The sequence below is a fragment of the Chryseobacterium mulctrae genome (genome assembly GCF_006175945.1).
Taxonomy (GTDB): Bacteria; Bacteroidota; Bacteroidia; order Flavobacteriales; family Weeksellaceae; genus Chryseobacterium; species Chryseobacterium mulctrae.
Genome location: NZ_VAJL01000001.1, coordinates 2682501 through 2740171, shown reverse-complemented (window position 1 = coordinate 2740171; position 57671 = coordinate 2682501). Strand labels below are relative to the sequence as shown.

Here is a 57671-nt window from a genome sequence, read left to right as displayed (position 1 = left end):
GTGCATTCGAAAGAATCTCAGGACCTTTCTTGGGAGCTTACATCCACGCTGGAAACAAAATCGCTGCTATCACTGCACTTTCTGCTAAAGTAGAAGGTTCTGACGAAGCTGCTAAAGCTGTTTCTATGCAGGCTGCTGCAATGAATCCAATCGCTCTTGACGAAACTGCTGTTTCTCAGGAAACTATCGACAAAGAATTGGAAATCGAAAGACACAAACTTACTGAAGAAGGTAAGCCTGCAAACATTATCGATAATATCTTGAAAGGTAAAATGCAGAGATTCTACAAAGACAATACTTTGGTACACCAAGATTTCATTAAAGACAACTCTATTTCAGTTGCTGATTATGTAAAATCTGTAAACGGAGATCTTAAAGTAACAGGATTTGTAAGAGTTAGCTTATAATAGCTTTTCAAATTTAAAATAGTAATCCCGATGATTCTTTCATCGGGATTTTTTTTGTGAAAACATCAATTTACGGTATTAATAATATATGAAATTAGTTTTAAGTTTTCCACATTTCGTTAAATATTAAAAAAGTGTTAAAAAAATACTGTAAAAAATTGATTATTAATACTTAAATTTGTCGCCCCTAAAACTGAGGCATGAAAAAATTTTTACTTATTATTTGTACATTTTGGTGTTTTATCCTTAATGCTCAACTTGATACAGAGCACTGGTTTGCTCCAATGTCTGCAAAGGCCGGAACCGGTGGTCTTGAAGGATATTTATATTTATCAACCAATGAAACAGTGCCTTTTTCGGTACAGATCTTCAACAATAACACATTGTATACAACGGTACAGGTAAGTAAGAATAATCCGACACAAGTAATTATTCCCAATAGTTTTTTGATCGCTTCAGCTCAAAACCAGTTGTTTACCCCAAATAACATGGGATTGAATGTGAAAGGTCCTAAAAAATTCTTTGCCAATTATAGGTTTGCAATGTCGAATCATGCTGAAATTCTTACTTCAAAAGGAGCAGCCGGTTTAGGAACAACATTTTATGCGGGAGTAGCTCCTATTTCAGGATCTGAAAACCATATGAATGCTACAATCGGAGTTACTGCGACTGAAGACAATACAGTTGTTACAATTTCCGGCTACAATCCGAGTATTACTTTTTCAGACGGAATATCTTCACCCACAAGAACTTTTACACTTAATAAAGGAAAATCTTACATCTTAGATGTTGTAAGTTCTACTTCTAATATCAATAAAACAGGACTAGTAGGCGCAAAAATTGTTGCTACAAAAGCTATTTCTGTGACCAACGGAAACTTTAACGCAGCCTATACTTCTCAAAACCTTACCAACAATGATATTTTGATGGATCAGGCGGTTCCTGTAGATCGTTTAGGAAAAGATTTTGTAGTGGTAAAAGGAAATGGAACGGTAACTTCTGAAATGGAAACCGCTCTGATTATTGCTACAGAAAACAATACGCAGATCACATTTAACGGAAGCGGAGCTGTAATAAATCTTAATGAAGGTCAACATTATCTAGTACCAAGTACAAGATACCAACATCAGGGAAATGGTCATTATAATATGAATATTTCTTCAACTAAAAATGTATATGTTTACCAACTTCTTTCGGGTGCTACCAACGGAAATGAATATGCTTCGGGGGAATGAATTTCATCCCGCCATTAAGCTGTTTTATGCCAAATAAAATTGACGAAATTGGATTTATCAACAGAATCGGAGGACAGACTTTTTCGACAAGATTAAATATTATCACTCAAGTCGGAGCTACCGTAACTTTAAACGGAGGTAATATTGCAGCAGGAAACGGACCTTATCCTGTAACAGGAAATCCGAATTGGGTAAGTTATTCTATCCAAAATGTAACAGGAAATGTAACATTAAACTCTACGAAAGCAATGACCGCAGGAATTGCTGCAGGAAGTGGCGCTGTAGGATACGGTGGATACTTTGCAGGATTTTCATCAGTTCCGGCAATTACAAAAACCGGTGATTGCTACGCCGGAATTCTTTTGCAGGTTGATAATAATTACGATGGTTATCAATGGTATTTAAATGGTGTTGCAATTCCAGGCGCAACTACCTTTTCCATTAATCCTGAACTATATGGAGCGGGAGCTTATACTTGTTCAGTAACTAAGAATAATTGTGAAACAAAATTGACTACAATATACAATTACACACTTTGTCCACCAATTTCTACAACAACTTTTACCATCGGGTCTTGTAATACCAAAGTGATTACTCCGGCATTTACTAGTTCTACACAAACCATTGCTCCATCATTAACTGCAATTATTTCTCAGCCAACGAATGGAACCGCAACAGTAAACCCAACCACAGGACAAATTACTTACACCCCCAATGCAACGACTGTAAATACTACAGACCAATTTGTTTATTATATTCAGGGAAATGGAAATCCTTTTGCTTTTGAATATTTTAGAATCATCATCAACACAGATGTTCTTCAGGTAAACAATGCCTCAATAAGCATTTGTAATAGCGCTGCAGGAAATGGAACCTATAATCTAACGACTGCAAGTGTTACATCAGCTGTTGGAGCCAATATTACTTATTTTACCAATGCAAATTTAACAGGGCAAATTACTGATCCAACCAATTATACAGGACCTGCAGGAATTATTTATGCTAATGTAACTTCGGCTTACGGATGTTCTAAAGTTGCACAGATTACATTGACAATGAATCAGGCTCCAAACATCAATACAAGTACTTATAATGCAGAGTTTTGTGATGATAATTCTTCTGGAGTTATCAACATCAATTTTGCAACAGTTACTCCACAAATTGTTACCAATTCAGCGAATTTTACTGTAAAATATTATTTAAATCAGGCTGATGCAACTGCAGGAAATAATAACACATTGCCTACTAACTGGAACTACTCTACAAACACTACAGTTTATGTAAGAGTTGAAAGCACAAACGGTTGCCCTCCTGCTTTTGGGCAAATTAATTTTGTTATTAAAAACAAAGTTCCTTTGCTAACTCCAACACACGTTGTAGAAATTTGCGATACAGATATGAATGGATCTGAAACAGTGAATCTAAATACTTATAAAAACATTTTCACTACAGATCCTGGAACCAATGTTACTTTCCACAATAGTTTGGCAGATGCACAATCTGGTGCAAACGCAATTCCGGCAACGCAAACAATCAATAACGGAGCAACGGGAACTTTTTATTTAAGATTTACAAATGCAACACAGTGTTTTAACACCGCAAGTTTAGCAATCAAAGTAAATGCTGTTCCTAATATTAATATCGCAAATTTTAATGGTAATCTTTGTGATGATAATTTTGACGGAATTGTGAACGTAAATTTCTCTACTATTACTCCACAAGTTGTAACAAATTCTGCCAATTTTACGGTAAGATATTATTTAAGTCAAGCTGATGCAAATGCTGGAAATACTAACACACTTCCAACTAACTGGACTTATACATCAGCAACAACCGTTTATATAAGAGTAGACGGTACAAGTACAATTTGCCCGACTGCTTTTGGACAAATTAATTTTACTATAGGTAATAAAATCACCTTACTTACTACAAACTTTACTGCTGAAATCTGTGATAATGATTTAAATGGTTCGCAAAGTGTTAATCTAAATGATTATAGAAATCAGTTTACTGCAGATCCTTCTGTAACATTAACTTACCACGCAACTTTGGCAGACGCGCAATCAGGAATCAACGGATTAGCAGTAAATCAAATTATTACCACTCCGGCTACATTTTATATTAGATTTACGAGTAATAACGGATGTCCGAATACAGCAACTTTAAAAATCAGCTTAAGATCTCCAAAAAAATCTGAGGTTCTGAAAGATCAGATTATTTGTTCAAATGACAAAGCAGTTTTAAATGCAGGAGACGGATTCACTTCTTATTTATGGAATACAGGAGCCACTACTTCTACCATTACTGTTGGCGTAGGAACTTATTATGTGGATTTAGGTTTTAATGGCTGTATTTACAGACAAACCGTAACGGTAACAGCAGCACAAGCTCCAACTATTACGAGCATTGTTGTTACAGGAACTACTGCCACAATTAATGTTACGGGAGGTAATGCACCATACCAATATTCATTAAATGGTTCAGATTATCAAAACTCTAATGTATTTACAGGTTTATCTAGAGGCCCTTACAAAGTTTATGTCATAGGAAGAGATGGTTGTCAACCAGTCATCAAAGATTTTTTAATTTTAAATTTAATTAATACCATCACTCCAAACGGAGACGGAAGAAATGATGTTTTAGATTATTCTGATTTAAGAATAAAAGATCAGGTAAGCATTGAAGTTGTTGACCGCTATGGTGCAGCAGTTTACAAATCTTCGGGTAATAATTACAAGTGGGACGGAAAATCTGGCGGAAGAAATCTTTCAACAGGAACTTATTGGTATATTATCAAATGGATTGAGCCTGACACAAAATTACCGGTTTCTCACTCTGGGTGGTTATTAATAAAGAATCGAGAATAGATTTTAATTTTTGTTTATGATTTATTAACAATATATTAAATATTATTTTAATTTTGTAGAAATCCTAATTCCATAATTTATGAAAAGATTTCTACTCAGCTTAGTATTAGTTTTTCTGACATTCAATTCTCTTTTTGCGCAAAGAGATACTGAACATTGGATCGCACCTTTCTATGCATCCTCTTCAACTACACAGGCGATTTATCTTTCAACAGATTCAGTAACTCCTTTTGATGTCACTATCACAAGTAATAGTTCGACAGCACCGGGTAATGTAGTAGGAGTGGTTAGCATAAGTAAGGGAAATCCAAAAGTATTTACGATTCCTCCAGCAAATATATCGGTAAATACTGCAGCAAACGCATTTAATGTTATCAACAGAGGTCTTTACCTTAAGGCTACTAAACCATTTTTTTGTACATTAAGATTGGTAAGTGGCACTACCCATGGGGAGATCCTCACCAGTAAAGGAAAAGCAGGCACAGGAAAAGAATTTTATGTAGTGGCAACGCCGTCTACCGCTACTTCAAGTAATTTTACCGCAGGAGTTATGGCAACTGAAGACAATACAGTAGTTACGACTACCTGGAATGCGGCCGTTACTTTTATAGGTGGAGCACCCGCCACAACAACCAATACATTTACGTTAAATAAAGGAGAGTCCTTTGTATATGCGGGATTAGCAGGAGCGGGCGGTCAAAACATCAACAACTTTATAGGAGCCAAAATCATAGCTAACAAACCCATTACATTAACCAACGGAAATGTGAATGGTAATTTTGGGAATGTTACCAGCGGCGGATCTGATATTATATTAGACCAATCGGTACCGGTGGAAAGATTGGGAAGTACGTTTGCTATGGTAAGAACCAGATCTTCTTCCGCAGATATGGAAGGAGGCATTATTGTAGCTACAGAAAACAATACTCAGGTATTCCTTAATGGATCAGGAACCTCAGTTGCAACACTCAACCAAGGTCAGATGTACAGAATATCAGGTAATGATTATGTTGCTCAAGGTACATCAGGACATTTTAATATGTTTGTTACTACCTCTAAAAATGTGTATTTATATCAATTGGTGTCTATTCTAAATCAGGATGAAACAGGTGGGTTCAATTATATTCCGCCATTAAATTGTTTTTTACCAAGAAAAATTGACGAATTACCCAAAATTGACGAAATGCCTACAGGAACGGGTGGCACAAGTGTTGTTCCCTTTCCTACTCAACAGAATATAAAATTAAACATCATCACAGAAGCAGGCGCTACTGTTACTTATACGACCAATGGAAGTGCACCAATAACTCCTACAGCTGCACAAGGTCCGTTTCCTCTTAATGGGAGCACCGCTTGGGTAACTTATGGACTAGAATTGATGTCAGGAAATTTAACAATTGTATCGAACAAAGCAGTTACAGCAGGTATCAATGGAGGGTATAGCACTTCTGGTTACGGCGGATACTTTGCAGGATTCTCATCAATTCCTGTAATTGCAAAACAGACTGGTGAATGTATTCCGGGAATTATTTTAGAAGTTGATGATGGTTATGACAGCTATCAATGGTTTTTGAACAATGCACCAATTGCGGGAGCAACTTCTCACACAATAACTCCTGCTGTTGGCGGAAACTATACTGTAAAGGTAACTATGGGAACTTGCCCACCTGTGACAACTCCAATATACAAGGTCTTTACATGTTTGGGACAAACTACTCAAACGATAAATATCTGTGGTACTAAAGCAATTGTTCCAACATTTACAAGTTCAACTCAAATACCAGCACCAGGAACTGTGGTAATTATTACACAACCAACAAAAGGTACAGCCACACTTAATCCATCTACAGGAGTAATAACGTATGTTCCAAACGCGGGATATATAGGCCCAGATAAAATTGTTTATAAATTCTGTGGTAATGCTACTGAGTTTGTAGATTGTGAACAGATAACTTTAAATTTAAATGTGGTTCCTTTTGTACTGACAGACAGAACCATCAAAGCTTGTCAATACGCAGGAAAAGGGTTTTTCGATTTAACTACAGCAAATGTAACAGACAATGCTGTACCAACAACAAAAAAATTCTATCCTACCCTGGCTGATTTAAATGCAAACACCAATCAGATTACTAATCCAACGAATTATTTCTCAGGATTAGGCTCAGTATATGTAAGAGTTTTAACAGCTGAAGGTTGTGTAGGAAATGCTAAAATTACTTTAGATTTCTTTCCTACTCCAGTAGTTAAGGAAGCAACTTTAACAGAATGTTTCATAGAAAACAACGAAACTAAGGGAAGATTTAATCTAGTAAATGCAAATATAACAGCTGAAGCACCGGTTACCAAAAAATTCTATCCTACTTCTACAGATGCAAGTAACGGAACCAATGAAATTGTAGGAGTTGATGCTTATATTTCAGGAAACGGATCTGTATATGCAAGAGTTTTCAACTCAAATGGATGCTATGCGATTGCTAAAATTAACCTTAAGGTAACCGCTCCAAAAAGATCTCCTCTATTGGTTGACAAATACATCTGTATTGACGACAGAACTACTTTAGATGCAGGTCCGGGATATCAATCTTATCGTTGGAGCACAGGTGCGACTACCCAATCAATAGCAGGAGTAGCAGTAGGTGATTATTGGGTAATCCTTCAAGATTCAGGATGCTCTGTTAAACAACTTGTCAGCGTAAAGAAAGCACAAGATCCTGTTATTACTTCAATTGAAATAGCTAACAATACAGCTACTGTAATTGTAACCGGAGGAATAGCACCGTATCAGTTTTCTGTAGACGGAGTAACCGCTTGGCAGGATTCTAATGTATTTACCAATCTTACAAGAGGGCAACATACGTTCTATGTAAAAGATTCTTTCAACTGTAACCCTATCTCAGTAGAAGTTACTGTACCTAATTTAGTAAATGCAATTACTCCTAATGGAGACAACGTTAATGACTATATAGATTACAGAGAATTAGCTTACAAGGACAATCTTATCTTTGTAATTTATGACAGATATGGTAATAAAATATTTACCGGGGATAAGTCTAATAATTACAGATGGGATGGAACCCATTCTAATAAAAAGATAGTAACAGGTACTTATTGGTATCATATCAACTGGACGGAACCAAATATGCTAAAAACGCCTATAAAATATACTGGATGGATCCTGGTAAAAAACAGAGAATAACTAAAAGTATTATCATAAAAAAGCCATAATATAGATTTATGGCTTTTTAAATAACATTAATAAGAATATTTTAAAAATATTCTTAAAACATATCTTTTTTTACATTAATTTTGTAAAAATCCTAATTCTACGCTTATGAAACAATTTTTACTCATTTTTTTACTAATGATTACTGGCATCAATGTTTCTGCTCAAAGAGATACAGAGCATTGGATAGCGCCATACTATGCGACCACAGCTGTTACAGCTCAGTCACTTTATCTTTCTACAGATTCGGTAACCCCTTTTGTAGTAACTGTATATAGCAATAACGTTGCATTGGGCACTGTAACAATTAGCAAAGGAAGTCCTCAAACCTATATTGTTCCTTCTGTAAATATTTCCACTAACGTTACTTCGGAAGCTTTTACAGTAATTAATAAAGGATTATATATTAAGGCAGATAAACCTTTTTATTGTACCCTTAGAATGGTAAACGATACTCAACATGCTGAAGTGGTAACCAGCAAAGGGAAAGCGGGTATTGGTACAGAGTTCTTTGTTGCAAGTACTCCTTCTACTCAGCTTGAATCCAATAATTTTACTGCGGGGGTTTTAGCAACAGAAGATAATACAACAGTTACTGCTACCTGGAGCGCTACAGCAGTTTTCACATTTTTTGGAGCTACTCCGACAAGTAACACCCACACCTTCACTTTAAACAAAGGGCAATCTTTTATTTTTGCGGGTCCAATCTCTCCTACTGTTCCATTCATGGGAGCAAAAATTGTTGCAAACAAACCCATTACACTTACTAACGGAAATGTGACTGCTAATTTTGGAATTAGCACTACTGCCGGAAGAGATATCATTTTAGACCAGTCTGTACCAACAAGCAGACTTGGAAATACTTTTGCAATGGTAAGAACGAGATCTACCTTCCCAGACTTGGAAGGAGGAATAGTGGTAGCTACTGAAAACAATACTCAAGTATACCTAAACGGAGCCACAACTCCGGTTGCAACTTTAGCCCAAGGGCAATGGTACAGGATTTCTGGAAGCAGCTACATTGTGCAGGCAGGAGGAACGCATGCCAATATGCTAATCAGCACTACAAAAAATGTTTATTTATACCAGTTAGTCTCAGTAGATAATAGTAGCGCCACCTGTGGTTTTAATTATATCCCCCCTTTAAACTGCTTTTTACCAAGAAAAATTGATGAGATTGGTAAAGTAGGTGAAATGCCAACCGGCACCGGGGGAGCTAGTGTTATACCTTTTGGTACTATTGTAAAACTTAATATTCTAACTGAAGTGGGTGCTACGGTTACTTATACCGTTAATGGAGGAGCACCAATAACTCCAACTGCTGCACAGGGGCCATTTCCATTGACAGGAAATGCCAACTGGGTAACATATGCAATACAACCTATTACCGGCAACATAGCCATACAGTCTAATAAAGCGGTAACTGCTGGAATTAACGGAGGACACAGTTCTTCGGGGTATGGAGGATATTTCGCAGGATTTTCTTCAATACCGCTTATTGCAAAAAAAACCGGAGACTGTATTCCGGGACTAATATTGGAAGTAGATGACAGTTATGATACTTATCAGTGGTTTAGGAATGGAATTGCTATTCCGGGTGCAAACAGTAATTCGTACACTCCAACACAATCTGGAAACTACGCAGTGACAATTACGGTAGGATCTTGTCTTCCGGAAACTACACCTGTATTTAAAGTATTTACATGTCTTGAAAAAACGACGAAGACAAGAACGGTTTGTGAAGGATATTTAAATATTGTCCCACAGTTTACTACATCTTCACAGATATTTACGCCAGGTAGTGTTCAGATTATTACACCTCCAGCAAATGGTACAGCAATCATCAACCCTACAACTGGTGTGATTGGATACACCCCAAACAATAATTTTGTAGGTACAGATACAATTGTTTATAAATTCTGCGGAAACGATCCTGAATTTGTAGATTGTGAACAAATCACCCTTACATTAACTGTAGCAGAAAGCCCAGTAGTAAATGACACAACACTAAGAACCTGTTTCCTTGAAGAAAATATTGCTACAGGATTATTTAATCTTACAAATGCTATAGTAACTACTCAACTTGGTGTTACTAAAAAATATTATCCATCAATCACTGATGCCCACAACCAAACGAATGAAATATTGGTTCCGGATCATTATATTGCTCCAAACGGGGTAGCTTACATCAGAGTAAGTAATGCAAATGGATGTTATCGTGTTGCAAAAGTAACTTTGGTTGTTTTAGCACCAATTGAATCTGCTGTATTGATAGATAAAATAATTTGTATAGAAGATAAAACTGTATTAGATGCAGGACCAGGATTTGACGGGTACGAATGGAGCACAGGAGCTACTACGCAAACTATTACCAATGTAGGAGTAGGAACTTATTGGGTAAAATTGAAAACAGGAGACTGTACTACCAAACAAGCTGTAAAAGTGTATGCTTCTGAGCAGCCGGTCATTACAAACATTGAAGTTTCTACCACAAACATTACAGTATATGTAACCGGAGGTGTTGCACCTTATGAATATTCAATAAACAATATCAACTGGCAATCTTCAAACGTATTTACAGATCTTCCGAGAGGTGATGTTAAAGTTTATGTAAGAGATACATTCAATTGTGTGCCAATTGAAGTAGGTATTACTATTCCTAATATCGTTAATGTAATTACCCCTAACTCGGATGGAATAAATGATATTTTAGACTACTCAGCTCTTGCCAATAAACCAAATTTAGTATTCAATATCTTTGATAGATACGGAAACAAAATTCATCAAGGAAATAAAGAGAATGGCTATACTTGGGATGGTACAACCAATGGTAAAAAAAGAGTTTCTACAGGAAATTACTGGTATAGTATCAGCTGGAATGAAAATGGAAAAGCTAAAACACCTATCAAATTTTCAGGCTGGGTGTTAGTAAAAAACAGAGAATAACCAATTTTTAAATCAGATATTATTAAAAACCACGATGCAGCATCGTGGTTTTTGTTTATTTTTAAAACTATTAACGTATTTTATTATTAAATTTGTGGTAAAATCGAGTTCAAAATGAAGAAAATTTTATCTTTTTTCCTTATTTTTTATATATTCTCTACTTCACTTGCTCAGCTGGATCGAGAACATTGGTTTGCACCTATGGTAGATCGTACAGGAAACCCAAATCCTTATCAAAAGCTTTATCTTTCTACAAACCGTACGACTCCATTTGCTGTTACTATTTACAATAACAATGTTGTGATTGGTACAGTTACGATTAGCAAAAACAATCCACAAAAATTTGATGTTCTTCGAGATTATATTATTACAACCCTTCAGACAGATTTGTTTACACCAACCTCAAAAGGTTTATATTTAAAAGCTGACTTTCCCTTTTATGCGAATCTAAGATTTTCAGTTTTTAACCACGCAGAAATTATTACATCAAAAGGAATTGCTTCCACAGGTACAACTTTTCACGCGGCCTCTGCCCCTATTACCGTAAATAACGATATCCTCAATTTCATGACCAGTGTTTTGGCAACTGAAGACAATACAACAGTTACCGTATCCGGATACAAAAATACAGTACAGTTCTCAAACGGAACATCGGGAGCAACAAACCCTACCCTAACTTTTATCTTAAACAAGGGACAATCTTATATTATTGACGGTATTGGAAATATCACCGGAAATTTTGATGGGTTTATTGGAGCTAAAATTGTAGCCACAAAACCTGTAAACATTACCAACGGAAACTTCAATGGACAATATGCAGGAAACAATCCTACCAGTTCTGATATTTTGATGGATCAGTCGATACCAGTAAATCAGCTCGGGACTACTTTTGCTCTTGTAAAAGGGAACGGAAATATCGGCAGCAATATGGAAGGTGCAGTGGTAATTGCCACTCAAGATAACACAGCAGTCTACGTAAATAATGAATTGACACCTATTGCTAACCTGAATACCGGGCAATATTTTGTAATTCCTGACACAAAATATCAGCTTCAGGGGACCACTCATTATAATCTTTATGTGGTAACAAGCAAAAATGCTTACGTGTATCAAATATTGGCAGGTGCAGCTACCACAGGAAATGAAGTTGCAACAGGTGGTTTTAATTTCATTCCAGCGCTTAACTGTTATCTTCCAAAGCAGATTGATGAGATTGGACTCATTAACGAAAACTTTGTACATACCAATAACAATCCTACAGGAATCCTTGCCATTCCAACCAAATTAAATCTTATTACAGAAAGAGGAGCCACTGTTTTTGTAAACGGAAACCCTCCTCCTCCAGGAACGGGGCCGTTTGATATGACCGGTACAACCAACTGGGTGACATACGGCATTCCCAATACAACAGGAACAATTACGGTAACTTCAACAAAAGCAATTACTGCAGGAATTACTGCAGGAAGTGATGCTGTAGGATATGGTGGTTTTTTTGCAGGATTCTCTACGAAACCAGTGATTTTAAAATCTGGTGGAGACTGTGTTCCGGGAATCGTACTTACCGTAGACCCAATTATTTATGACTCTTATCAATGGTATGTAAATGGAAACATTATTCCGGGAGCTACATCGTCTACCTATACTCCTACCGGATCAGGAAATTACACCTGTGCGGTCACTATGGGAACTTGTGCACCGCTTATAACAGCACCTTTCAAAGTTTTAAACTGTATGAAACAAACTGCTGTAACGTACAATATTTGTGGTACAAAAGTGATTACTCCCGCATTTACAAGTTCTACGCAGACTCCGGTAGCTTCAACTGTTGCCATTACCACTGCTCCAACTTTAGGAACTGCAACTATTAATGCAGCAACAGGAGTTATTACCTATACCGCAACCAATCCTTCAGCTGGAGGAACCGACACGTTTGTTTATACTTTCTGCGGAAATGATCCCAACTTTACAGATTGCGAAACCGTTACAGTAACTATTAATATTCATCCTGTAACCATAAACAATGCAACATTAAACGCTTGTAATATCAACGGCAACGGAACTTTTAATCTTACAACGGCTGTTGTTACTACAAACACACCGGTTACGATTACTTATTACCCAAGTTTATTTGATGCGCAAAACGAAAATTTAGCAGCATTAATAACTGTTCCCACAACATATTCAGCACCGAATGGAACTATCGTTTATGCCGTTGTAAAAAATCCTACAGGATGTAAAAGCATTGCAGAGATTACATTAAATTTATTTCCTTTAGCAATCGTTACTCCCGCCAATATGGGAAATCAGTGTGATGAAAATATGGATGGAACTGTGAATGTCGTTCTTTCAGATATTACCCAATTAATATTAAATAACCCAGCTTATTTTACCAACGTAAGATATTATGCTCAATTAGCAGATGCCAATTTAGGAAACGCAAACATGCTCCCAAATAACTGGAGCTACAACACCAATACTACTATTTTTATTCGTGTAGAATCTCCTGATGGATGTGCTCCTGTTATTCAGCAAGTCAATTTTACAGTGGGTACGAAACTTACTTTAATTAAAAATACTTTCAACACCGATTTCTGCGATGACGATTTAGACGGAATAAAACCGATGAATCTATCATTTTTCTTAAATCAGTTTACTGTAGACCCACTTGTTACGATTACTTATCATGCAACTCTTGCAGATGCGCAAAATGACGTCTCGCCAATTAGTGGTGCAGTAACCCTTACCGGATCTCATATTTATTACATAAGATTTGAAAAAAGTGGTTTCTGTCCGGATGTAGCTACCATAAGAATCAATCTTAAGGTTCCTAAAAAATCTGATATTTTATCAGATAAGGTAGTTTGTCCTAAAACTAATACGAACTTAGATGCAGGTCCAGGATTTGATGCTTACCTTTGGAGCACAGGTGATACAACGCCTGCAATTTCTAATGTTCCTGCTGGTAATTATTGGGTTGAACTTAGTTTTAACGGATGTGTTTACAGACAGTTTGTAAATGTTTCAGAATCTACTTTACCGGTGATTACATCAATTGACATCAACGGATCTACTGTGACAATCGGTGTAAGTGGTGGTACACCTGCTTACGAATATTCTCTTGACGGTTTTATTTGGCAGACTTCTAATGTATTTACCAATGTTGTAAGAGGAACTTACACAATCTATGTGAGAGATTCTTTGAATTGCGATATTGTGAAAAAAGATTTTGTAATCATTAATCTGATTAATACCATAACACCAAATGGTGACGGCAGAAATGATGAAATAGATTATTCTGCATTGATGGGTAAAGACAATCTTGAGTTTAGAATTTTTGACAGATATGGTGCAGAAGTTTTCCGTGGAACGCCTTCCAACAAATTTACCTGGGACGGAAACATGAAAGGAAGACCGGTTTCTACTGCAACGTATTGGTATTTTATAAGCTGGACAGAACTAGGCAATGTAACCAGCGTAAAATATTCTAGTTGGCTATTGGTAAAACACAGAAACAACAGCCTTTGGGATAAATAACTTTAAGCCTAATAATCCTTTATTAACAGTTTATTATAAAGTTTAATATAACTTTAACCACATATTGATAAATCTCACATAAAAACTGACGTAATTCTTATGTAATTTTGCACGACATATGAAGAAACTCTTATTAATTATATTGTTGGTTTTTATAAGTAAGATTAATGCGCAGAATTATTCCGGTGAAGTCTTTTTACGAGACAATTCGGTACTGTACCTTAATCAGGTTTATGTGACCAATCTTACAACACTCAAAACTGTTCTTACAAGCTATAGTGGAGAATTTAACATAAAAGCAGAACCCGGAGATGTTATACGTTTTACATCAATTATTACAGAAAGAAAAGATGTAAAGCTGACCCCACAAATGTTCAGCTCTAAAAATTTAGTAGAATTAAAAGTAGCGTATTATGATATTCAGGAGGTTGTGATCAGCAGATTCAGACCTACAGGAAACTTGAGATATGATGTAAATTCTATCCGCAAAGAAGATAAAGCACTTGCTTTGAAAAAAGTAATTGGTCTTCCCGAACCGAAGGGTGATGGTACTTCTCCCGTACTTTCTGTTGCAGGTTTAAGAGACGGCGGTCTTACGTTCAGTTTAGAAAGTATATTTGATATTCTTTCCGGTGACCGTAAGAAAAAACAACGATTGGTAGCTTACGAAAGAATGAACAGCTCTGTAACCAACATCAAAAATTATTTAGGAAAAGACTATTTCACAAGATTGAAAATCCCTGAAAACCTTATCGATAACTTCTTACAGTTTGTTTATACTTCAGAGAATATCGAAGTGTATTTACAAAGCGGAAATTTTGAAGCTATAAAATTACCTATCGAGAAGTATCTTCCTATATACCAAAGAAGATTAAAAAATTCACATCTTCAGGAGGTTGTAAAATAATTATTTAAGTTAAAAAAATTCACCAAAAACAAATCTTAACACTTTAAAGAACACTCTTTTTTAAAAATTTGTTTAATTTTATTCAAACTAATAACACCAAAGGTCTAAATAATTTAAAAATTTATTTAGACCACGTCACCAAATATTATTTCAATGAAAAAGGTAATTTCACTTTTCACCACTTTATTGTTTCTTACATTCTCGGCACAGAAGCAGGGTAAAGATTACAGCAATATTCTTAAAAGCAAGAATATCTATGAAATCAACGCCTTCCTGAGAGATGCGCATCCGGATGATCCTCGAAGATCTGTTCTGAAACCGAGAGTAATGGATTTTATGAAAGATTATATCAAAAATGCTCCACCCGGTGATAAGAAAGTAAAAGAAATGCAGGATAACCTTGCGAGACTGAAGAGAGGTCCCTCTACAAAAGTTTCTTTCGAGGAGATGAATGCAATGATCAAACAAAAGCAAATCTTAAAATATCAAAAACAATTACAGATTGGTCAGTCTGCGATCGTTTATACGCCAAGTTCAGCGCAAAACGTCTATGTAACCTCTTCTTCTGCAGCAAAAAACACCAAAGTAATTGCTGATACAGAAGCTTCTGAATTTAATATGTTGATGGGAGAAAATCCTATAGAACATAAAAATAAAACCGTAAAAATCCTGAATTCTTTATTTGACAATGATCCGAATTCAAAAGAGTGCATTGTGATGATTGAAAACAAATCTGACTGTAATATTATCGTAAGAATTGAAGGTGTCGGAAATACAAAGTACAGACTTCCTGTTCCGGCTCATGGCGACAACTCTATTGTTGTAGAAAAAGGAGATTATTTATTTACAAGTATAGTTTGCGGAGCGCAGTATGCCTCACAAAAAACAATCCAAAAACCATTAATGGTAGCATTGGGAAGTTCATCAAAATAAGTTCTAACGTTTTTCGTTTCGATTAAAAATTTAAATGCTGCATAATTTTCGTAATTTTGCGGCATTTCATATAATTCATGGGCAAAAATAAATTAAGAAGATTCGCAGAAAACAAAACATTACCAAACGTTGTACAACCTATAAGAGAAGAAGCCCTCAATGGTTTTGAACTGAAAGGAAACTGGAGAAAAGATTTCTTTAAAAACAACCAACCTATCGTTTTAGAATTAGGTTGTGGAAAAGGTGAATACACAGTAGGTCTTGCAAAAACTTTCACAGATAAAAATTTTATCGGAATTGATATAAAAGGAGCAAGATTTTGGTTCGGTGCAAAAGAAGCAGTAGAAAACGGAATGCACAATGTTGGTTTTCTAAGATCACAAATCGAATTGGTAGAATATTATTTTGCTGAAAACGAAGTTGACGAAATCTGGATTACTTTCCCGGATCCGCAGATAAAATATAAGCGTACGAAACACAGATTAACGCATCCTGATTTTCTTGAAAGATATAAGAAATTTTTAAAACCTGGTGGAATTGTACATTTAAAAACCGATTCAGAGTTTTTGCATGGCTATACTTTAGGTTATTTACAAGGTGCCGGTTACGAAATTATTTCTGCCCATCACGATATTTACGGAGCTTTGGAATATGATCCGAATACGCCTCATTTAAGAGACATTCGAACATACTATGAAGAATTGTTTTCAGCAAAAGGAAAAACAATTACGTATATAAAATTTAAGATTAATTAAATCAATATTGAAGCTGTAAATTATTTGCAGCTTTTTTTTGGCAATAAAGCAAGCTTTTATGAGTTTAATAAAAAGTTTAAATTTAAATCTGGAATATATTACTATGAAAAAGTTTCTTCTCTTTTCTCTTTTTATCACTTTGCTTCTGAATAGTTGCGGCACTACAAATTATAATTCTAAACGACCAATATATAAGTCTTCTCCAGTCAATCCAAATAGCGGAATACATATTAATCCTAATGTACAAACCGAAAGAGAATATCAAGCTTTGTTAAAGACCTACAAACCTGAAACCGCAGAAGTTTTAAACAGCTTGTTGAATGATTCTTCAAACAGTCCAACCGTCTCGATTTCTGTAGAAAATAAATCGAATTGCAATATGGTTTTAACAATTAGTGGTAAAAACTATTTCAAAAAAATTCCGATTGGAGCTAATAAAATAGGGTCTGCAATGGTTCCTAAAAATCAGAATTACAATGTATCGGGAATGCTTTGCAATTCAGTTTATGAGAAAACAAAATACGTTACCAATTCTTTCAGTATAAAATTATCAAACTAAAAGAATTTTATTCATAATTTGATTAACTTTGTAATCAACAAAACTTCCGGATCATATTCGGAAAAATAAAAAACACAATTTGATGAAGAAAAAAACACTTACTTTTTTCTTCTTCGGTCTCATTCTTTCATCTTGTGCAAGTAATACGGTTGACAAAGTTGACGTTCTTAAGAGCACAAATATTAGTGAGATTGAAGAATATCTTGGGAAAGCACATCCCGAAGATCCTAAAACAAGAATTCTAAAACAGCGTATCATCGCATTGAAAAATGCCGAATGGACGAAAGGTGCAAAAAATGCAAGACCTATGGAAGCAAGACCCGTTTTCATGGAATTACCAGACCAGTTAAACAGCAAAAAAAAATCTGAAGCTAATCTGGAGGTTTTAAAAAAACTAATGTCTGAAACTTCAGAAGAACATAGAGAGAAGACCAAAAAGCTTTTAAACAATATGTTTAATGAAGATATTACTCACAATGAAGCTATTCTCCTGCTTAAAAATAATTCTGATTGTAACTTGGTTTTAGAAATCTCCGGAAAGAAATTTTACAATCTTGCCGTTCCGGCGAAAGGTGAAAATTTTATAGTCCTGAATAAAGATACTTATACTTTCTCGGGAAATGTTTGTGATGTAAAATATCAAAGCTCAAAAGAGATTAACAAAAGTCTGGTTGTTGTTTTACAGAATCCGGGATTCAAAGCAATATCCGAAAAAGAATTAATCGCAGAAAACAGGCTCAGTAAAGATTTAGAAAAAACAAAACAGAATGTTTCCTCTAAAAAAAAGAAGAAAAAATAGCAATTTCTAAAAGCTATAACAACAAAAACCGCTGAATAAATTCAGCGGTTTTATTATTTTAAAGATAATTTTCAGATTATTCAGCAGAATCGAAATCTGTATCTTTATCAGCAGAAACTACTTCTCCTTCTTCTTTAGATTTTTCTTTATCAGCTTTTCTCTGAGACTGACCGTCTTTGATAGATTCTGAAACAACGCTCAAGATCATATCGATAGACTTAGAAGCATCATCGTTTCCTGGGATAACGAAGTCAACTTTTCTAGGGTCAGAGTTTGTATCAACAATACCGAAAACTGGAATACCTAATTTCTTAGCTTCAGTTACAGCGATGTGTTCTCTCATGATATCTACAACGAAGATTGCAGAAGGAAGACGCACCATGTCAGAGATAGAACCTAAGTTTTTCTCTAAGTTAGCTCTTTGTCTGTCAACTTGTAATCTTTCTTTTTTAGATAAAGTTTCGAACGTACCATCTTTTTTCATTTTGTCGATAGAGTTCATTTTCTTTACAGCTTTTCTGATTGTAACGAAATTCGTTAACATACCTCCCGGCCATCTTTCTGTAATATAAGGCATATTAAGTTCAGCAGCGTGCTTAGCAACTACTTCTTTCGCTTGCTTCTTAGTAGCTACGAAAAGAACTTTTTTACCTGCAGAAGTTAATTTTTCTAAAGCGCTGCACGCTTCATCCAATTTAACAGCTGTTTTATGTAAGTCTACAATGTGAATACCATTTTTCTCCATAAAAATGTATGGAGCCATATTTGGATTCCACTTTCTAGTCATGTGACCGAAGTGTACACCAGCCTCTAGAAGGTCTTTTACATTTGCTTTTGCCATGTTTTCTGTTTTTGTTAGTTTACTTTCCGTTTCTTAAACAATCAACAACTTCTTTAGATGGGAGAAGCGTTTGGATGCTAAACGTAACGGGCAATTTTTGTTTAGATAATAGAGACAAGAACCAAGAGCCGAGATTGAAGACTGAAAAAATCTTGAATCTTGTGTCTGAGATCTTGAATCTCGAAATTAACGTTTTGAGAACTGGAATCTCTTTCTTGCTTTTTTCTGACCTGGTTTCTTTCTTTCCACCATTCTTGCATCTCTTGTAAGTAAACCTGCAGGCTTCAATGCTAATCTGAACTCAGCATTAATTTCGCAAAGTGCTCTAGAAATACCTAATCTGATAGCTTCTGCCTGACCTGTATTACCACCACCGAAAACATTTACGGTAACGTCATACTGACCAACAGTTTCAGAAAGGATAAACGGCTGGTTTAATTTGTAAACCATCACGTCTGTAGAGAAATAATTTGCAGCATCTTTACCGTTTACTGTAATGTTACCAGTTCCTGGTTTTACATAAACTCTAGCTACAGAAGTTTTTCTTCTTCCGATTTTGTGAACTATAGACATAATTAATTATTTAAATTCGTTAACATTAATTGTTTTAGGCTGTTGAGCTTCATGCTTGTGCTCAGTTCCTTCATATAAATAAAGGTTTTTAAGCAATGCAGATCCTAATCTGTTTTTTGGAAGCATACCTTTTACAGATTTTTCCAATACTTTTAAAGAATCTTTTTTCTGAAGTTCAAGAGCTGTCATAGACTTCTGTCCACCAGGATAACCTGTATGCCAGATGTAAGTCTTATCGTTCCACTTGTTTCCTGAAAGAGTAACTTTCCCAGCATTCAAAACAATAACGTTATCACCACAATCTACGTGAGGTGTAAAGTTTGCTTTGTGCTTACCTCTCAAAATCTTTGCAACCGTAGAAGCTAGTCTTCCTAACGGCTGTCCTTCAGCGTCTACCACAACCCATTCTTTATTAGCAGTAGCTTTGTTCGCTGAAACAGTTTTGTAACTTAATGTATTCACACGTTTTAGTTAAAGATTAAACATAATTTTTCCCTTAAAAGGGTGTGCAAAGGTACACATATTTTTCTAATCTGAAAACTTATTTTAAATTAAAGTATTGAAAATAAAGATATTTAATAAGTTAGCACTTTCAAAAGAATCAATATTTATCCATTAAAAGGTGAGATCCAATCCTATATAAATTAAAAATCCGGCAAATATGTGCTCCGCCAATTTGTTTCCAAAAATGATTTCCTGATTAATTACGCAACGATTTACTTCCTCTGAAACTTGCAAATAAATAATAAGCAACAAAAACAGTCGAAAACTTAATAATGGAAGGAATTGCCAATTCTAAACTAAAAATAAGAGCTCCTACAGCCACCAAAAGCGCCATCGCACCAAAAGACAATCCCATTTTTTTGAAAAGAGAAAATTTAGCATCATCTAAAAAATAAGCCAATCCCCATGCAAGACCGAAGGCCAAAGCATAATAAAGTTCTAAACCAAGATCTTTGGTTTCCATAAATAAATAGTTGAACATAAAAATAATTCCGGTTCCTACTATAAAATAAATCAACGCTCTTTTCATACTATAATATAATAGTGCAAAAATAAAGAATTAAATTTTGCAATCATTTTAAACATATCGTTAAAGCTTATATTATTCTAAAACAAATATTTAATAAAACATTTGAACCAAATATTTAATATATAAATATCTAAACAACAGAACGAATGTTTGTTAAGTTGGAAAAAACCACAACACTAAAAACAGATTAATCATTTAAAAACCAACCAATTAATTATAGATTATCGGTTTTTAATTTATTGTTATATTTGGAATTCAGAAATTTCTAGATTTTTTATGGAAACCCAAAAATATACTCCAACAAATAAAGTAAGAATTGTAACAGCTGCGTCGTTATTCGACGGGCACGATGCTGCAATCAATATCATGCGTCGTGTAATTCAGGGAACGGGATGCGAAGTAATCCACCTTGGTCACGACAAATCTGCAGAAGAAGTTGTAAATACAGCGATTCAGGAAGATGCTAACGCAATTGCACTGACCTCTTATCAAGGTGGCCACAACGAATATTTTAAATATATCTATGACCTTTTAAGAGAGAAAAACTCTCCGCAAATCAAAATTTTTGGTGGCGGTGGCGGTGTAATCCTGCCTGAAGAAATCGAAGATATCATGTCTTACGGAATCGACAGAATTTATTCTCCGGACGACGGTCGTGAACTTGGTCTTCAGGGAATGATCGATGATTTGGTGAAAAGATCAGACTTTGCAACAGGAAAAGAAGTAACTGCAGAAGATTTAGATTCAATTAGTTTTGAAAATTCTACAAGCATAGCTAAAATCATTTCCGCAGTTGAAAACTTCTCAGAAGAAAAACCTGAATTAGTAAAAGCAATTGACGAAAAATCAAAAGACTTAAATATTCCGATCATCGGTATTACAGGTACTGGTGGAGCCGGAAAATCTTCGTTGACAGACGAATTGGTAAGACGTTTTATCCGTTCAAATCCAGATAAAAAAATTGCGATCATTTCGATTGACCCTTCGAAAAAGAAAACCGGAGGTGCTCTTTTGGGCGACAGAATTCGTATGAATGCAATTAATGACCCAAGAGTTTATATGCGTTCTATGGCGACGAGGGAAAACAACGTTTCCGTTTCTCCGTTCATCCATTCGGCTTTGAATGTTTTGAAATTGGCTTATCCTGATGTAATTATTCTTGAAACTTCGGGTATCGGACAATCTGGTTCAGAAGTTTCTGATTTTGCTGATGTTTCAATGTATGTGATGACTCCTGAATATGGAGCTTCTACACAGTTGGAAAAAATCGATATGTTAGATTATGCAGATTTAGTTGCCTTAAATAAATCTGATAAAAGAGGCGCTTTGGATGCGCTTCAGGCGGTAAGAAAACAGTTCCAGAGAAACCATTTATTATGGGAAAGTCCGTTGGATGACATGCCTGTGTATGCAACAAAAGCATCTCAGTTCAACGACCACGGAACAACGGAATTATACAATAGATTAGTTGAAAAAGTTAATGAAAAGTATTCCGATTTAAACTTACAAGGTTTTGTTGAACAGGAAATCACAGATGAAGTAACGATTATTCCTCCAAAAAGAGTACGTTATCTTTCTGAAATTGTTGAAAACAACAGACAATACGATGCTAATATTGAAAAACAAGCAGAATTAGCAAGAAAAATGTATCATATTGAAGGGGTGAGAAATTTCCTTTCTAATGAAACTTTAGATGCAGAATATCAAAAGGCTGAAAAAGACCTTCAGCAGGAAAATATCGACTTCCTCAAAACCTGGGATGATACGAAAGAGGCTTTTAAAGCTGAGTTTTATTCCTATTTTGTAAGAGGAAAAGAAATTAAAGTGGAGACCTCAACAGAATCTTTATCTCACTTAAGAATTCCAAAAATTGCTTTACCAAAATACACCGATTGGGGCGATTTGATCAAATGGAAAGGTCAGGAAAATCTTCCGGGAGGATTTCCTTATACAGCCGGAATTTATCCTTTCAAAAGAACAGGAGAAGATCCAACAAGAATGTTCGCCGGAGAAGGAGGTCCTGAAAGAACCAACAGAAGATTCCACTACGTTTCTGCGGAAATGGATGCAAAACGTTTATCTACAGCGTTTGACTCTGTAACTTTATACGGACAAGACCCTGCTTTACCACCAGATATTTATGGTAAAATCGGAAATGCGGGAGTTTCAATCGCAACATTAGATGATGCTAAAAAATTGTATTCCGGATTTGATTTGGTGAATGCGATGACTTCGGTTTCAATGACGATTAACGGACCAGCTCCGATGTTATTGGCTTTCTTTATGAATGCTGCAATTGATCAAAATGTTGAAAAATATATTGCTGAACATAAGCTTGAAGCTAATGTTGAGAAGGCTTTAAAAGCAAAATTCGACGACAAAGGTTTAGAAAGACCAAAATATAACGGCGAATTACCACCATCAAACAATGGTTTAGGATTAAAATTATTAGGACTTACCGGAGACGAAGTAATTCCTGCGAAAGCTTACGCTGAAATTAAAGCTAAAACCATTGCAACCGTTCGTGGAACCGTTCAGGCTGATATTTTAAAAGAAGACCAGGCTCAGAATACTTGTATTTTCTCTACAGAATTTGCCTTGAGATTGATGGGTGACGTTCAGGAATATTTCATCACAGAAAAAGTGAGAAACTTCTACTCTGTTTCAATTTCCGGTTATCACATTGCAGAAGCAGGCGCAAATCCGGTTTCTCAGTTGGCATTTACCTTAGCAAATGGTTTCACTTATGTGGAATATTATTTATCAAGAGGGATGAACATCAATGATTTTGCACCGAACTTATCATTCTTCTTCTCCAACGGTATCGACCCTGAATATTCAGTGATCGGACGTGTAGCAAGAAGAATCTGGGCAAAAGCAATGAAATTAAAATACGGAGCCGACGAAAGAAGCCAAATGTTGAAATATCACATCCAAACTTCAGGACGTTCGCTTCACGCTCAGGAAATTGATTTCAACGATATCAGAACAACTTTACAGGCGCTTTACGCAATCTATGACAACTGTAATTCACTGCACACGAATGCTTATGACGAGGCGATTACAACTCCGACTGAGCAGTCTGTAAGAAGAGCGATGGCGATTCAGTTGATTATCAATAAAGAATTAGGATTAGCGAAAAACGAAAATCCGCTTCAAGGTTCATTTATTATTGAAGAATTAACAGATTTAGTTGAAGAAGCCGTTTATGCAGAATTCGACAGAATTACTGAAAGAGGTGGTGTTTTGGGTGCAATGGAAACGATGTACCAACGTTCAAAAATTCAGGAAGAATCGATGCATTACGAATGGTTGAAACATACGGGAGAATATCCGATTATCGGAGTAAATACTTTCTTAGGAAAAGACGGTTCGCCAACAGTTCGTCCGGGAGAAGTTATCCGTTCGACCGAGGAAGAAAAGCAGGTTCAAATTGAAACCCTTCATAATTTCCAAAAATCTAATGAAGACAAATCTGAAGAAGCTTTAAAAACTTTACAACACGCAGCAATCAATCAGCAAAACTTATTTGCCGTAATGATGGATGCCGTGAAATATTGTTCTCTTGGACAAATTACCAACGCTTTGTTTGAAGTAGGTGGTAAATACAGAAGAAATATGTAACGGCAGGGCCGTAGCCAATTATTGACTACTAACTGTTTTAATAATTATAAAGTAAACCTCAAGGAATTTTCTTTGAGGTTTTTTTGTAGTTTTGATACTTAATTAAAAACTAAATGTTTAGAATTTTACTTTTTTTGTCAGTTTCCCTAATGACATTGTTTTCCTGCCAGCGAAAAAAAAATAATGACATCGCCTCTGAAACAGAAGAAACTTCTTTCAAGGGATATATTCCTCCAGCAAAGCTTGACAGTATGCTGAGTGAAAATTTCTTGCTTAATTCTTTTTACACTTCAGATAATGAACAAAAAGAATTCAGTTTTCATACTCCGATAGCTTCTGCAAAAATTTATGAAAACATAATTGACGAAAAAGGAAAATCTGTTTATTCAGACTATCCGGAACATCTTCTTTCTGAAGTGTTTTTCACAAAATCAGGCAAATTAAGCTCTTATGAAAATGTGAACCGTAAAAGTAAATTTATCGTCATTTACAATAGCAAAAATCTTGTCAATTTCTATATCAGACACGAATTTGACAATATCATGAAGGAAGAAAAAAATGAGATTACTGAATATAAATACGACGGTAACGGCAATTTAATAAGCGAATATAAATACAAAAAAAAGCCAGAAGGCTTTGAATTATGGCATTATACAGAGTATAAATATTCTTTTGAAAACGGAAATATTATTGTTCAGAAAAACCTATTAGAAAAATTCGCCAATTACTACTTTAATAAAAGTAAATTAACTTTTGATTCTAAAAAAAGATTAGTTAAGGAAGAAAATTATTCTCAAAATGTCTTAGCAAGAGGACGTGAAATTACTTCCGAAGAAAATTACTACTATGAGAACAGTAAATTTCCTGCGAAGGTTACAAAAATACAGTCTGTTGCAACAACAGACGGAAGCAGCCAAACTGAAACTTTCCAATATGACCAATATGGTAATCTCATAGAATATGTGGAAGCTACAAAACCTGAAATATACATCACTACAAAGAAAAACAATTATCTGGCAAAAAATAAAATAGAATCTATTAACGAGCATAAAACTTTAAAAAGCTATCAAGCTATGGGAGTACAAGTAGATCCTGATGAACAGAGAGATCATACAATAGTAACTTCCGATGACATGGGAAATATTCTTTTGAAGGAAAATGTTAAAAACAAATCCGAAAAAAACTATCTCAGCTATAAATATATATTTGACAACCATAAAAATTGGATTGAAAAACTTGTTAAAGAACATACATACATTCCTAAAGAATATCTGAATGAAGATGTAAAAGAGGACGCTTATATAAAATACAGAAGAGAAATTAATTATTCTGATTTTAAGGAAAGTATTCCGCTTAAAAAAATAGATTTGGATGCTGCCGAAAAATTCAAAAATGAAATCCTTGAACAGCAAAAATTCTATGAGACTTTTAAAAATTTAAAGTAATATTTTAACTTGAATTATCCTTCTTAAATATGAAACCAAAAGCCCTATTCAACTGGAGCAGCGGAAAAGATTCTGCGCTTGCTTTATATAAAATTTTAAAAGAAGAACAATTTGAAGTTACTACTCTACTGACGAGTATCAATAAAGAATTCCAAAGGATTTCTATGCACGGCGTTCATATTTCGTTATTGAAAAAACAAACTGAAAGTTTAGGTTTTCCATTAGTAAAAATGGAAATCCCGAAAGAACCTTCGATGGAAGAATACAGCGAGATCATGTCTACAACCATGAATGAAATAAAATCTCAAGGTGTTACTCATTCTATTTTCGGAGATATTTTTCTGGAAGATTTAAGGAAGTACAGAGAAGACCAATTACAATCTATCGGAATGGAAGGTGTTTTCCCGCTATGGAAACAAAACACTACCGAGCTCATCAACGAGTTTTTAAGTTTAGGCTTTAAAACCATTGTAACCTGCGTTAACGAAACTTATCTCGATAAGAGTTTTGCAGGAAGAATTATTGATCAGAATTTCATTAAAGATTTACCCAAGAATGTCGATCCTTGTGGAGAAAATGGAGAATTCCATACTTTCACTTTTGACGGACCTATTTTCAACAATCCAATTCAATTTGAAATTGGAGAGATTGTAAAGAAAACTTATCCTAAACCAAAGTCTGATGAAAACGAAGAAGATGGAGAATATGCATTTTGGTTTTGCGATTTGATTTCAACAAAATAGTCAATAAAAAAGCCTCTTAAACTTTTATTTTAAGAGGCTTTAGTTTTTATTTTAATATTTAAATCGAGTTGATATATTGCCGTATTTGATAATATAAACTCCTTTTTGTATCGATTTTAGATTAATTGCATTAGAAGATTCATCACCCGACAGGATTTCTCTTCCCGAATAATCATAAATACTGTATTTTCCGAAATTTCCTTTACTTAATATCAGATTTCCTGCTTTTACTGCAATCTTAGAATTGTTATTTTTTATCACCTCATCGGTACTCAATGCAGAACAGAAGTTATTGAGAGAAGCAATTTCCGCATCGGTAATCGCTCTGTTGAAGAGACCAAACTCATCCATTGTCATCCCGGCTTTCATACCAGTATTAGTAGCATATGTGCCAAGTTTAAATAATGCGCCATTAAAAACCAAAGGAGCTGATTGGGCCGCTGTTGTTTTAAGAACCCCATTTACATAAGCTTTTATATTTTGTAAACTGCTGTCGTAAACAAATATTAAATCTACAAGCGACGACGTCGTAGAAAAAACCCCGGGAACATCCACATTAGACATTCCGTTAGCGGTTAACCTCACACCTCCTGTACCCGGAGCACCGTTTGTAAACATGCGGAAAGAATTTCCACCTGTTATAGCATCTCCCAACAGGTAATATACTGTGGTTACATTGCTGGTGTAATTATTAAATTTTAAATGTATCGTCCAAGATCCACTTAAAGCGAGATTCCATTTAGTATTAAAATAATTTGAGCCTCCAGTAGAGCCACTGCCTACCAAACCATTACCTAAGCAATTTGTATTGCTTCCTAAAGTTAAATTCCCCACAATTTCGCCTATCTGCGTTCCTGTAGGCGGACTGGTTGCAAGATTCGAAATATTGGATGCAGTTCCTTCAAATTTATAGTATAAAAGTTCAGGAGTTTGAGATTGGGCTATAGAGAATGTAGCCATCAAAAGTAAAAGATAGATTTTGTTTTTCATAGGAATATTGGATAATTAGTAGCGCTAATTTAACAATTAAATCAACATAATTATATTTTTAATTTAAAATAAATGAAATATTATTAAATTATCAATACTAAAATATCACAAAAAGAGGATTTTTACAAAAACAAAATAATTGAATATAAGAAAAATATATCTAAAATTTGATTAGTAAATGATTTCACCTTTACAAGATTTTTTATTATTTTTAGTAAAAAACCAACTTCATGCTGAAAAAAACCTTGCTGCTTTCTATACTTTCTCTTTTACTCTTTTCATGTCAGAAAACAGAACCGGTACAAAAACCTGTTAGTAGAAAAGCAATTGCAGATTCTGCCGTTGTAATATTTCAAGAAAAATTATATAAAACACAAATTGATTCTGTTTTTAATCGATACAGCTTTAACGGTAGTGTTGCTATTTTTAAAGATAATACTGAGTTATACCGCAGAAATAATGGCTTTTCAAATTTTGAAAATAAAACAGAGATCAACGATTCTACGGTTTTTTCTATTGCATCAATCAGCAAACAATTTACTTCTGTTCTTATCCTCCTTCAAATGGAGCAAGGAAAACTCGACCTCAACGATAAAGCTTCAAAATACATTAAAGATTTTCAGAAAAAAGAATATGAAAACATTACCATTCAACAGCTTCTAAATCACAGTTCGGGTTTAAATAATTTTGGAGAAAAACTATTGTTTAAAAGCGGTTCAGGATTTAATTATTCAAATGATGGTTTCAATGCTTTAGGCAAAATCGTAGAAACAGTTTCCGGTAAATCTTTTGATGAAAATATACAGGAATTATTGAAAAAAACAGGAATGAAAAGCTCATCAACAGGAACAACTTTTAAAGGAGAAAATTTTGCACAGACCTATGTGGGGAATTCAAAAACTCAGAAAAAGGTAGAAAATATGCCGAAAAGACTGAGCAATAAAGAAATCGGAGTTCCTGCAGGCGGAGTTTTATCAACCATCAATGATTTGCATATTTGGAACAACGCTTTATATGCGGGAAAGATTATTCAATCTGAAACGTTGAAAAAATTTACTTCTAAAAGTACAGAAAGACATCATCAAATTTTTGGAACGATGGGTTACGGATTGGGAATTATGATGAATGACAACAAGCCTGTTTCTTATTTTCACAGTGGTTATGTAAAAGGTGCGCCTTCTCTCAATATTTATTATCCTGAAACCAAAACTTCGGTCATTATTCTTTCTAATATTGCCGATGAAGAAAAAGGTAAATCTGCAGCTTTCAAACCTCATCTAAAGATCAAAGAAATTGCAGATATTTTGGAAAATATCAATTAGAAACTTTAAAATTCTCCTGCAAATACGGAACGATGTTTTTAATCATCTCCAGATATTTTTGTTGAGCAATAATTATCGTCGCTTCAACAAAGAAAAAGAAGGCAAATAAGAAATTGACCACAATTCCTTTCATAAAGTTTAAATCTAAAAAACCTTCATTCATCTCAAATACAAACCGGAAGAGCCAACCTGAAGACATCGGCAGAATAAAAAATACCGTTACCAAATCCTGATACGCAGAAAGACGAATATTTTTATATTTTTTTGGAAGGTCAAAATATTTCTTTTCTTTAATATAAATAATCAACGGAAAAACCATGATTAATAAAATTAAAATACCGAAACTAATTCTAAAGATATTAAAAGGAACTGTACTATAAAATAAAATCATCACAGCTTGGCAAAGCACAGCGACAACAAAAGATTTCTTTAAAATAGGATATAATTTTTGTCTCGTCGATTTTTTAATTAATACAGAAGTATCTTCTAAACTCCAATTCCCGTCCCAAGATAATTTCAAATCATCATACCAAGAAATGATTGCGACATTAAAAGCATCGTCAAAAGATAAGTTCTTTTCAGCCTGAACTTCATTAATTTGGCTTATAAAATGATCTTCCACCTCCATCAGTAAATCGACAGGAAGTTTCTTTGATAAAAGATATTCTCTTATTTTGTTTTTTTGTTCTATCGTCATGCCAGTAAAACATTTATTTTTTTAGCTCTGAAATAAAGCAATTGAATCTGAAGCACCACTGAAAAAGTTACTGCCATATGATTGAAAGGAAAACTCCATAAATTTTCAGTTGTAAAAAACATCGTATTTACAGAAAGGATAATTAACATCAATAATACATTCCTCAACAACAATGGATGAAAAGACATTTTTCTGTATTCTGAAAAGCTCATTTTTCTGAATATAAAATGATACATGAGGAATAATAGATATATTACAATTAAAGTTCCCTGAACGCCCAAGTAAACATTTTCATTACAATAAAATACGGTTCCTAATATCAAAGAAAACACAAATGCGATCATCATCATTTTCTTAAATCTGTCCTGTAAAATACTTTTCTCAATTTTTGCAATTCTTTTGAAAGAAAACAGGTCTGCTTTTACCATTTTTAGCTCGTTTTGCCAATTGAATTTCGTCTGCAGAAATGCTTCTGTAAAACTGATTTCTTGTTTGTTTATTAATTCTGAAATCTGCATTACAAAATGATCATAAACCTCAGCAAATACATCAGAACTTAGATTTTTGCTTTTTAAATATTTTTCTATTTCTATAAGATTCTCTTTTGTCATCATAATTTTAAATATCAAAAATGGTTTTCAGATTAAATAAATAGCTTCTCATTTCATCTTCCTGAGTAGCCTGTTGCTTTTTACCTTTCTCTGTAAGTAAATAATATTTTCGGCTTCTTCCGTTGATCTCCTGTACTTCAGACCTAATAATTCCATCTGCTTCCAATTTATGTAAAAGTGGATACAAAGCTCCTTCCGTCATTTCCAGTTCGCCTTCCGTTAATTCTTTTGCACGTTGCGTAATTTGATAACCATACATTTTCACTTCTTTTGAAAGCAGTTTTAAAATGATATTCTGAAGCGTCCCTTTGTAAAGGCTGTTTTTTTTCATCGTGAAGATTTAATACCTCACAAATCTATGCATAATTTTCTTATGCATTAAAATTAATTTTAAAATCGAGAGAAATATTATATTTACAGAATGAAAAAAATGTACTTCATTGCTATTTATCCTGATCAGAAAATCATTGATGAGGTGAGAGTTTTTAAAGAAGATTTAGCTTTAAATTTCGGGAATTCCAAAGCTTTGAAAAATGATGCACATATTACCTTATTTCCACCTTTTGAAAGAGAAATAGAACTGGAAGAAGACATTCATACCGCTTTTCAAAAAATTGATACCAACATCGCTCCTTTTGAAATTAGTTTAAATGGTTTTGGAAATTTTCCTAATCCTAAGAATCCTGTTTTGTTTATAAAACCTGAAGAAAATGAAAATTTAAAACAGCTTTATCACAATGTAACAGAAAAATTTAGTTTTGGAAAATATTCATTTAGTCCTCACGTAACTGTCGGTTATAGAGATCTTACTTATGAAAACTTTATAAAAGCTTGGGAAGCTTATCAAGACAAAATTTATAAAACGAACTTTTTAGTTGATAAGATTTCACTGTTAAGACATGATGGAAAATGGGTTTCTATTAATGAAAAGAAATTATCCCGGAATAATAATTGAATTCTAAAATAAAGAAAGCCGTATCTTTGCCAAGATGGTTTCAGCAGAGAAAATAATTTTAGGAATTGACCCCGGAACAGCCGTTATGGGATTTGGTTTGATATCGGTCAAAAAAGGAAAAATGGAAATGATTTCCATTCATGAATTGATTTTAAAAAAATACCCGAATCATGAAACCAAGCTTAAATATATTTTCGATAAAACATTAGCATTGATTGACGAGTTTCATCCGGACGAAGTTGCACTCGAAGCTCCTTTCTTTGGCAAAAATGTACAGTCGATGTTGAAATTGGGAAGAGCACAAGGCGTTGCAATGGCGGCAAGTCTGCACCGAAATATTCCTATTACAGAATATTCTCCAAAAAAAATAAAAATGGCAATCACAGGAAACGGGAACGCCAGTAAAGAACAGGTTGCAGGAATGCTACAAAATCTTTTAAACCTGAAAGAATTTCCTACAAAATATTTGGATGCTTCCGATGGTTTGGCAGTTGCGGTTTGTCATCATTTTAATTCGGGAACCATTGCAGATACAAAATCTTATTCAGGATGGGATAGTTTTCTAAAACAAAATCCTGATCGACTGAAATAATTATTTTTTCCTTTGATAGAAATCTTCAATTTCCGTAACATTTCCATTAATAATATCACCGTATATAATTGAAAATTTATTCTGTGAATAGATTTTATAATGCTCTACTTTTTTAAGGTCATTTTCTCTATACGAAAAAGAACCACCGGTTATCGTGACCAAAAAATCGTCCGTTTTGCTTTTTACTTTACAGTCTTTACCTGTAGCAAATGTTTTCGTCATTATTGTTTTTTGATCTTGACTTTTAAAAATAAGCTCATACTGTTTCATACATTCATGAAGATCAAAAACTTTTGTTTCTCCACCTTCTTTATAATTCTTTTGTACAAACGTCCATGTTCCTGAGAAATTTTTGCGTTGTTTTCATCATTTTGTCGTTCAACAATTTTCTGTGATTGGCAACTGATAATTAACACACAGAAAAATAAAACACTGAATAATTTTTTCATATTATTTTAGAATGAAATAATAAAAGCCCTTTTTCAAGGGCTTTTATTGAGTTTAGTTATTTAAGAATTTCTTAGAAGCTTGTTGATCACCATCAGAATAATTAATGATATATGAACCTTTAATTAATGGTTGATTGATACTAACTTCATTGGTCTCTGAATTCCCTTTCTGTATCAGTTTACCACTCATATCATAAATTTGATAATTCCCGAATTTTAAATTCTTGTTACCAAAAAGCTGAAGTTTGTTTTCTCCTTTGATGTAGACAATTTTGGTATCAGATTTATTTACTGTCTCAGAAGTAGATAACGCCCCTAATATTTTAACAGCATAATCTTCTATCTGACCATATTGTAATACAGAACATGATGTAAATTCCGGTAAATTCACCGAGTTTCTTGTCGCTGCATCTACTCCAATTCTTACTCTTAAATAGGTATTTTGTACCGCAGTTATTGCAGGAGTTACATTTACTGTATAAGTACTACTCTGCTGTGAAGCTATATTATTAGAAAGAAAATTAGTAACTAATTCTTCATCTTCGAATGTCCCATTATTGTTATAATCAATCCATGCTTTTACTCGGAATTTTTCTGATTGACCAAAACCGTTCATAAAAGTAATTTTTAACGGAGTTGTTGTGAGAGCAGGTATTTCAGTAGCGTAAGCTGGTCTTATACAAGTAGCATTGGCATAATCTGCATAATAGATAGGATTGGCTTCATCAGAATCATATCCGTTGGTAGTACTATTGATATCTCCAAAAACCACTTTATAAGGTCCTGTTGCAAAATTATTATTTGTAGGATTTGCAATACCTGAAGGGTTACATTGCGCATTAATTACAGAAACTGGTGATGGTATAACCGTCGCAGGATCTTTTCCGCCCAAAGAATTTATAAGATTCTTTCTGTATTCCATCATCATCAAAATTGCTCTGTCACGTTGCCCTGCAGTAAACTTACGGTTTGAATTGGTATAATTCATAATGTTATACTGGGTACCGTCATAGTTCTGACTGGTACAAGGATCGGTTGCATTATTATTTGGAACAGAAACGCCATACATACTTCGTGATGGAGATGTATCACAAACTCTGTCACCATCTGTAGCACAATTGTTATTCACAGGACATGTTGTCTGGCTATTAGCTGAAACCCCTTGAAAAGTATGATAAAGTCCAAAAGCATGACCTAATTCGTGGGTAAGTGTAGTATCATTTTGATTCTTTATTGTTGCCACTTTCATAAAACTTTCATAATCGTAATCATATGAACTTGGAAATGCAGCATAACCCATAAGACCATATGACAACTGTTGCTCACCATCGAAACCAATTACTACATAAATGTTAAAGTATGAATTTTCTGGCCAGTGTGGTGCTAACTGATTTTTAATTTGTGTGTCTGTAGCTCCGGTATCTGTTACTCCATTTTGGTCATAATCAGTAAGAGTACTTCCGTTGTATCGTATAATACCCGTTGTAGGCATACAACTTGGTGATCTCTTCGCTAAAACAAGTTTAAATGGTATCACATTTCCTCCTGTAGGACCGGTCGCTTCGGGATAAAAGTTTCCACCATAAGTAGTTGCATACATACTGTTTGCTCTTGCTATCCAATTGATAATTTCCTGATCTGTAACTGCCAAGTTAGCATTTGCAGGATCCTGAGATTCGATTACATGAACAACTACGGGGATTTCATAAATCTGTCCCGTATAAAGAGCATTCTTTGAAGTTGTAGCACCTACTTTATTTAGAAAAGCCTGTTGATTCATTCCAAGAATCTTTTGCTCTCCTTCTTCTCTGTATTTTTTTAAGCATGGATGTCTGTCATCCAACTTTTTCATTACTTTATCAAAACCGCAATCTTTATGAAAGTCCTGCGAGAATGCATTAATAAAAAAGATAAGTACTAATAGGGTACTGAATTTTTTCATTTCTTTTTATTTTTATTTAATATTCGATTGCAAAACTATCAATTTATTATTAATTCCAACACATTAAAGATTAAAAACTTAAATACTGTTTATAATTTAACACATTTTAAAACCTTTTCTACAATTATCAATTTAAAATTACTTGGTAAAACATATTACTATTTGTAACAATGGTATGCTTTTTAATACTAATTTTGTATAAATTTTCAACAATGAAAAACGCACAAGCAACTATATATCAAACGAATCACAAGATAAACTGGTTCCAAAAGTTTCTCTTGATTTGTTCAGGAGGGAACATTCACATCTTGAGAAAAACACCAAGTGAATGGAATAAATTCGCAGGAATTGGAGGAATTGTTCTTTTCACCGCAGTTTTCGCAACACTATCTGCAGCCTATGCAATGTTCACTATTTTCGATGATATTTGGGCATCCATTGGTTTTGGAATTCTTTGGGGTTTAATGATTTTTAATCTGGATCGATACATTGTTTCGTCTATCAAAAAAACAGGATCTTGGTGGAATCAGATTCTGATGTCTATCCCAAGATTGATTTTAGCAACATTTTTAGGAATTATTATTTCTAAACCTTTAGAACTGAAAATCTTTGAGAAGGAAGTTAACAAACAGCTGAATACAATTATTCAACGTAACAAAACAGACCTGCAAAAACAAATGAACGGCAGAATTCTTCAGCAAAGCGGTCCTTTTGAAACTGAAAAAAAACAAATTACAGACAAGATTGCCCAATATCAAAAGTCTTATGACTCTGCTTCTGTTGAACTTGAAAAAGAAATTTTAGGAAAGCAAACCAATTTAACCAGTGGAAAAGTCGGTTTTGGTTCTAATGCAAAAAGAAAGCAGGAATTAAAAGAACAACGCAGACAGGATTTAGAAAACTATAAAAAGCAGGTAGCGGCAAGACAAGAATATCTCGATAAAGAAATCTCTAAAGTCTACACCAATCTTGAAACAGAAAGAAAATCTACAGAAACGTTTGAAGATAAATTCAACGGATTTGCGGCAAGATTACAAGCTCTGGACGAATTAGGAAAAAACTCAGCAATCATTGCCACTGCAGCAGCTTTTATTATGGGACTGTTTATTACTCTTGAAATTTCACCTGTTTTGATTAAACTAATTTCTTCAGTGGGTCCTTATGATTACCTTTTAGAGAAAACGGAAAATGATTTCCGCCTCTATTCCAAAGAAAAAATTGAAAAAGGAAATGCATTGACTGATTTTCGGATCTATGATTTTAAAGATCAATTAAAGAATTGACGACCTAATAATAACAATTCGTATAAAATCAAAAAAACTCGCAAACAAATGCGAGTTTTTTAATTTAAACAGCAATAAAATTAAATATTCATTATTTATTTTATTATATAGATAAATATCTACAAACATATTGACATATATCTAAAGGAATTATTATGATTGCGTTTATTATGTTGATAAATTTACATTATAAAAGTTGAGAGAAAAACTTGATTGCTTTTAGCTCAGATTTTATAAAACACAAATGATGAAAATTTAATTATTCGGAGGTGAAAACTCAGTGATGAAAAAAAATTATATCGTATTTATTCGCAGAGCCTAAACAAGGCTCTCGGGTAAATACTAAAAAAAGAAAACACAAATGATGAAAATCTAATTATTCGAAAATGAAAACTCAGTGATGAAAAATTAGATTGTATTTATTCGCAGAGCCCCAAAAAGGCTCTCGGATAAATACTAAAAAAAGAAAACACAATGATAATTTAAAACACAAATGATGAAAAATTTTGTATTCTAAGAGCCAAAAAGCTCAATGATGAATACATCAATTTTCATTCACTCTTTTCATATTTAATTTTTGGTTCAAAAAAAATACCTGCGAATTTTCGGAGGTATTTTATATATGTATCTTGATTTATTACAAAGAATAATTCGGAGCTTCCTGAGTGATAATTACATCATGTGGATGAGATTCTTTCAAACCGCTTCCTGTAATCATTACCATTTTGGTATCTTTCTGCAAAGCTTCAATATCTTTAGCCCCACAATATCCCATCCCTGCTCTAAGACCTCCTGTTAATTGGAAAATAACTTCCTCCAGTTTACCTTTACTTGGAACTCTTCCTTCAATTCCTTCCGGAACGAATTTTTTAGCCTCACTTTGGAAATATCTTTCTTTTCCACCTCTTTTCATAGCAGAAAGACTTCCCATTCCTTGGTAAGTTTTGAATTTTCTACCCTGGAAAATAATTTCCTCACCTGGAGCTTCATCAGTTCCCGCTAAAAGAGATCCCAACATTACCGCTCCTGCTCCACTTGCAATTGCTTTTACGATATCACCAGAAAGTTTAATTCCTCCATCAGCAATTACCGCAACATTTTTAGTTTGAGCATATTCGTAAACGTTATAAATTGCAGACAACTGTGGAACACCAACTCCTGCAACAACTCTCGTTGTACAGATAGAACCTGGACCAACACCTACTTTTAAAACATTTGCCCCAGCTTCGATCAGATCTTTTGCAGCTTCAGCAGTTACGATATTTCCACCAACAATATCCAAATCCGGATAAGCCTTTCTTATTTCAGAAATTTTGTTTAAAACTCCGATAGAATGTCCGTGAGCAGAATCGATACCGATAATATCTACTCCGGCTTTTACCAAAGCTTCAATTCTGTCTAAAGTATCTTCACCCACTCCAACACCTGCTCCAACGATCAAACGACCGTTTTCGTCTTTGTTAGCATTTGGATATTCTAATTGATTGTCGATATCTTTTATGGTAATTAAACCTACCAATTTATTATTCTTATCAACGATAGGAAGCTTTTCAATTCTGCTTTTAAGAAGAATTTCTTTTGCTTTTTCAAGGTTGGTATCTTTATCAGAAGTGATCAGATTTTCTTTCGTCATGATCTCTTCCACTTTCATATCAAGGTTTTCCTGATATTTTACATCTCTGTTAGTAATAATTCCGATTAAAGTATTTTCTGCATCCACAACCGGAAGACCAGAAATCTTATATTTCGCCATCGTTTCTTTAGCTTCAGCCAAAGTATGATCTTTAGAAAGCGTTACAGGATCAGAGATCATTCCGTTTTCAGAACGCTTCACTCGGTTTACCTGAGCGGCTTGTTCTTCAATCGTCATATTTTTGTGAATGAAACCCAAACCACCAACTCTTGCCAAAGCAATCGCCAAATCACCCTCTGTAACGGTATCCATTGCAGCGGAAACGATCGGAACATTAAGCGTAATTTTATCGGTAAGTCTTGATTTTAATGAAACCTGGTTAGGTAAAACTTCAGAATAAGCAGGGACTAGAAGCACGTCATCGAAAGTGATGGCTGTCTCTACAATTTTGTTATGAATAGACATCTTTACTTTCTTGCAAAATTAAGTCTTTTTGCTGGAATATGAAAATGCTTTTAAATAGTTTAAATAAAACTTAATAATACATGATATAAATCGAAAAAAGTCACCTAAAATAGCTAAGTTTTCGTTGCGTGCGAAGCACGAACAATGAAAACCCTGTTGAACGGAAGCTTCGGGAGCTTTTTTCAGCATTATGGGTTTACCGACGAAGGATTTTAAAGATATACAGGAGACTTTCAGAAAGGTCTCTTTTTTTGTGGGTGAATTTGATGGTTTTTCTTGGTTTTATCGTGTTTTCCTTCACTTTTAGGCATAAATACCCTTACCCAAAATGCTAGATTTTTGGCTTTTCAAAGTTTTGGCTCATCTCCAAAAACCAAAGGGGCGGACCGCGCAAATCGAACGTTGCAATCGTTACCAAATTCCCAACTTTGCAGCAACTACATTTCGGCTGAAAAGTTTTGGGTGGAAATTTTCCTTTGGGCTGAATGCCTAAATTCTGTTGCAGATTTTTTAGCTTCATTCGTTTCCATGTGCTGCTGAGAAAACCGTAATGGCGGATTTTCACAAATCTTTTCGGCAAAATATGCATCGCAAAACGGCGGATAAACTCCTCATGGCTCAAAACCATCTGCTTTTTGATGCCTTTTTGGCGGTAATCTTTGTACTCCAACGTTACATTTTCCGCATCAACTTTCCTGATTCTCTGGTTGCTGATCGCGATTTTGTGCGTATATCTTCCCAAATATTCCACCACAGATTTCGGGCTGCCAAAGGGTTTTTTAGCGAAAACTACCCAAGGTTTTTCCCAAAGTTTTTGTCTGAGTTTTTCATAAGTTTCTGCTTCATTTTTTCGGTTTTCAAATTGATTTTCATCATTTTCCGTCTGATTTTTATTACATTTTAATGATAACCGAACCTTCAGCTTCTCACAAAATTTAGCCCTGAAAACTTTGCTCAAAGCCTTTACAGGAAACAAAAAATTACCGTCGCTTCTGATGTTTTTCCAAACTCCGTTTTCATCCACGCCGCCACCCGGAACGATGCAGTGCAAATGCGGATGCAGACTCAGATTCTGTCCCCAAGTATGCAAAATAGCGATCATTCCCATTTTTAAACCTCGATTTTCACCAAAGGTTTGCAGCGTTTCCCAAGCCGATTCAAATAAAATATCATACAACATTTTCGGAGCATGAAGTGCGGTTTTGTTCAGCACTTCCGGAACGGTAAAAACCACGTGAAAATAAGGCACTGGAAGCAGTTCGGTTTCCCGGTTTTCAATCCATTTTTCGCGGTTTTTGCCCTGACATTTCGGGCAGTGCCGGTTTCGGCAGGAGTTGTAGCTGATGCTGATATTTCCGCATTCGTCACAAGCGTCAATATGACCGCCCAAAGCCGATGTACGGCACTTTTTTAACGCAAATAAAGTTCTTAATTGCCAGGAATTTAATCCTAAATTTTCTAGTTTTGAACCTAAAATATTCAACACATCTGCGACTTCGTATCGAGGTTGAGATTCAGGTTGAGCAGACTGTATTTTTGAGATTTCTAAACGTTGATTTTCATTAAATTTAAAGCTTGAATTTTGGCTTTTAACAAATTCAAAACCAACTACTTCGCTCTGCATTCCTCAAACAAAGTATCCAGTGGAGAGAAGAGTTTTTGGGTAGAAAGTTGGGCGATTTGAAGGTAAACGAGGGTCGTTTCGATGTTTTCGTGGCCGAGGAGATTTTTGATGCTCACAATGTTCATCCCATCCTCCAAAAGATGCGTCGCAAAACTGTGCCGAAGCGTATGAACACTCACTTCTTTCAATATTTTTGCCGTTTTTGAAGCCTGTTTCACCGCCCATTGTACGCCACGTTGCGAATATCTTGAATCGAATTCTCCACCTGCACGATTTGCTCGAGGTTCTCCAAAGAGAAAATCTTCCGGTTTTTCCGCTTCAATATATTTTTTCAAACCCCGAATCAAATGTTCCGACAAAGGCAAATAGCGGTCTTTTTTGCCTTTTCCCTGAACCACTTTCAGCTGTTTTCGGTAAAAATCCAAATCGCATAAACGGAGATTTCTGACCTCCAGACAGCGCAATCCGCAACCGTAAAGCAACCCGATTAAGATTTTATGTTTTAAAAGTTTACAGCATGACAACATCTGCCAAACCTCCTGTTTACTGAGCACAACAGGCAGTTTTTTCTCTTTTTTAATTTCCGGAAGACTTAGATAATCGTAGCTCAAACCTTCCGATTTCAACAGAAACCGAAGTCCGTAAACCGTGTGTTTAAAATACGATTGCGAGGGTGATCTTGATTTTTTCTGAAGGTAAAAAAGGTAATCGTGGATCTGCTCAGGATCCAATTCTGTCGGGATTTTCCCGAAATGCAGCGACACCGCCGCGACGTGTCTGGAGTAATTATTGAACGTGCTCTGACTGCGTCCCAACACCGAAACCGTACGTTCAAAACGGCTTAAAAGTTCTGTAAAACCAGGCACTTCGCGCTTTGCCTGATTGATGATTTTGTTTTCTCTGAGCTCGTCTAAACTCTTTTTTTTGTAGCCATTCTATTGATTTTTTAATTAACTTTACAAAGTAACTGATTTATGCGATTGGGAAAGCTACCGAAGGTTTAGTTCAACAGTGACTTTACAAAATTAATATGGTTGAATATGAAGTTATTTATCTGATGCAATATTGATCATTTTAGAAATATCGTCCGCCGTAAAGCTGCCTTTAACGTCTAAAAACACCATATCTTTTTTTGAATTTACGGTAATCAGCATATTATCGATCATCTCACCTTTTTGTTTTACTCTGATGTTTACATTATTACCATCGTGTTTGATGGTTGCCCAATCTTCGTAATTATTGTCTTTAAGATAATTGGCGTAATCTTTCAACATTTTTTCGCTTCCGTTGGCAACAGTCATCATTTTTATTTTTGAAACTTTCTTTACCATTGCAATTGCGGCGTCACTTTCTCCTTCTTCTCTCAAAGCTTTTTTGATATAAGGTTTCGCTAAAAACAAGGGCACATTGAAGCTGGCAAATTTTGCATCCTCGGAATCATATTTTGATTTTGAGAAAAAATCGATGTTTGGTTTGCTCGAAACAATACAAGACTGTAGTAAGAATAAAGAGCAACAAACGAGAAAAATGTTTTTTAAGATTTTCATGGCTAAAGGTTTTTAGTTGATTTGTTTTAAGCTTCCTCCCGAAACTTTATCAATTCGCGATTCTAAGTCAGGATTTCCTTTTAATCTTACAGAACCACCCGAAGAAGCGTTTACTTTTAATTTGTCTTTAACGTATAAAGAAAGACTTGCACCCGAAGTAGACTCGGCTTTAGCAGTATTGATCATTAATCCTTCAGCTTTACAAGAAGCTCCGCTGCTTACATCAAGAACTGCAGTTTTTGCGATTCCTTCTAAAGTAACACTAGATCCGCTGGAATTATTCAAAACTAAATTTTGTGTAATAAAATCCGCTTTAAGATTTGATCCTGAATTGATGTCTAAATTTACATTTTCGGTAATATTAAATTTCCCTTTTACAATAGAACCCGATGTAGCCTCAATATCCAGATTATTTTCTCTTACCATATTAATGGCAGTAAAAGTTGCTCCTGAAGAAGTTTTAATTACATTCATTTTTGGAGACGAAACATTAACCGTAAGGTTTTTAAATTTTAAATTCTTTACTCCTTTATTGTCAATATAAACCTTCAAAACTCCGTTTTCTACTTCTGTAATGACATATTTAAGTTTATCTGCATCTGCCAATACTTTTAGACTTGTAGCGTTTTCCTGTTTGTAATTAACATTAATTCCTACACTTACATCGATTTTTGAAAATTCGCCAACATTTCTGTTTTCGCCACTTAGATAAGAACTGGTGTCTTCTGCGGCAAAACTGTTTGTTAAAGAGATTTTTGAAGAAGTAACTTTTGTGTTGGTTGAATTAATAATTTTATTAACATCATCCATTTTCATTTTTCCGTTAAGAATGAAAACAACGTTCTCGTCTTTAGAATCAACATTGAAAATCAGGTTTTCAAGAATACCGTCTTTCGCATTTTCTGCCAAAAATTTCATCGAAACATCATCACTTTTCATAGACATCAACTCATTAAGTTTCAAACTATTCAAAAGCTTTGCAATTCTTTCGCTTTTTTCTTCATTCATTTTTATCTGTCCCAAATTCTCAGATTTTAAATGATCCGGAAATGTTATTTTAGAAAAAACCAAAAGTTTTAAGCCATCAACATCACGCATAATCGGTTTTATTTTCCCGATGTATTCATCGCTGATGTCGATACGGTCTAAAAGATCAAACATCGGCTTTTTAATATCTATAGAAGTTACTCCACCTTTATTTTCAAAAGATTGAAAAAATTGATCTAGTTTTTCTGTCTGCGCAGAATAATTTGCGAAACTTGTAAGAAAAATGGTTAGTATAAAAAATATCTTTTTCATGAGTTTAATTGAATTTTAATTGATTACAAGCCTGATCAGTTGCATAATCTTATCGTTAATAATCTAGTTGTCTACATTATCCATCACCTGAGTGTGCAAAGCCTGATTAACATTGGCCGCCATCACCTGAAATGAATATCTTGTTACGTTTATAGCTTCTTCCACATTTTCAATTCTTTTGCCGTTTACAATTACATAAGAATCTTTATAGCCGATAGAATCTTTAAAAGTTTTATTTTTTAAACCGGAATTATCTACATATCTCGGTTTAGATTCTTTTTTAATTCTGCTTTTTTTAGAGAGAATTTCATCCAGAACATCTTTTTCAGCAATTGAATTGTCTACAAAAATAGAATCTTGCTTTGGCCCTGAAACAGAATCAGTAATATGAACCGCGACCTGCGAATTAGGATTATGATTTTCGTTAATAAAATCATTTTTCTGCTTCTGAATTTCGTTTTCAACCAATTTTGCCTGATCTGCAACCTCTCCGTTTTGATTATCATTAAATAAAAAACCAACACTTAAAAGTATTATCGCACTTGCAGCCATCCAAAACCATTTCGGAAGCGAAGGTTTTTTACTTTGGATAGGAATTATTGGTGCTTCATCGGCTGAAATATCACTTCCTTCTGCTTTCTGAAGAAAATCTTCAAAATCCCAATTCATTTTTTCTTCCTTCAAACTTTGGAAGACTTCATTATATTTATCTTGAAATTTGTCGTTGCTCATAGCTCATCAATTGTGAGATTTGTTCTTTTACTTTTTGTCTTGCGCGCATCAGATTTACTCTTACTGCGTTTTCTTCCATTTCCAACATTTCGGAAATTTCCGACACTTCATACTCTTCTACATCTTTCAGGTGAATCACCGCTTTCTGTTTCTCCGGAAGCTGGTTGATAAACCCTATGATCTGCTCTTTCAGATTATTGACTTCCATACTGTAGAGCTCCGAACGATGAAGCTGCATATCTGCGAAACCTAACTTTACGTCGTGATGCTTCAATCGGTTGAGACATTCATTTCTTACAGATTTCAAAGCATAGGATTTAAAATTTCCAAACTGCTCCAGTTCATCTTTCTTCTGCCAGAATTTAATCATAAGATCCTGTACTACATCTTCGGCTTCATCGCTGCTCATGACAAACCTTTTTGCAAAACGGAACATCTCATCTCTGAGAATAAATACCGTATTCCTAAAAGTTTCTTGGGTCATAAGTTTCGTTTCTATAAATAAGACAATCTGAAATCAAAATATATTACACTAAAAATAAAAAAACTTCAAAAAAAATTGAAGTTTCTCATTATTATGGCTAATATTCATTAAAAATATGTTTCAAAATTGCTTTATCATCGTCTGTTAAAGGCAATTTTCTTCTTGCCATTACTTTTTCGGCAACTTCGTATGCTTTATCTAATTTAAATCGTTCATCATCTTTAAAACCACCCCACGAAAAATTTTCAATCAGATTCGGAGGAAAGCCTTCTTTAAAAATATTAGATGCGACTCCAATTACAGTTCCTGTATTCAATTGGGTATTGATTGCCGTTTTAGAATGATCTCCCATAATTAAACCCGCAAATTGCAAACCTGTATCCTGGAAGTCTTTTGTTCTGTAATTCCATAGTTTTACATTTCCGTAATTATTTTTCAGGTTGGAAGAATTCGTATCTGCTCCAAGATTACACCATTCACCAATCACAGAATTTCCAACAAATCCGTCGTGACCTTTGTTTGAATAACCAAAAATAATGATGTTACTCACTTCACCACCTACTTTAGAATGTGGACCAATCGTGGTTGCACCGTAAATTTTTGCACCTAAATTAAATTTAGAACCTTCACAAAGAGCAATCGGACCACGAAGATTACAACCTTCCATCACCTCAGCATTTTTTCCGATATAGATTTTTCCGGTTTTGGTATTGATGGTTGAAAATTCTATTTCTGCGCCTTCTTCAATAAACATATCTTCTTTATTTCCTAAAAATCCGTTGGTAGAAGATAATTCCTGAGAAGTTTTTCCCTTGGTCAGCAATTCAAAATCAAAATCGATTGCTTCTTTATTATATGTAAATAAATCGGTCGGCTTCTTAAAGAAAACAAGCTCTTCCTTAATGTCGGTCATTTTCTCAATCTGATTCAGAGAAAAACCTTCCATATTTATTTTTGCAGCAACCAATTCATCTTCATAAACCAAAGCTTCACCTTGCTTCAAATCTTTTATTTGCTGAATTACCGTTTCTGTTGGTAAAAAATTAGTTACCAAAAACAGGCTTTCTTTTTTTTCAGGCTCTCTGAATTTCTGCTGAAGATACATTTCTGTAAACCAAGAAACTTCGGTGGTCTCTAAGATCTTCTGCCATCTTTCGGAAAAAGTAAGGATTCCGCATCGCATTTCTGCGACAGGTCTTGTAAAAGTAAGCGGAAGAAAATCTTCCCAATATTGTGCATCTGAGAATACGAGTTGCATTTTTTTTAGATGTTAGATGTTAGATGTTAGATGTTAGATATCTAAAAGTTTGAAGTTTCCAAGATTTTAATATCTAATTTCTAATCAAAGCAAAAATACAAATAGTAAAGCTAATTTCTAAACTCTTACCTCTAATTTCTATTTTTTTAATCCATAAAAAAAGTCTCCCGAAAATCGGAAGACTTTAAATATTTTTAATATCAAAAAATTACTTAGCGAATTTTTTGTATTTGTTCATGAACTTGTCTACTCTACCTGCAGTATCAACTAATTTAGTTTTTCCTGTGTAGAAAGGGTGAGAAGTAGAAGAGATTTCCATTTTGATCAATGGGTACTCAGTTCCTTCAAACTCGATTGTGTCTTTTGTGTCTGCAGTTGACTTACAAAGAAATACCTCGTCGTTACTCATATCTTTGAAAACAACAAGTCTATAATTTTCTGGGTGAATTCCGTTTTTCATAATACAATTTTTTAAAAAATTAAAGTTTTGCTTTCGAAATAGTAATGGTATTTCTTCTGCTAAATTTTAGGTTGCAAAAATACAATAATTTTTATAATATACAAATACCTTGTCAACAATTTTTAAAAGATAAGAAAATTAAAGTATTTTCGTTAAATTTGAAACTTATATAAATTTTAATTTCTATGAAATCGCTTACACTGCATTTGATTACAAAAAACAATCATGACAAGCGATAGCATACGAACTTAAATAGAACAAAAAAATTTCTACCTATGAAATTCAAATCATTACTTTTTTTATCATTCTGGATATTACTTCTGGCGGTTTCTTGTAATAAGGATGAGATCACTTTTGATGCTCCATCTCAGGAACTGAGATTTTCAAGAGACACCGTATTTTGTGATACCGTTTATCATCAGGTACGCTCAGAAACCTATGTGGTAAAAGTATTTAACAATGAAGATAAAGATGTAATGATCCCAAGAATCAATCTTGAAAAAGGTGCTGCATCATTATATAAAATTAATGTAGACGGAAAAACGGGACACGATTTCCAAAATGTTCCTCTCAGAAAAAAAGACAGTCTTTATATTTTTGTAGAAATTGCACCTCAAGCGACAGGTCCTGAAGCGATTGCTGAAGACAGAGTTTTGTTTACAACCGGAGCAGGGCAACAGCATGTCACTTTATTTTCTGTTGTTCAGGATGCTGAATTTTATATTAAAACGCCTACTAATCCGAATGTAATTACTTCTGATGTAACATGGTCTAATAATAAAGCTAAAATTATTTATGGAGATCTGAAAGTTGATACCGGAGTTCATTTAAATGTACAGGCGGGAACAAAAATATATTTCCATAAAAACAGCGGAATGAAAATTTCACCCGGTGCAACGTTGAATATCAACGGAACTGCAGATAACCAGGTAATTATTCGTGGTGACAGAAATGATACGTATTACGATACCATCCCAAGAAACTGGAATTCTATAAAAATGGAAGCTGCTTCTGTTTTAAATATGAATCATACCAGACTTTTCGGTGGAACAAGAGGTTTGGAAATGACTGAAACCAATGCAACAATAAGCAACTCCTTCATTCATACATTTCAGGAATATGGTATTTATTCGGTAAGATCGAATATCAATGCAAAAAATCTGGTGATGAATAATTGTGGCGAATCTTGCGTTGGAATATTTAAAGGTGGAGTTTATGATTTTGTACATTCTACCATTGCTAATTATTCTGAAGTTTTAGGACAATTTACCCGCAACGGGATTTATGCCACTAATGAATTTAAAGAGGAAAACGGACAAACCGTACAAGGTTCTCTTCATATCAATATCAGAAACAGTATTGTTTATTCCGACCGTGATAATGCCGTAAGTTTCGCACAGACTCCTGGTCAGCTTTTCAATTTCACTATTCAAAACTGTTTACTCAAATATTCGGGAATAAGCGCAGCAGGATTTGATTTTACGAGTTCCAGCGTTACTCAAAGTATCAAAAATCAGGATCCTAGATTTATGAATTATTTTGCTGCTAAAATGAATTTAAGGGTAAAAGCAGATTCTCCCGCAAAAAATATAGGAGATGTAACGGTTGCCAATTCGGTTCCTACAGATATTGTAAATGTTTCAAGAACGACCAGTCCAACATTAGGAGCTTATCAGTAATATGAATGATGAATGATGAATGATGAATGATGAATGATGAATGAAATTAACTTGATTCTTTAAACTTTTAACTTGGCTCTTAAAAAAATGGAAATTACAAATCTGCAGCAACAGGTCGACGAATGGATAAAAACCATCGGTGTAAGATACTTTAATGAATTGACGAACATGGCAATGTTGGCCGAAGAAGTTGGCGAAGTGGCAAGAATTATCGCAAGAAGATATGGTGAACAAAGCGAAAAGGAAAGTGATAAAAATAAAGACTTGGGTGAAGAATTAGCAGATGTTTTGTTCGTCACATTATGTTTAGCCAACCAAACCGGAGTCAATTTACAAGAAGCTTTCGATAAAAAAATGAAAATAAAAACTGATCGCGACAAAGACCGCCATCAGAATAATGAGAAATTAAAATAATGCAGGAAGATGGATGATGCAAGCCGGAAGTTTAGTGAGATATTAGACTTCCAGCTTCCAACTTCCAGCTTCCAACTAAAGAAGATGAAGCTAGAAAAATCAAAATTAAACGGAAACAAAACCATACAAATCAGCGGTTCGAAAAGTATTTCGAATCGTTTGTTGATTTTAGAAAGTTTGTTTAAAAGCATAAAAATTGGGAATTTATCTAATTCTCAGGATACGCAATTATTAAAAAAAGCACTTTCAGAAAATAGCGAGATTGTTGACATTCATCATGCAGGAACAGCGATGCGTTTTTTAACGTCCTATTATTCTATCCAGGAAGGAAAAACGACCATTCTTACCGGTTCCGGAAGAATGAAAGAAAGACCAATTAAAAATCTGGTTACTGCTTTACAAAATCTCGGCGTTGAAATCGAATATCTTGAAAATGAAGGTTTTCCTCCTTTAAAAATCAATGGAAGAAAAATTACAGAGACAAAAGTTGACGTTCCGGCAAATATTTCAAGCCAGTTTATCACTTCCCTTCTGTTGATAGCCGGAAAACTGGAAAACGGTTTGGAAATAAATTTAATTGGTGAAGTTACTTCGAAATCTTATATTGAAATGACTTTGGATATTTTAACCAAATTCGGAATAAAAAACAGCTTTGTTGGAAACACCATTAAAGTCGAATCAACTATCAACCATCAACTACCAACCATCAATTATGAAGTGGAAAGTGATTGGAGTTCGGCTTCTTACTTCTACTCTTTTGCAGCTTTAGGAAGAAAAACTATTCACCTGAAAAGTTTTTACAAAGAATCTACTCAGGGCGATTCTGCGATTGCCAATATCTATGAAAAGTTTTTTGGAATTAAAACCACTTTCACGGAAGATGAGCACAAATTAACACTTCAGCCGATTGAAGATTTCATATTCCCGGAAAAAATTGTTTTAGATATGAATAATTGTCCGGATATTGCTCAGACTCTTTGTGTAACCGCTGCAACATTGAAAATCCCTTTTGAAATTTCAGGTTTGGGAACATTGAGAGTAAAAGAAACCGACCGACTTTTAGCTTTATACAATGAACTGAAAAAGCTGGGAACAGAAACTGAAATCACAGATTTAACCATCAAATTAATCAGCTTTAATGAAGCTGAAGACAATATTTCTATTAAAACCTATCAAGATCACAGAATGGCAATGAGCTTTGCGCCGTTTTGCCTGATTAAAGAATTGAATATTGAAGATGAGAATGTGGTGGAAAAATCTTACCCGATGTTTTGGGAAGATTTGAAAATTTTATTAGAAAAATAATTGAGCTTTCAAATGAATATTGAATCGACAAAGTTTTTCAAAATCAATAAAATTGCTAAAATATTTATCATGTTGGTTTTAGCTTTTTGTATTTTGATGAATATTGTTGATGCAATTCGATTATACGAAGTTGTAAATCTAAGATTTACCTTTCGGGTCATTCTTACTTTATCAATATTTATTCTTAGTTTGTATTATGAAAATTATTTCACAACAATTGTACTTTTAGTTTTTAATATACTATTTTGGGAGATAACAATTAATGAAAGAAAAGATTTATCTTGGTATGATAATCCTTTTAACCATTATGATGTCGTTTTACATGGTTTTGAAAATTTCTTTTCACCTTTGACTAAACTCTTTGATCTTATAATATTTTCACCATTATGTCTATTCAATAATTTATTAATCTGGACAATCATTATTCCTTTCAGAATTAAAAAATTTTATTTAAAAAAATTAAATGAAAAAGCTACTCACTATATTGTATTTCTTAATTCCTCTGACATTTTGGGCTCAATATCTTTTACCTAATGAAGAAGTTATTTATTCATTTGAAACCAAAAATGGCAAGAAAATGTCTTTGGTAAAAGATAAAACCAATAAATACATTCAATATCGCTTCGGAACTAAGGCCAAAGTTGAAATGGAATTTCCTGCCGACAGAACCAAAGAAAGCTGGAAAAAATTTCACTACAATTCTTATTGGCGAGGTGGCGGAATACAAAATGCAGGAATGGAGGTCGATAATTTATCATTTAAAAATAACGGATATGAATATTTGTTATTCAGAACGTATCATGCGGAAGGTGAAGATTATTCTGCCGGAATTATTATTACAGACAGCAAAGGAAAAGAAATACGCATCAATGGAAATTATAAGACAGTAAAAGGCTGCATCTGTAATTTGGAAGAAACCGGAATGATTCAGAAAGAAGATATTGGTTTAAACTTTTAATGATTAATGAAAAAAATCTGTTCTTTTTTTATCTTTCTACTCTTTACAATTTTTAGCTCGCAGGAATTGAAAAATTTTGTAATCCCAAAAGGTTATACTAAAATTGTAGAAACAAAAGGAGATCTGGATAAAGATGGAAAAGATGAAACAGTAATTGTTTTTAATTCAGATAAAATAAATAATGAAGATTTTAACAGAGGTTTTCAAAGAGAAATTTTTATTCTAAAAAACAATAACGGACAACTGAAAATCTGGAAGAAAAATTCAACTGCAATATTAGGATCAAAAACAGGTTTTTCACCAGAATATAATACTTTACCTGAAATCAACATAAAAAATGGAGCAATAGTCATTTTGCAATCCTATAATACAAATTCTAGACATACATTAACTTTTAAACATACCTTCAGATTTCAGAATAATGATTTCTATTTAATTGGTTCTGTAAACGAATTTGATGACACCTGCGAATTCAATTTCTCAGATGAAATTAATTTCTCTACAGGTAAAGCAATCAAAGAAAAAAAATATTATCCATGTTTTGAAGACAGCAAAGAACCTGTAGAAAAAGATTACTATAAAGAATTTAATTATAAGTTGAAAACACCTGTAAAAATGAATAATTTTGAACCGGGAAAAAATTCATTTAAAGTCCCAAATTCAAATCAATATTTTACTTATTAAATAATGTCAAAAACAATTATCATTACAGGAACTTCCTCAGGAATTGGTTTCGTATTAGCAGAATATTTCGGAAAAAAAGGTCATCACGTTTATGGTTTAAGCAGAAAACATACCGAAAGTCAGTATTTTAAATCAATTCCGACTGATATTACTGATAACGACGCTGTTCAGAACGCCATTGCTGAAGTTTTAAAAACAGAAACCAGAATTGATGTTTTAATTAACAATGCAGGAATGGGAATGGTAGGTTCTGTGGAAGATTCTACAAAAGAAGATATTTTAAAATTATTTAATCTGAATCTTGTCGGTTCAGTTCAGATGATGACCGCTGTAATGCCAAAAATGAGGGAAAATAAATTCGGAAAAATCATCAATGTTTCCAGTATAGGAAGTGAGATGGGACTGCCTTTCCGCGGATTTTATTCTGCCTCAAAATCTGCTCTAGACAAAGTTACCGAAGCAATGAGATACGAAGTTTATCCTTGGAATATTGATGTTTGCTCGCTTCATTTGGGTGATATTAAAACCAATATTGCAGAAAACCGTGTAAAAACAAAAGTTTCTGAACCTTATAAAAATGTATTCGATAAAGTGTACGCTTTGATGAATTCTCATGTTGGCGACGGAACCGAACCTTTGGAAGTTGCAGAATATATCGATCAGCTTTTAAATAAAAATAAGTGGAAAGCTCATTATTATTTTGGTAAATTCGGGCAGAAAATCGGAGTTCCTTTAAAATGGATTCTTCCACAGGGAACTTATGAGCATTTGATGAAGAAATACAATAAACTGGCTTAGATTCAGTTATTAAAGGAAATTTATTATAAAAAAGATTTGAACCATTAAGAAGACTTAAGAAGTTAAGTTTAATTAAGATCATCATTCTGATTTTTAAGCTTACAGCGAAGCTTGTCTTAATATTCTTAACAACTTAATAAACCTTAATGGTTTAAATAAATTGAATTGAAATTATTTTTAAACATATTTTTTATTCTGTTTTGCGTTTTTGTACAAGCGCAAAAGAAGCATTATTTTTTAATTGACACCGAGACGAAGGTTAAGAAAAAAGTAAAAGATTCACTTTCTGCAGTAAAATTTCTCGATTCTTTAGCTCAAAACAATTACTTTTTCACCGAGCTAAAAGATGTAAAAATAAAAGGTGACAGCACAGAAATTTTCTACGACAAAGGCAAAAATTTCAACCAGACCTACGTTAATTTATCAGATTCTATTGTTGACCGTTTCAAACTTGAAAAAGAATTTTTCACTAAGAATTTAGATTCAGTTAAAAAAAATATCAACAAAAAATATATTGATGACGGGTTTGCTTTTAGCAGAATCAAGTCTCAGTTTAAAGGACAGAAAAAAGGTATTCCTGTTGTAGAACTCGATATTAATAAAAATAATAAAAGAACCATCGATGGTTTTGTAGCAAAAGGTTATACCCGAGTTCCTAAAAGATTTATAAAAAATCTTGAGAAAGAATTTAAAGGAAAAACTTACGACGACAAAAACCTGATTGCCATCAATAAAAATTTCCAAAGCCATCCTTTTATCACTTTGGAACGGCAACCACAAACGCTTTTCACAAAAGACTCTACACAGATTTATTTGTTTATGGAAAAGAAAAAAACCAATACTTTTGATGGAGTTATCGGTTTTGGAAATGATAAAACCGATAAATTTACGCTGAACGGAACTCTGAATGTGAATTTTAAAAACATGTTTAATGGTTTTGAAGCCGTCAATCTTTATTGGCAGAGAAACCCCGACAAAGGCCAGACTTTTGATCTGCAAACTGATATTCCGTATCTATTTAACTCTAATGTAGGTTTGAATATGAAAGTGAATATCTTCAGACAAGATTCTACTTTTGCCAATGTAAAAGCGTTACCTGCGTTTTATTATCATCTCAACAGCCGACAAAAAATCGGACTTCGAGGAACTTTTGAATCATCAGCAATTCTCGACAGTCTTTATATTCAGGGGAAAGATTACAACAAAAAAGGGATCGGTATTTTCTTTGACATGACCGAACCTACCGATATTGATCTTTTCCTTTACAAGTCTAAATTAAATGTAGGATACGATTTCTTAGCAACCAATTATACGGGTGAAAATATAAAAGCCAACCAAAATCAGTTTTACTTTTTTGGCGAATATAATTATCATATCAACGGAAATCACTTTCTCAACATCAAAGGGGAAGGTGCGATGATGGATTCTAAAATCGATTTCTCAGCCAACGAATTGTACCGTTTTGGTGGCTGGAATTCTCTCAGGGGTTTTAATGAAAACTCTCTCGCCGCAGATTTTTATTATTATGGAGGATTAGAATATCGGTATCTCATCGGAAATCAGGCATTTTTTGATGTCTTCGGACAATACGGACAACTTAATAACAAATCTCTCAATGTAAAGCCTAAATTGTATAGTGTTGGTCTTGGTTTTAATTTCTTTATTCCAATAGGTTTGATGAGTTTCCAGCTTTCTAATGGTAACGAATTTGGGAATCCTTTTAAGTTTAATGATATAAAAATTCACTGGGGAATCTTAAGTAGATTTTAATGAAATTTTAATTATCTTCTTTAATTCATAAAAAAATTCACATTCATATTATCATTATGTTAAATTTTAACACTATTTTTACCAAAATAATATTTCAATATTAATAAATAATTTAAAAACAGGTAATACTGTTCGTCTAAATTTGGTATCAGAAATATTTTTTTTAAAAAAACTAATTCTACACACCATATCTCAAATATATACTGAAAAAACTCAATGTAAAAAACTATTGAAATTCAGGAAAAAGAGACATGAAACCACTTACTCTACTACAGTACAATTACGATGTCAATCTCAAACAAAATAAGATTGTAATGACCAATCTTAAAGATACTTCGGTGCCTTTAATTATTTATGATAAAAATAAATTTAATACAAAAAATTATTATTCCTCCTATGAGCTTAATTCAAATGATGAGATTTCGCATTTGGTAGATATAGAGTCATACAGCTATGAGGTAATAGGACCAAACGGTTTTGTAAGAAAATTTAAAGGCACAAAAAATCCCGAGCTTGAAGTAACTTTATTTTGCAATCTCTATAAAAATGAAGTAGATATCACATTGACAAATATATCCACAAATACTCTACATATTAGTTTAGACAATCAGTATGATGAAAACAAAAAAAACATCTCACTTCATGTTTCTGAAGAAAAAATAAATATAAATTTAGATAAAACAAGAGGGTGGTACGATATTAAAATAAAATCTAACAATAATAGTTGGCATTTTGCTGGAAGAATAGAATCTGCGAAACCTATTACAAATCTTAATTAATCTAAGATTAATTAAGAAAACAAAAAATCTTATACGTTTCTGTGTAAGATTTTTTTGTTGATTCTGGTCATAAATTCGTATGCTCTTTATTAATAATTATGCAAAATGATATTTTAACGAATATTAAAATATCATAAACGAATATTTAACAATAAAATTATATCATTAAGTATATCATATTATAATGATTTTTATTAACTTCACAATGCAAAAAACTAATACCATGAAAAAAACAACAATTACTTTAGCTATGTCTTTAGCTACATTTACCCTTTCCTCAAATCTTCAGGCACAGGACATAAACAAAGACACTCACACCATAACTATTTCTGTTCCTGAAGTTGCACTAGTTGATATAGAGCCTGCTGCCACCAAAAATATTATTTTGGGCTTCACTGCACCTATAGAAGCAGGGAATCCAATAACTCCAAGCACGGCAAACAGTACACTTTGGTTAAATTATTCTTCCATTAAATCGGTTGCAGATCCAACCCGTACTGTATCTGTAAGTGTAAATGCTCTTATTCCTGGAATTGATATCCACGTAACTGCCGCCGCAGCTACAGGTTTTGGAGGAGGATTGGTAGGAGACCCAGCTGCTCAGTTGACATTGAGTGCAACAGATCAAACCATTATTTCAGGAATTGGAAGTGCATATACAGGTAACGGAGTCAATAACGGTCATAATCTGACTTATGCTCTGGCTGCAGGAAGTGGTCCTGGTGGTGTTGCAGTTTATTCAGAATTACAGGCAATGGCAAATACGACAGCTACAGTTACTTACACTATTTCGGATAATTAATCTGTTCGACTTCATCTTTTAAAGGCAAGAAGAAATCGATTTTTCTTTTTCTTCTTGGTCTTATTTCATTAATGTTTTATACACCAAACTTTACATAAATATGATAAAGCGCATTCTCCTATTGCTAATTTTCTTTCTACAATTCTGTTTTATGAAAGCAGGAATTGTTGTTATCAATGGTCTTTCACACACATATCAGGTAGAAAATGGAAAAGTTTACAAAGGAAAAATAGAAATAGAAAATACCGGCAATCAACTACAAAGTGTAAAGCTGTTTCTTCACGATTACAGTTATAAATCTGACGGTACTATCAATTATTCCACTCCTCATACCAACAGTAAAACCAATACAGATTGGATTACAATGAATACCAATCTTGTTACTCTTAAAGCCAAACAAAAAACAGAAGTTTACTATGAAATAACCGTTCCCAACAATATTTCTGAGCCAGGAAGTTATTGGAGCGTAATTATGGTAGAACCTGTAGAAGAAATAAAGCCAAATGATAGTAAGCAAGGTGTAAATATTACCTCAATTATCCGCTATGCAATTCAGATAATTACAGATTTTGATTCAGAAAAAGCAAAACCCGATTTGAAATTTGAGGATGTGAAAATTGAAAAAAAAGAAGGAAAACAAATCTTAAAAGTTGCTATTGCCAACAAAGGAAATCTTTATTGTAAACCAACCGCCAATATCGAAATTTACAACAAAAAGACAGGAGAAAAACTCGGAAACTTCTCAAGCCAGGCATCGGGATTATTACCCCAAACTTCAAAATATTTCCATATTGATATCAGCAAGATGCCTCCCGAAAAATACAATGCTGTACTGATTGCCACAGACGAAGAAGAAAATGCATTCGCCCTAAATGTAGAACTAGAAGTAAAGAATGATTAAAAAATGGATAATTTATTTTACTCTATTATTCCCAGCATTTATTTTTTCTCAAAAAAAAGATAGTTTGAAACCGGGGACAACTACTTCTATTTCCTTCACCATAGAAAATAAAAATTCCTTAGCAAAAACTTACAATCTAAAAGCAGAAACTTCTAACAATTTCATTATTCCTATTTTAAAAAACGGAGAAATAACCATCTCACCGAATGAAATTAAAACTTATATTGTGCCTTTACAAGTCGCAACAGAAACTCCGCAAGGAAAATATTCTGTTTTACTGCAAGGAACTGAAATTACAACAGGCGAAAATATTATTGAAACGGCTGAATTATTAGTTTCAGGAAACAGAAAACTTTCTCTTACTCTTTTAGATTCCTCGGAATTTGTGAAAGCAGGAGAGACTATACAATCTACTTTTTTATTAAAAAATTATGGAAACGTTTCTGAAAATTTAATTTTAGAAAGCAAAAATGCCATCATTGATCTGGGCGCAACTTTAATTTTGGCTCCCAGCGAAAGTAAAAAAATTACAGTAAGTAAAAGAACTCCATCAGATTTAGGGAAAAATGAATATCAGAATTTAAACCTTTCAGTTTTTTCAAAAGATAATCCTCAGGAAAATCAAACGGCCTATTCAAGTGTAAAAATCATTTCTGTAAAACCCGTTGAGGAGGATATTTTCCACAGATTTCCGGTTTCGGCTTCTGTTTCTATGATTGGCATGCAAAATCGGGGGCGCTATGATAAGGGTTTCCAGGGCGAATTGTATGGAAAAGGAAGTTTAGATGACGAAAATAAAAATCTTTTAGAATTTCATGCAGTCACCAAAAATCCAGTAGAATTTAATTCTTTCACCCAATATGAAGAATATTTTGTGAATTATAAACGAGAAAATTTCTGGGTTCATTTGGGCGACAAAAATTATTTTGCCTCTTTTTTAACTGAATATGCAAGATATGGTCGAGGTACAGAAATCCGTTTCGACCTAAAAAAAATAAGCTTTGGTGGGTTTTATAATCATCCACGATTTTTCAGAGATATTAAAGATGAATTTAATATGTATTCAAAATTAAAAATTGGGAAACAATCTGAAATTACAGCAGGATATTTATATAAAGTTCCGAGAACAGAAAGTACAGATATAACCTTTTCGAATATGAGATTAGATTCAGATGCGCATTTGCCTTATGTCACAGGAAAATTTAATATAAATAAAAATCTTGAAATTTCAGGAGAAACATCGTACAGCAAAACAACAAAAACAGACGGCACTGCTTTTATGATTCAAACTATTGTTAATTATGAAAGAGTAAAAGGAAATGTAATGTATATGAGAGCGAGCCCGGAATATGCAGGATATTTTAATAACACCAGTAATATCAATATTAATCTTCAGTATCAATTATCAAAACAAATTCATTTTATAGCAAATTATGTACAGGATGCTAAAAACTTTCAGCGTGACACTTTATTTCTTGCGGCTCCTTATCGCAAATATTTGCAGTATGGAATTCAATATAAATATACTAAAAACGGAAATATAATATTTTACGGAGGCACCCAAAGATATGAAGACCGATTAATGCCCAAAGAATTTGATTATAACGACCGTTTTTTTAAACTTTCTGTTAACCAGCAAATCGGAATTTTTCAGGTGAATGTTGAAGGACAATTGGGAAAAACAGAAAATTATCTGACCGGAGTTTCGGGAAATTCAAGTTTTTATACTGCAAACATAAGCTTCGATAAATTTAAAACTTCATTTAATATCTATGGAAGTTATGCACTTACTTCCCGTTATCAATTACAGAATCAACAGCAATTTTATTTTGGAGCAAGAATTTTAAACCGGTTTTCAGATAAAACACAGTTCAGTCTTTTTTATCAGAACAATTATATGCCTGAAGATTATTATACTGACAGAAATCTTTTTGAACTCCTTTTTCAGCAGCAAATTTTTTCTAAACATGAGATTGGCGTTTCAGCGAGATATAATTTACAGCGTGGAGAATTGGGGAATAAAGATTTTATTTTTTCGCTGCGTTATACTTTAAAAATGAATATTCCGACTCAGAAAATTGCAGAATACACAACTTTATCCGGAAACATAAAAAATTTAGGCGTAAAAAAGGTTGACGGAATTCGACTGATTATGGGAAATCATCTTTCGATAACAGACAAAAATGGAAATTATCTATTCAGAAATGTTTCTCCAGGTGATTATGTTTTGGAAATTGACAGATCAACAACAGACATCAATGATATTTCCGATCAAAATGTTCCTGCCTCTTTAGTTTTAATTGATAAAGAAAATATTTTCAACTTCGCATTGACAAGTGCAGCAAAGATTCAGGGAAAAATTGATTATAAGGAACATGAAAATACATTGAGCTTCGCCCAGCTTTCAACCAAAAAAAAGAAAAACGAAAATGTAATTGTTGAAGTGAGTAACGGTAGCCAGACATTTAGAAAAATAGCTCTATTGGGAGACTCTTTTGATTTCACTTATCTGCGTCCCGGAGATTGGAAGGTGAAAGTTTACAGAAACGGTTTAGACAAAAGATATAAAATACCAATTGATCATTTTGAATTTAATCTACAATCTGCCGAAACAAAAAATATAACGATTAATATCATCAAGCAGTCATCCGAAATAAAATATCAGCAGGAAACCATTAAAGTAAGTTATAACCAAAACAAAAAACAAAAATGAGTTACTTCAAATTAGTTTTCTTGATCTGTTTTACCATCTCTTCTCATCTGTTTTCACAACTTTCAGGAAACAGTACTTTGAGCGTAAATTTACCCGTTGTT

Annotated in this window: 49 protein-coding genes (2 of these 49 cut by a window edge); 30 read left to right on the top strand and 19 right to left on the bottom strand. The window is 33.8% G+C overall.

Features of this window, described 5'->3' with window-relative positions:
* The 11 genes from tsf to FDY99_RS12490 form a co-directional block, all read left to right on the top strand.
* Positions 1 to 407, top strand: the 3' portion of a protein-coding gene (tsf, locus tag FDY99_RS12540) for a translation elongation factor Ts (RefSeq protein ID WP_139421910.1). 418 nt of this gene lie to the left of the window's left edge; 407 of the gene's 825 nt are visible here — the last part of the coding sequence; its start codon lies beyond the left edge, outside the window; it ends in the stop codon at positions 405 to 407.
* Positions 408 to 607: 200 nt separating this feature from the next.
* Positions 608 to 1642 carry an IgGFc-binding protein gene (locus FDY99_RS12535; protein WP_139421908.1) on the top strand — a complete coding sequence of 345 codons (1035 nt, stop codon included), beginning with the start codon at positions 608 to 610 and terminating at the stop codon, positions 1640 to 1642.
* Positions 1643 to 1668: 26 nt separating this feature from the next.
* On the top strand, positions 1669 to 4509 hold the full coding sequence (locus FDY99_RS12530; RefSeq protein WP_162304167.1) for a T9SS type B sorting domain-containing protein: 2841 nt from the start codon (positions 1669 to 1671) through the stop codon (positions 4507 to 4509).
* A 79-nt stretch (positions 4510 to 4588) separates the two neighbouring features.
* Entirely contained in the window at positions 4589 to 7705 is a 3117-nt protein-coding gene (locus FDY99_RS12525; RefSeq protein ID WP_139421904.1) for a T9SS type B sorting domain-containing protein, read from the top strand.
* 135 nt (positions 7706 to 7840) lie between these two features.
* A complete protein-coding gene (locus FDY99_RS12520) occupies positions 7841 to 10678 on the top strand; it encodes a T9SS type B sorting domain-containing protein (RefSeq protein ID WP_139421902.1) in 2838 nt (945 codons plus the stop codon).
* 114 nt (positions 10679 to 10792) lie between these two features.
* Positions 10793 to 14212 (top strand): T9SS type B sorting domain-containing protein, encoded by a 3420-nt coding sequence (locus FDY99_RS12515; protein WP_139421900.1) that lies wholly within the window; start codon positions 10793 to 10795, stop codon positions 14210 to 14212.
* Between the two features lie 118 nt (positions 14213 to 14330).
* Positions 14331 to 15119, top strand: a complete 789-nt coding sequence (locus FDY99_RS12510) for a hypothetical protein (protein ID WP_139421898.1) — start codon at positions 14331 to 14333, stop codon at positions 15117 to 15119.
* Positions 15120 to 15272: 153 nt separating this feature from the next.
* Positions 15273 to 16052, top strand: a complete 780-nt coding sequence (locus FDY99_RS12505; RefSeq protein WP_139421897.1) for a DUF6759 domain-containing protein — start codon at positions 15273 to 15275, stop codon at positions 16050 to 16052.
* 77 nt (positions 16053 to 16129) lie between these two features.
* Entirely contained in the window at positions 16130 to 16807 is a 678-nt protein-coding gene (gene trmB / locus FDY99_RS12500) for a tRNA (guanosine(46)-N7)-methyltransferase TrmB (protein ID WP_139421894.1), read from the top strand.
* Between the two features lie 103 nt (positions 16808 to 16910).
* Positions 16911 to 17366, top strand: a complete 456-nt coding sequence (locus FDY99_RS12495) for a DUF6759 domain-containing protein (RefSeq protein WP_139421892.1) — start codon at positions 16911 to 16913, stop codon at positions 17364 to 17366.
* A gap of 82 nt (positions 17367 to 17448) precedes the next feature.
* On the top strand, positions 17449 to 18165 hold the full coding sequence (locus FDY99_RS12490; protein ID WP_185148729.1) for a DUF6759 domain-containing protein: 717 nt from the start codon (positions 17449 to 17451) through the stop codon (positions 18163 to 18165).
* A gap of 76 nt (positions 18166 to 18241) precedes the next feature.
* Here FDY99_RS12490 and rpsB read toward each other — a convergent pair whose 3' ends face one another.
* The 4 genes from rpsB to FDY99_RS12470 form a co-directional block, all read right to left on the bottom strand.
* Entirely contained in the window at positions 18242 to 19006 is a 765-nt protein-coding gene (gene rpsB, locus FDY99_RS12485; protein WP_139421890.1) for a 30S ribosomal protein S2, read from the bottom strand.
* Positions 19007 to 19192: 186 nt separating this feature from the next.
* A complete protein-coding gene (gene rpsI / locus FDY99_RS12480; protein ID WP_139421888.1) occupies positions 19193 to 19579 on the bottom strand; it encodes a 30S ribosomal protein S9 in 387 nt (128 codons plus the stop codon).
* 6 nt (positions 19580 to 19585) lie between these two features.
* Complete coding sequence (gene rplM / locus FDY99_RS12475; protein ID WP_066674809.1) at positions 19586 to 20041, bottom strand: 50S ribosomal protein L13; 456 nt, start codon at positions 20039 to 20041, stop codon at positions 19586 to 19588.
* Positions 20042 to 20279: 238 nt separating this feature from the next.
* Positions 20280 to 20612 (bottom strand): hypothetical protein, encoded by a 333-nt coding sequence (locus FDY99_RS12470; protein WP_139421886.1) that lies wholly within the window; start codon positions 20610 to 20612, stop codon positions 20280 to 20282.
* A 276-nt stretch (positions 20613 to 20888) separates the two neighbouring features.
* Between FDY99_RS12470 and FDY99_RS12465 the strand changes: the two genes are divergently transcribed.
* From FDY99_RS12465 to FDY99_RS12455, 3 genes are all read left to right on the top strand, one after another.
* The gene (locus FDY99_RS12465; RefSeq protein ID WP_139421883.1) at positions 20889 to 24236 is read left to right on the top strand and encodes a methylmalonyl-CoA mutase family protein; all 3348 of its coding nucleotides are present in this window, start codon (positions 20889 to 20891) and stop codon (positions 24234 to 24236) included.
* A gap of 113 nt (positions 24237 to 24349) precedes the next feature.
* Entirely contained in the window at positions 24350 to 25681 is a 1332-nt protein-coding gene (locus FDY99_RS12460) for a hypothetical protein (protein WP_139421881.1), read from the top strand.
* 29 nt (positions 25682 to 25710) lie between these two features.
* On the top strand, positions 25711 to 26424 hold the full coding sequence (locus tag FDY99_RS12455; RefSeq protein WP_139421879.1) for a Dph6-related ATP pyrophosphatase: 714 nt from the start codon (positions 25711 to 25713) through the stop codon (positions 26422 to 26424).
* Between the two features lie 51 nt (positions 26425 to 26475).
* Here FDY99_RS12455 and FDY99_RS12450 read toward each other — a convergent pair whose 3' ends face one another.
* Entirely contained in the window at positions 26476 to 27414 is a 939-nt protein-coding gene (locus FDY99_RS12450) for a LamG domain-containing protein (protein WP_139421877.1), read from the bottom strand.
* Positions 27415 to 27644: 230 nt separating this feature from the next.
* Between FDY99_RS12450 and FDY99_RS12445 the strand changes: the two genes are divergently transcribed.
* A complete protein-coding gene (locus tag FDY99_RS12445) occupies positions 27645 to 28736 on the top strand; it encodes a serine hydrolase domain-containing protein (protein WP_139421875.1) in 1092 nt (363 codons plus the stop codon).
* Here the strand turns inward: FDY99_RS12445 and FDY99_RS12440 are convergent.
* Genes FDY99_RS12440 through FDY99_RS12430 form a run of 3 tightly spaced genes read right to left on the bottom strand, consistent with a single transcriptional unit; the run spans position 28729 to position 30375 of the window.
* Positions 28729 to 29433 (bottom strand): hypothetical protein, encoded by a 705-nt coding sequence (locus FDY99_RS12440; protein WP_139421873.1) that lies wholly within the window; start codon positions 29431 to 29433, stop codon positions 28729 to 28731. The two genes, FDY99_RS12445 and FDY99_RS12440, sit on opposite strands and share 8 nt — an antisense overlap.
* A complete protein-coding gene (locus FDY99_RS12435) occupies positions 29430 to 30047 on the bottom strand; it encodes a hypothetical protein (RefSeq protein WP_139421871.1) in 618 nt (205 codons plus the stop codon). Before FDY99_RS12435 ends, FDY99_RS12440 begins: the two co-directional genes overlap by 4 nt.
* 4 nt (positions 30048 to 30051) lie before the next feature.
* The gene (locus FDY99_RS12430) at positions 30052 to 30375 is read right to left on the bottom strand and encodes a PadR family transcriptional regulator (protein ID WP_102980036.1); all 324 of its coding nucleotides are present in this window, start codon (positions 30373 to 30375) and stop codon (positions 30052 to 30054) included.
* A gap of 90 nt (positions 30376 to 30465) precedes the next feature.
* Between FDY99_RS12430 and FDY99_RS12425 the strand changes: the two genes are divergently transcribed.
* Together FDY99_RS12425 and ruvC are read left to right on the top strand one after the other, a co-directional pair.
* Positions 30466 to 30999 carry a 2'-5' RNA ligase family protein gene (locus tag FDY99_RS12425; RefSeq protein ID WP_139421869.1) on the top strand — a complete coding sequence of 178 codons (534 nt, stop codon included), beginning with the start codon at positions 30466 to 30468 and terminating at the stop codon, positions 30997 to 30999.
* A 34-nt stretch (positions 31000 to 31033) separates the two neighbouring features.
* Entirely contained in the window at positions 31034 to 31591 is a 558-nt protein-coding gene (gene ruvC, locus FDY99_RS12420) for a crossover junction endodeoxyribonuclease RuvC (RefSeq protein ID WP_139421867.1), read from the top strand.
* Here ruvC and FDY99_RS12415 read toward each other — a convergent pair whose 3' ends face one another.
* Together FDY99_RS12415 and FDY99_RS12410 are read right to left on the bottom strand one after the other, a co-directional pair.
* On the bottom strand, positions 31592 to 31813 hold the full coding sequence (locus FDY99_RS12415) for a hypothetical protein (RefSeq protein ID WP_139421865.1): 222 nt from the start codon (positions 31811 to 31813) through the stop codon (positions 31592 to 31594).
* Positions 31814 to 32092: 279 nt separating this feature from the next.
* Entirely contained in the window at positions 32093 to 33982 is a 1890-nt protein-coding gene (locus FDY99_RS12410) for a zinc-dependent metalloprotease (RefSeq protein WP_139421863.1), read from the bottom strand.
* Between the two features lie 212 nt (positions 33983 to 34194).
* Between FDY99_RS12410 and FDY99_RS12405 the strand changes: the two genes are divergently transcribed.
* The gene (locus tag FDY99_RS12405) at positions 34195 to 35265 is read left to right on the top strand and encodes a DUF4407 domain-containing protein (RefSeq protein WP_139421861.1); all 1071 of its coding nucleotides are present in this window, start codon (positions 34195 to 34197) and stop codon (positions 35263 to 35265) included.
* Positions 35266 to 35902: 637 nt separating this feature from the next.
* Here FDY99_RS12405 and guaB read toward each other — a convergent pair.
* The 9 genes from guaB to FDY99_RS12360 form a co-directional block, all read right to left on the bottom strand.
* Positions 35903 to 37363 (bottom strand): IMP dehydrogenase, encoded by a 1461-nt coding sequence (guaB, locus tag FDY99_RS12400; RefSeq protein WP_139421859.1) that lies wholly within the window; start codon positions 37361 to 37363, stop codon positions 35903 to 35905.
* A gap of 331 nt (positions 37364 to 37694) precedes the next feature.
* Complete coding sequence (locus FDY99_RS12395) at positions 37695 to 38987, bottom strand: IS91 family transposase (protein WP_228423886.1); 1293 nt, start codon at positions 38985 to 38987, stop codon at positions 37695 to 37697.
* Positions 38972 to 39853: a tyrosine-type recombinase/integrase gene (locus tag FDY99_RS12390; RefSeq protein WP_228448715.1), complete on the bottom strand. Its 882-nt coding sequence runs from the start codon at positions 39851 to 39853 to the stop codon at positions 38972 to 38974. The genes FDY99_RS12395 and FDY99_RS12390 overlap by 16 nt, the downstream gene beginning before the upstream one ends.
* A 180-nt stretch (positions 39854 to 40033) precedes the next feature.
* Positions 40034 to 40534, bottom strand: coding sequence for a DUF4252 domain-containing protein (locus FDY99_RS12385; protein WP_139421857.1), 501 nt, complete (start codon positions 40532 to 40534; stop codon positions 40034 to 40036).
* A gap of 12 nt (positions 40535 to 40546) precedes the next feature.
* Positions 40547 to 41833, bottom strand: coding sequence for a DUF4252 domain-containing protein (locus FDY99_RS12380; protein WP_139421855.1), 1287 nt, complete (start codon positions 41831 to 41833; stop codon positions 40547 to 40549).
* 63 nt (positions 41834 to 41896) lie between these two features.
* Positions 41897 to 42565, bottom strand: coding sequence for a hypothetical protein (locus FDY99_RS12375; protein WP_228448790.1), 669 nt, complete (start codon positions 42563 to 42565; stop codon positions 41897 to 41899).
* Positions 42540 to 43049, bottom strand: a complete 510-nt coding sequence (locus tag FDY99_RS12370) for an RNA polymerase sigma factor (RefSeq protein WP_139421853.1) — start codon at positions 43047 to 43049, stop codon at positions 42540 to 42542. The genes FDY99_RS12375 and FDY99_RS12370 overlap by 26 nt, the downstream gene beginning before the upstream one ends.
* A gap of 97 nt (positions 43050 to 43146) precedes the next feature.
* Positions 43147 to 44307, bottom strand: coding sequence for a GlmU family protein (locus FDY99_RS12365; protein ID WP_139421851.1), 1161 nt, complete (start codon positions 44305 to 44307; stop codon positions 43147 to 43149).
* Between the two features lie 208 nt (positions 44308 to 44515).
* On the bottom strand, positions 44516 to 44767 hold the full coding sequence (locus tag FDY99_RS12360) for a type B 50S ribosomal protein L31 (RefSeq protein ID WP_034678914.1): 252 nt from the start codon (positions 44765 to 44767) through the stop codon (positions 44516 to 44518).
* A 275-nt stretch (positions 44768 to 45042) separates the two neighbouring features.
* Between FDY99_RS12360 and FDY99_RS12355 the strand changes: the two genes are divergently transcribed.
* The 12 genes from FDY99_RS12355 to FDY99_RS12300 all read left to right on the top strand — a co-directional run.
* A complete protein-coding gene (locus FDY99_RS12355; protein ID WP_139421849.1) occupies positions 45043 to 46446 on the top strand; it encodes a hypothetical protein in 1404 nt (467 codons plus the stop codon).
* An 87-nt stretch (positions 46447 to 46533) separates the two neighbouring features.
* Complete coding sequence (locus FDY99_RS12350; protein WP_139421847.1) at positions 46534 to 46860, top strand: nucleotide pyrophosphohydrolase; 327 nt, start codon at positions 46534 to 46536, stop codon at positions 46858 to 46860.
* Between the two features lie 84 nt (positions 46861 to 46944).
* Positions 46945 to 48165 carry a 3-phosphoshikimate 1-carboxyvinyltransferase gene (locus FDY99_RS12345; protein ID WP_139423810.1) on the top strand — a complete coding sequence of 407 codons (1221 nt, stop codon included), beginning with the start codon at positions 46945 to 46947 and terminating at the stop codon, positions 48163 to 48165.
* A gap of 463 nt (positions 48166 to 48628) precedes the next feature.
* Complete coding sequence (locus FDY99_RS12340) at positions 48629 to 49123, top strand: hypothetical protein (RefSeq protein WP_139421846.1); 495 nt, start codon at positions 48629 to 48631, stop codon at positions 49121 to 49123.
* A gap of 6 nt (positions 49124 to 49129) precedes the next feature.
* Positions 49130 to 49807, top strand: coding sequence for a hypothetical protein (locus FDY99_RS12335; protein ID WP_139421844.1), 678 nt, complete (start codon positions 49130 to 49132; stop codon positions 49805 to 49807).
* Positions 49808 to 49810: 3 nt separating this feature from the next.
* Positions 49811 to 50605: an SDR family oxidoreductase gene (locus FDY99_RS12330; RefSeq protein ID WP_139421842.1), complete on the top strand. Its 795-nt coding sequence runs from the start codon at positions 49811 to 49813 to the stop codon at positions 50603 to 50605.
* A 165-nt stretch (positions 50606 to 50770) separates the two neighbouring features.
* Positions 50771 to 52375: a BamA/TamA family outer membrane protein gene (locus FDY99_RS12325; protein WP_228448789.1), complete on the top strand. Its 1605-nt coding sequence runs from the start codon at positions 50771 to 50773 to the stop codon at positions 52373 to 52375.
* A gap of 251 nt (positions 52376 to 52626) precedes the next feature.
* On the top strand, positions 52627 to 53154 hold the full coding sequence (locus FDY99_RS12320; RefSeq protein ID WP_139421838.1) for a phospholipase domain-containing protein: 528 nt from the start codon (positions 52627 to 52629) through the stop codon (positions 53152 to 53154).
* 223 nt (positions 53155 to 53377) lie between these two features.
* Positions 53378 to 53956, top strand: a complete 579-nt coding sequence (locus FDY99_RS12315) for a hypothetical protein (protein WP_139421836.1) — start codon at positions 53378 to 53380, stop codon at positions 53954 to 53956.
* A 151-nt stretch (positions 53957 to 54107) separates the two neighbouring features.
* Positions 54108 to 54857 carry a WxL protein host-binding domain-containing protein gene (locus FDY99_RS12310; RefSeq protein ID WP_228448788.1) on the top strand — a complete coding sequence of 250 codons (750 nt, stop codon included), beginning with the start codon at positions 54108 to 54110 and terminating at the stop codon, positions 54855 to 54857.
* Positions 54858 to 54921: 64 nt separating this feature from the next.
* Positions 54922 to 57570, top strand: a complete 2649-nt coding sequence (locus tag FDY99_RS12305) for a COG1470 family protein (RefSeq protein ID WP_228448787.1) — start codon at positions 54922 to 54924, stop codon at positions 57568 to 57570.
* Positions 57567 to 57671: the 5' end (the start) of a hypothetical protein gene (locus FDY99_RS12300; RefSeq protein WP_139421830.1), read on the top strand. It continues 426 nt past the right edge of the window; 105 of the gene's 531 nt are visible here — the first part of the coding sequence; the start codon lies at positions 57567 to 57569; its stop codon lies off the right edge, out of view. The genes FDY99_RS12305 and FDY99_RS12300 overlap by 4 nt, the downstream gene beginning before the upstream one ends.

What these genes read in the sequence shown, in the direction of transcription:
- FDY99_RS12370 (WP_139421853.1), bottom strand. Translation starts at nt 43,049, where the DNA reads ATGACCCAAGAAACTTTTAGGAATACGGTATTTATTCTCAGAGATGAG.
- FDY99_RS12520 (WP_139421902.1), top strand. Translation starts at nt 7,841, where the DNA reads ATGAAACAATTTTTACTCATTTTTTTACTAATGATTACTGGCATCAAT.
- FDY99_RS12365 (WP_139421851.1), bottom strand. Translation starts at nt 44,307, where the DNA reads ATGCAACTCGTATTCTCAGATGCACAATATTGGGAAGATTTTCTTCCG.
- ruvC (WP_139421867.1), top strand. Translation starts at nt 31,034, where the DNA reads ATGGTTTCAGCAGAGAAAATAATTTTAGGAATTGACCCCGGAACAGCC.
- FDY99_RS12345 (WP_139423810.1), top strand. Translation starts at nt 46,945, where the DNA reads ATGAAGCTAGAAAAATCAAAATTAAACGGAAACAAAACCATACAAATC.
- FDY99_RS12380 (WP_139421855.1), bottom strand. Translation starts at nt 41,833, where the DNA reads ATGAAAAAGATATTTTTTATACTAACCATTTTTCTTACAAGTTTCGCA.
- FDY99_RS12525 (WP_139421904.1), top strand. Translation starts at nt 4,589, where the DNA reads ATGAAAAGATTTCTACTCAGCTTAGTATTAGTTTTTCTGACATTCAAT.
- FDY99_RS12405 (WP_139421861.1), top strand. Translation starts at nt 34,195, where the DNA reads ATGAAAAACGCACAAGCAACTATATATCAAACGAATCACAAGATAAAC.
- rpsI (WP_139421888.1), bottom strand. Translation starts at nt 19,579, where the DNA reads ATGTCTATAGTTCACAAAATCGGAAGAAGAAAAACTTCTGTAGCTAGA.
- FDY99_RS12320 (WP_139421838.1), top strand. Translation starts at nt 52,627, where the DNA reads ATGAAACCACTTACTCTACTACAGTACAATTACGATGTCAATCTCAAA.
- FDY99_RS12490 (WP_185148729.1), top strand. Translation starts at nt 17,449, where the DNA reads ATGAAGAAAAAAACACTTACTTTTTTCTTCTTCGGTCTCATTCTTTCA.
- FDY99_RS12350 (WP_139421847.1), top strand. Translation starts at nt 46,534, where the DNA reads ATGGAAATTACAAATCTGCAGCAACAGGTCGACGAATGGATAAAAACC.
- FDY99_RS12505 (WP_139421897.1), top strand. Translation starts at nt 15,273, where the DNA reads ATGAAAAAGGTAATTTCACTTTTCACCACTTTATTGTTTCTTACATTC.
- FDY99_RS12465 (WP_139421883.1), top strand. Translation starts at nt 20,889, where the DNA reads ATGGAAACCCAAAAATATACTCCAACAAATAAAGTAAGAATTGTAACA.
- FDY99_RS12495 (WP_139421892.1), top strand. Translation starts at nt 16,911, where the DNA reads ATGAAAAAGTTTCTTCTCTTTTCTCTTTTTATCACTTTGCTTCTGAAT.
- FDY99_RS12340 (WP_139421846.1), top strand. Translation starts at nt 48,629, where the DNA reads ATGAAAAAGCTACTCACTATATTGTATTTCTTAATTCCTCTGACATTT.
- FDY99_RS12515 (WP_139421900.1), top strand. Translation starts at nt 10,793, where the DNA reads ATGAAGAAAATTTTATCTTTTTTCCTTATTTTTTATATATTCTCTACT.
- FDY99_RS12430 (WP_102980036.1), bottom strand. Translation starts at nt 30,375, where the DNA reads ATGAAAAAAAACAGCCTTTACAAAGGGACGCTTCAGAATATCATTTTA.
- FDY99_RS12450 (WP_139421877.1), bottom strand. Translation starts at nt 27,414, where the DNA reads ATGAAAAACAAAATCTATCTTTTACTTTTGATGGCTACATTCTCTATA.
- FDY99_RS12460 (WP_139421881.1), top strand. Translation starts at nt 24,350, where the DNA reads ATGTTTAGAATTTTACTTTTTTTGTCAGTTTCCCTAATGACATTGTTT.
- FDY99_RS12360 (WP_034678914.1), bottom strand. Translation starts at nt 44,767, where the DNA reads ATGAAAAACGGAATTCACCCAGAAAATTATAGACTTGTTGTTTTCAAA.
- FDY99_RS12530 (WP_162304167.1), top strand. Translation starts at nt 1,669, where the DNA reads ATGCCAAATAAAATTGACGAAATTGGATTTATCAACAGAATCGGAGGA.
- FDY99_RS12510 (WP_139421898.1), top strand. Translation starts at nt 14,331, where the DNA reads ATGAAGAAACTCTTATTAATTATATTGTTGGTTTTTATAAGTAAGATT.
- FDY99_RS12445 (WP_139421875.1), top strand. Translation starts at nt 27,645, where the DNA reads ATGCTGAAAAAAACCTTGCTGCTTTCTATACTTTCTCTTTTACTCTTT.
- FDY99_RS12355 (WP_139421849.1), top strand. Translation starts at nt 45,043, where the DNA reads ATGAAATTCAAATCATTACTTTTTTTATCATTCTGGATATTACTTCTG.
- FDY99_RS12375 (WP_228448790.1), bottom strand. Translation starts at nt 42,565, where the DNA reads ATGAGCAACGACAAATTTCAAGATAAATATAATGAAGTCTTCCAAAGT.
- rpsB (WP_139421890.1), bottom strand. Translation starts at nt 19,006, where the DNA reads ATGGCAAAAGCAAATGTAAAAGACCTTCTAGAGGCTGGTGTACACTTC.
- FDY99_RS12455 (WP_139421879.1), top strand. Translation starts at nt 25,711, where the DNA reads ATGAAACCAAAAGCCCTATTCAACTGGAGCAGCGGAAAAGATTCTGCG.
- trmB (WP_139421894.1), top strand. Translation starts at nt 16,130, where the DNA reads ATGGGCAAAAATAAATTAAGAAGATTCGCAGAAAACAAAACATTACCA.
- FDY99_RS12385 (WP_139421857.1), bottom strand. Translation starts at nt 40,534, where the DNA reads ATGAAAATCTTAAAAAACATTTTTCTCGTTTGTTGCTCTTTATTCTTA.
- FDY99_RS12395 (WP_228423886.1), bottom strand. Translation starts at nt 38,987, where the DNA reads ATGCAGAGCGAAGTAGTTGGTTTTGAATTTGTTAAAAGCCAAAATTCA.
- FDY99_RS12415 (WP_139421865.1), bottom strand. Translation starts at nt 31,813, where the DNA reads ATGACGAAAACATTTGCTACAGGTAAAGACTGTAAAGTAAAAAGCAAA.
- FDY99_RS12425 (WP_139421869.1), top strand. Translation starts at nt 30,466, where the DNA reads ATGAAAAAAATGTACTTCATTGCTATTTATCCTGATCAGAAAATCATT.
- guaB (WP_139421859.1), bottom strand. Translation starts at nt 37,363, where the DNA reads ATGTCTATTCATAACAAAATTGTAGAGACAGCCATCACTTTCGATGAC.
- FDY99_RS12335 (WP_139421844.1), top strand. Translation starts at nt 49,130, where the DNA reads ATGAAAAAAATCTGTTCTTTTTTTATCTTTCTACTCTTTACAATTTTT.
- FDY99_RS12310 (WP_228448788.1), top strand. Translation starts at nt 54,108, where the DNA reads ATGAAAGCAGGAATTGTTGTTATCAATGGTCTTTCACACACATATCAG.
- FDY99_RS12315 (WP_139421836.1), top strand. Translation starts at nt 53,378, where the DNA reads ATGAAAAAAACAACAATTACTTTAGCTATGTCTTTAGCTACATTTACC.
- FDY99_RS12330 (WP_139421842.1), top strand. Translation starts at nt 49,811, where the DNA reads ATGTCAAAAACAATTATCATTACAGGAACTTCCTCAGGAATTGGTTTC.
- FDY99_RS12470 (WP_139421886.1), bottom strand. Translation starts at nt 20,612, where the DNA reads ATGAAAAGAGCGTTGATTTATTTTATAGTAGGAACCGGAATTATTTTT.
- FDY99_RS12410 (WP_139421863.1), bottom strand. Translation starts at nt 33,982, where the DNA reads ATGAAAAAATTCAGTACCCTATTAGTACTTATCTTTTTTATTAATGCA.
- FDY99_RS12440 (WP_139421873.1), bottom strand. Translation starts at nt 29,433, where the DNA reads ATGACGATAGAACAAAAAAACAAAATAAGAGAATATCTTTTATCAAAG.
- FDY99_RS12435 (WP_139421871.1), bottom strand. Translation starts at nt 30,047, where the DNA reads ATGATGACAAAAGAGAATCTTATAGAAATAGAAAAATATTTAAAAAGC.
- FDY99_RS12535 (WP_139421908.1), top strand. Translation starts at nt 608, where the DNA reads ATGAAAAAATTTTTACTTATTATTTGTACATTTTGGTGTTTTATCCTT.